The following is a 52,426-nucleotide window of genomic DNA, read 5'->3' as shown; positions in this document are numbered from 1 at the left end:
AAGATTGAAGCGACCTTCGACTACCTCAAGGAGCACATGCACCTGGTTAGCTCGTTCCCGAGGAGCGTGAACGGCTACGCCGTTCACTACCTACGGACGCTGCTCGGTTACCAGATGGGGAGGGTTTCGTGATTCACGGCTGATTGTCTTCGCAACTTGCGAGACATTCCGTCTACCCAAAGAGGTGCTCATGAGGCTTCGGCTTCGATACGTGCTAGCCACCACGCTGGCTGCCGTGCTGCTCACTGCTGCCTGCGGCAGCGACGACGATGACACGGACGCCAGCTCGGCCACCACCAGCGCACAGACGGCTACCACGACGACGACCGTCGTGGAACTCCCGGCTTGCGGATCAGGCATCGTCCCCACCAGTCTGCCCACGGTCCTGCCCCAGCCGGGCCAGAGCGTCAGCAGATGTGAACTCAGTCTGAAGGTCAGCGGGTCGTGCAAGGACGGCAACAACACCGGCCTGGCCATCACCGGCGACGGCTTCACCCCCGGCGGACAGATCCAGGAAGTCGCCTGGACTGTCGACACCGGCGCGGCGTACCTGGACTTCGCCGCCGGCGGTATCGGCCAAGTGGCCACCAATGGCCGCATCGACGTGCGTCCGGACGGAACCACCAGGACCTGGGACTGCGGCACAACACGTAGCGGTACGGCAGACGCACCTGGCACTTACGCCCTTGGCGTTCTCGACAAGGACAGCGGTGACTTCGTGTTGGCCACATTCACCGTGGACACCGAGAGCTAGCTCTCGAAGACATACAGCAGACGGCACGGCTCGGAGGAGCATTCAAGCACATCCGTGCACCTCCGAGCCGCCGTCTGCTATCCATCCATGCAGCATTTATAATTACGTATCCTCAAACAAAATGGCACTCTGTCGTAACGACAGAGTGCCAAAGTATGCACCGGACCTGTTAACAAATCGCGGAGTTGTACGAGTACTGTACCTCTGCACCAAGACATGCGTTGTTCATGTGGCTTATACTGGCAGGATTTGCTATGCCAGTGACTGGGAGTCCTCCAGGTTGTGAGTTGGAGATATACTGCCAAACGGTCACCATGTCTCGCATTTGAGTGTCATAGGTCAACGTGCTGGGTAGCAGTTGCCAAGCTGGGTTGCCTGTTTGGCCGTATTTGACACGGGCTTCGTTCAGCCAAGCCTTCATAACCCACACACAAGGATGTGAAGTTACAGGATTAGTCAGCTGATACGTCTGGCCACCATCTGTGCAGTATTTCAGTGGCTGACTCGCCATCCAGTTCAGGATGCGCTGAGGGTAGCTGGTATTAATTCCGTCTACACCTGCATCTTTAAGAGGCAGAGCCTGAGCAGGCGTATCGATTGTCCATGGGTAAACCTTTAGCTGGTACTGATGTGCCTTGGCTACAAATGCTGCGCTGGCAAGGACCATAGGAGGCTGGATAGAGGAGAACGGTGGGTTGTAACCGCCGGGGAAATTATTGTTACCTAAGTAGTTTATGAACTCTATGGTTTCGTATCCTGTGGCTGAAGTTGCTACCGTGGGGCAAGCAGTACGGAAAGCGCTCATATTTGGGTGTTGGTTTGGTGGTACACCGTTTTCTCCGCTAGAGACTAACACTCTACCTTGAGCACTCTTGCTCGTAATGAGCGTACAGAGCGCAGTAGCAGAAGCTGTGGTAGTTTGCTTAATTTCTATACCGATCCGGGCACTTGGGAATGCATCTAGCAGCTCTGATGCTTTTACGATCTTAGTTGCGTTAGGGTCAGTAGATGTACGGTACGGAAAGGTAACCCCCCCATCCTGCGTCCAGTCGTATCCAATGTTACAATTTTGCGCAATGTAGGTATAAGTCAACGAGCTAATAGCCCCCGTACAGTTGCTACGGAAGTCGAGTGTTTCGTCGTGATAAAGCACCAGTACACCGTCGCTAGTGGCAAGCATATCCGTATCAAGAACGTCTGCACCGGCATTGTAGCCCTGTGTGAAGCCCAGCATGCTATTAGATGGATATTCACCCTCACCAGCCTGGTGAGCCATGACCAAAGGGCTTTGATCGCCCACCTTGGGCTGATACCACGGCCCCGTCGCCGGAAGTGCCTGTGCTGCTGGCGCAACAACTGTCGTTAAAATTGCTGAAATAACCGCGATAAGTAAAAGTTTTATTCTCATGCCTCTATAGTACGCAAGCTTAACCGTTTATATTGTGAAAATTCCCTCTAAATAACTTCACTACATTTAGTAATATGCTGACCGGCCACTTATGAAAGACTTATTATCTCCTTATATGGAACGTGAGGTTGGCCGAGTCGAGTTTGCCAAAGCCGACCTAATGCTACCGCAGCCACACCCCAATCCGCTTGAGTTATGGGAGCCTTTATCTAAAGTCTCGAATGAGGTTGGTATCACTGTTGTTGCCACCCACGTAGCCGTTGACTTAGTACCGGATATTCACGATGGAGAGCCTCAGCAAGTGGGGCTAATTACCCTCCGTCTGTGGTTTGACGAACGCGAAGGACGCGCCAGAACTCCGACCTTGCCGTACTTCTACTCGGCCGCACACCAGGTAGCCGTAGCACTCAAAACCAGCATGCCCAGGTTCGACCAGCAAGGAAACAACTCTACTCAGGTGGTACTGGGCCTAGCGAGCGGCTACGAAAGAGATTCACGACGACTTCCCTCTACCATCTACCACCAACATGCTCCTCCCAATTCGAGCATCCGGTTTGGGCACCTACTGTACATTGGCCGGGGAGATCCCGAGGCACTTGGTGACGATGCCGACCCTAACCCCGCTTTTAGGGGGTTTGATAAATACCATGGCGCCCAAGTAGCCGTAGTCAGCTTTCATTCTACAGAGGACAATGTCCGCACTATGCATGAAGCGGCGGAGATTGGCCAACAATATTTCTATACCTTCGAGGGCATACGACCTCAAGGCCCACAGAGCTTACGACAGACGGTTGGCTATGTCGGAAACGTAGCGCTGCGCGAAGCCGCCCAGGGCGAAACTCGCGAGTCATTGTTTGAAGAAGCAGAGACAGGTCAGATTCGCGACATTCTTGGCAAATTCTCTCTTGCCGGTACGGGCGGCGTCAAAATCGAACAGCTATGGGAGTCAGATCCCGGCTCCGAGGAAGCCACGCGAACCATATTAGATAAATTATTTAAGGTAGGGTACGTAACCTACTATACGGGCGAAACCGGAGAGCATCGTGTGCGCCTGACCAGCCACAGACTGTGGGGAGAAAGCCAGCTTGGTGGCAAAGAGTCAATTATTCACCGTTTACGATTGTTCAGGCAGTAATGTATCTTTTTGTAACTAATTCTTATTGTGTTACTGTCAACTAAATGTCAGAGAGTTCCGAAGCTACCGCCCTGCCTTCGGGGTGACTCACTGCTCCAGCAATTCCAACGGGTTAACATCGGCCAAGTGTAGCCGCCGCATTACAGTCTCATAGTCCGCATCGCCGTCAGGATTAGTAAGGAAGTCAGCCGCCTCGCGAGCCGCGGCGCCCGCCCTAGACACATATCGCCGACTATCATAAGTAATCGCAGCCAGGTTGTCACCGTGCCCAGCCACGATTGCTCCAAGCATAATAGCTTCGGTGGTAGCGATTGCCATGCCATGCCCCAAGATAGGGTCAGGCCGGTACACAGCATCGCCAGCCCGCAACAGTCCTGTCGGGAGAGCCGTGTTGGCGTCGTTGGCTTGCCTGACAGCCATCAACTTATACGCCGGGAAAAAATTTTGGTCGGCAGGCGTACTAACCGAATCCAGCAGTTCAGCTACTTCATCTCCGCCTGGCAGCCCCCGAAAGTGGGCTTTTACCTCTCCGAACGTAGTAGGTGGAGTGTCGTCCTCAAAGCCCGAGGTTGAGACTTGCCAATGATCAGGATCAACTGGGGATACTATGCCACTCTTGGTTTGATCTTCGCCCGGCAAGTTCACCCAGAGGGAGTTCCCCTCGTAGTCTGTCTGGGGGCGCTCCACCACCAAGCCTGTATACCATCGGCCACTCGGCGTGCTGGCAATATCAGGGGCGGGCAAGCCAGCACCTCTGAGCCAACGAGGAACGGCAGAAAGCGCCCCCATAGCATCCACTACGATATCAGCAGCTAAGATTGTCTGCCCCTGAGTTATTTCATGTTCTACGGCCACACCAGTCACGGCAGTATCATCGATCCGCAAACCTCGGGCTAGGGTTCGTCCAAGGAAACGGACGTTATGTGCTTCTGCAAGAACCCGATGAGCCGACAGTTCCATGGTCATTCGCCGGGCAGTCCTCCATTGGATCCCAAAATCACCTTCTCGTGGCATCTGAACACCACCCACGGTCGCATGCAAGTCGCGCGGCACATGCACCGTGCCCGCTCCCAGAGCGTTCAAGTGGTCTATATAGCCGGGAGTACCGGGCTGGCCGGGCATAAGCTCGTCCAGATTTGTCCATGCTCGATGCGCCAAGTTGTGTATTTGCCGGCCTTGCGGCAAGTGCCTTCTGGGCTCTACACCCATCGGCGCGGGATCACGGCCGACAACTTGTAGGCACTGAGCGTAAGGCTGCAATGCCGCCGCAATTGCCAGTCCAGCTATACCGTCGCCCAAAACAACAATATTGTTGATAGGCGCATCCATTTCGGGTGTAAGCGATGACACCGCCAACTCTTTCATAAGGACAGTAGTGTACCAACTTTTAAAACCCGCCGCAATGAACCACCCTTACTTCAAGCTTTAGGTTCTTAATGATAATCTTCAAAAGTTTGTTTCTCGAACTATATCCCAGACAAGAGGTTCTTGAATTTGGGCAGTACTCAAGAAGATGGACAAAACATGCCCTAGGGCTACTTAACATAAGCTGCAAATTATTGCTGATGATTAAACGGCAGGCAGGCGAGAAAAATTGCGCAAGAATAATGCGGTGTTTCACTATCTAATACATAATTTAAGGAGCTATATGTCTAACACAACACGTACACTCGTGGTTCGGGGCAAATCAATGATAAGCATGATAGCGATGGCTCTTGTTGTAGCATCGTTTAGTATGTTTGCAGTACCCCAAAAAGCAAGTGCACATACTCTGCCAAACTGTAACCCAAGTACACAACGCTGTTCACCTACTATCATGGAGTGTGAAGTATATAGGCCATTCCTCTATTGGGGCGTTGCTAACCAGCGAGGATGCGTAGCGGCACTGCAGGGATTCTTGCATGAGTATGGAGCTTACTACAGAGGAGCCATCGATGGCCTCTTTGGATCGATAACATACGAGGCTGTGCGGGAGTTTCAAGACCCAGGCACCATAGCCGTTGACGGCCAGGTAGGCAATGACACATGGACCAGGATAGACCTCACCTGCTCTCTTAGCCCAAGCCCCGCCGTGGCAGACACCTGCAATTCACGCTTTGAATACTAGCAGCTTTGGCACAGTATCAACCGAGCCTTACGAAGGGCTCGGTTTTTTTTGCAGCCGAATTACCACCAGTTAGGTGAAACTCAGAAGTTGCACGCTGTGCAATCTGTTATGATTGAATGATGAAAACTGTTGTTATTACCGGCGGAAGCGACGGCCTTGGAAAGGCTACGGCAGAAAACAACTGCGACTATTATGTTTGTGATGTAAAAGATGCCACTCAAGTCGCTGAAACTTTTCAAAAAATACACGACAAGCATCAGCGCATAGATGTGCTGCTCAATAATGCCGGCGTCATAGTAAATGGCGATCTGGTAGATACAACCTACGAAGACATCACCAACGTTATCACCACCAACACACTGGGATCCGTATATTCTGCCAAGGCGGCGCTGCAGTACATGAAACCGCAGAAGAGTGGACTTATCATCAACGTTGTTTCGCAGGCAGGGCTAATTGCCCGCCCCAACCGCTCGATTTACAATGCCTCGAAGTGGGCGATTACCGGGTTCACAAAAGCCCTGCAACAAGAGGCAGCTGCATACAATGTGCGCGTCAGCGGTTTTTACCCCGGCACTATAAAAACCGACTTAATTTGCCAAAGCTGGCTTGCCTCTCAACAGTTCTGCTATTACTACCGCCCAGGCCGTAAAAGCCATAGAGTTTTTGCTACAAACGGACGAGGCTGTCCTGATACCACAGCTAGATATTAAGCATCTCAACCAATAGACAGTTTCAAAAGCGGTTGAGCCGTAGGCTCAACATTACCAGAACGCGACAGAGCAAGCCGCACAATGTGCAAAATCATATGTTCATAGCTCTGCTTTATAGTGAGTCTGTATGCTCTGGGGAATGACCCATATCCTTGGATCAGACTGGGTAGCAAATTGGCTTCTAGGAAATGTGGTGTGCCGTACTGGTCTAGACGGATATCTATACGGCCATAGTCGCGCGCGCCAAGCGCGTGGAATACAGTCAAGGCAAGCGCGCAGACCTTGGACCTTATGTCCTGATCGGTCACAGCCAACACCTTTTCTCTATCAGACGATTTCACACTCCCACTCAAGATGCGTTGCCCGTATTCGTCTGTTGGAGCCAGCAGCTCTACGGGCATGACAGAAAACTCAGCAGTGTTTTCTTGCCTGAGGATGGCAACGCTAAATTCCCGACCAGATAGATATTTTTCTATGAGTGAATCAGACTGCAACCTCGTGGCAATCGATGAAACCTTTGCCTCTAGCTCGCTAAAAGTATGGACAACAGATTTGCTATTAATACCTACGCCACCGCCTCGGCTCGTCGGTTTCACGAATAGTGGATAGGCAAAAGGCACGTCCACTAAGGGACGGCGTTGGTATGCGACCGCAAATGGTGAAGTCTTGAGGCCAGCATCTAGTACCCGCCGTTTGGCCAGTGACTTATCCATTTCTAGTTGGTGCGCTTTGTGTCCCGAGCCCGTGTAGGCAATTCCGCGCTCGTCAAGGTAGTTGCTCAGCCATACTTTGCTATTACCGACATTGATAGAACTTGCGCCTAAAAATACCAGATCTGGCGCATCAGCAACAAGCGCCTCAAGATCGGCCATGGTGTCAACCAGAGTAATTCCTACCCTGGTGTAGTGACGCGACAGGACTGCCAGCACTCCGGCCCGAGACGCTTCGCTCATAGAACTAAGGCGCTTGTTGGAAGAGCTGACAATCTGAATGTGTTTGTTCTTTTTTATCATAATAAGCAATCAGCCGGCCTCTTCAGTTCTAAGAAAAGGCCGGGTTGTTTGAAATCTAAGAGTAACTAGACTGAATTAGTAAGATTTGCGGAAACTGCCGCCAGAGCGGTTGTCTTCTTGAGGGCGAGCTTGGTTAACAACAATTGCACGGCCGCTCACTTCTTTGCCGTTTAGTTCTTTGATGGCGTTTTGGCCTTCTTTGATGTCTTCCATCTCTACAAAACCAAAGCCTTTGGACTGACCGCTGTCACGGTCCTTGATAACTACTGCGCTGACTACCTTGCCCTGCTGGGCAAAAAGATCGTTCAGTTCTTGTTCGGTCACGCTATAGGCAAGACCGCCTACGTAAAGTTTCATTGACATACTATTTATCTCTTTCTGTTAGCTAATATCACACGCGCCTAAATGACTTCTAACCGAAATAATAGTAGATTTTTCAAATACGAATTATAACAACGGAGAGGGTTCAGTAACCACTTGCTTATTTATAGTATAACACAGATAAGCTTTATCCTTGTATCTGGGGCCTCACCGCTCCTAGGCTTTTCCAGATGAGCAAAGGGCTTTTACCCACAGCGTCAGCAGGGCCAAGGTAAGCACTACACCATTTATGAGTAGCAAAGTGTCGTCTTTGGCGCTGACCAAGATAATAGAGTTCACATACAGCGTAGTTAGGCCCACGCCCATGATGGACTTGAGGTGTGTTTTCTTCATATCCGCGACAACCGCTCGGATAGCCGGTAAGAAGCTGACCGAGATAGTGGCTATGTAGAGAGCGACAGGCACAGACTGAAGGCCAAAGTACAGCAGGCCCTGGCCGGAAAAATATGGCTGAGACCTGTAGAAGAATGTGCGAGCAATAAATGTGGCAACCAACAGAACCGCTGTGACAGTCACCAGCGTAGTGCTCTTACTCGGAGATTTAAGTGAGGCAGCCTTGGCATAAGCTAGGTGGCCCAGCAAAAAAGGAATTACGCCAACCAGGATAAGCGGCTTTATGTCTGCGGGCTTTGTTAGGACTACCAGTGTCCATATGGCCATGCCAGCAGCGTAGCTGGCCAGGCCGACCCCAAAGTATTTTAGGCTTTCTTGCTTTTGGCCCAGAAACCACTTTGCTAATAACGCCGTGCCAATTGCTCCGTGTATAAAGAACAGTGGCACAAGTACATTTGAAGTTACGTTGTCCATAGATTGCCCTCGCTTGTTTACGCCCCTTAGAGTCTATTAAGCAAATAGTAGCATAAGCAGTATGTTTATGGCAGTGGGTAAAACGGCATATGGCATACTGTTATGTATTGTGCAGCCAGAAGCAAACGGCGAGATAGCCCAACCCATTGCGCTTGAACATCCCCTGCAAAAGGGGGCTATCCTGGTAGGTCAGCTGCTGGCGTATCCTGCTCTGCTGATCCTGCGCCTGGTGCTTGTGAAGGATTTGTCCCGCCATACCGGAGCCTTCAGCCTCAAAGACGACGTGACCTACGTGATCTACGCCAACCACCAAAGCATGCTTGACCCCTTAGTCATCTGCGCCTCCTTACCAGTTAGCTGGCTGAGGCAGTTGTTGCCATTTCGTTTTTTTATCGAGAATGCTTACTTTAAAGGGCCTGGCAAATTGCTCCTGAATAGTCTGGGTGGCTTCCCGGCCCACTACCAGTCAGGCACGGCCTATGGGTTAGATAAAGCCCGGGCGGTCATGGGTGCCGGCCAGACAGTTGTCATTTTTCCACCCGGTCGCCGGACGCGTGAGCCTATTGCCAAGCCCGGGATCTCTGTCCTGGCCACCCACCCCAACGTAGAGCTTATTCCCATAAACATAGACTGGAAACACCGCTGGCACTGCAGTGTGCATATCGGCCAGCCCATCGATAGTGCTCGGGCCAGTTCGGCCGAAGAGCTGATGCAACACGTCTATGATTTGACGCCAACCACGACCTGATAACGCCACAGCCCGTCTTTGAAGGTGTCGTACAGTTGATAATTGGCGATGGTGTAGTCATGGCGAATAGTGTCTATAAGCCGCAACCTTTTGAGAATCCCAATAAACGGCAAAGCTAGACCAGCATTGTGCTGACACTTTTTCAGGGATGGTTCGACATTGGCTGACAAGTCATGCAGTGCAACAGACTTAAAACCAGCCGCAGCAAACAACCCTTTGTACTGACTGGGTGTCAGCAGGTCTGGCATCATCCAGCCCTCTAGGAATGGCCTCATCCTCTCGTGTTCTTCCGTGGAAAGCACTGGCTTGTCGCGCAGCAGGTATTCGGCAATAACTAACCGACCACCCGGTTTGAGCAGCCTAAAGGCTTCTTTGACAAACTTGTCTTTGTGCTCGCAGTGCACGATGCTTTCCTGCCCCCAGACAATGTCGAACGAGCCATCCGGCAATCCGGTATTGGCGTAATCGCCCTGGATAAACTTCAGCTTATTTGCTGCTGGCGAACTGGCTGCAGCCCTTTGGGCCTTTTGGACCTGGTACGGCACCACCGTAACTCCCGTTACCTCGCAGCCACAATTTTCAGCCAGCCACAATGCAGATCCGCCGTAGCCACAGCCAGCATCTAGCACTTTGTCGGTGCCCGTTACGTGCGCCAGCTCTGCCACCTTTTGATTCATCTTTTGCAACGACTCTTCGTGTGGGGTTTGCGGCGAATCATAGTAGCCAAAGTGCAAGGCTAGGGCTTTACGGCCTGACCAAAAATGCTCGTAGTCAAAGTTGGTTGATTTGTAGTAGGCCAGCACCTTATCAATTTGTTTTGACATGTAATTCCTTTCTATTTTGCAGCCAGTTAAAACCAAGCAGCGCAACCCCAGTAGCCAGCGGAATGGCCTGCAATTCCAGAGCAGATAGGTCTGTTCGTTGCCAACACAACAAGTATGCCAGCAAGGTGATAATAGCGACATTGGCGGCCCGCGCTATGACAACGACCAGTTTTTGCTGATCGTCGACATTCCGGACGCCAGCAAGTTCATACAACCACGCACATACCATGACCGAACCAAGCGCCAAGGGCACCAGCACGCCAGAGGCAAATGACGTAGCAGCCACCACTGCTGCCATAGCCACTATCCAAAACAGGCCACTCACGGCCGTAGTTATTCGGGGACCAAACCGAAGTAAAAAAGTTATTTTGCCATGACGTTTATCACCCCTTACGTCTCTGAAATCTTTCAGTAGCAGCCGAGCCACAAAACCCAGAGCCAAGCCAGCCGTGAGCAGCCACGGATACGGCTGGGCACTTTCCACTGACCAAAACCCTAACGAAAACGAATAATAGGTGTACGCGCCAGCCAATAGCAACGGCGCTGCAAAAGTGCGATCTGTTACCCGCAGCGGCTTGAGCGAGTAGATATAGTCTATGAAAAGTATCGCCAGGGTCAAAAACACCGCACGCCAGCCATAGAAGGCAGCTAGCCCCAATGCAAGGGCACTGCCAAAATGAATACCCCAAAACTGAGCAGAGGTAATGTCTTTTGAGACAAGCGGTCGGTCTGTGGCATCCTTGAGGTTTATTGCGTCAATGTCGCGGTCGGCATAGTCGTTGATGGAATTGGCATGAATGGTAAAGGCCACTATGAGCACAAAAGCCAGGAGCGTTTTCCAGGTAAGGTCATCTGCTGCAGCACTACCCAAGAAGACAAGCGCAAGACAGGTAGCTATTATTCTGACCCTTGCAAATTTGACTATGGAACTAAGGACCTGTCCAATATCTCTCTTCCAGGACGAAATTGTCCAGTTTTGAGACAGAATTCGTTCTGGACGAGGAGACATACCCATAGTTACGTTGACGAGACTAGGGCGGATTCTGGCCAAAACTGGGCGGTTTCGGGCCGGATGATGAGATTTTGGATAGGTTCTTGGCATTATTTTTTGAGAACTTTCGCCGGCACGTGGCTGAGCAGCACAAACAACAGCACCGGCCACAGAAAAGGATACCGTGCCACAAGCACCGCAAAAAAACACAGCTCGGTGACTGCCAAAACCCTCGTTCGCTTCTCTTTTCGCACTATGATCAAAGTATAATATACTGATCACAAATGGGTACAAAAGAAAAGCAACGGCTTTCCAAAATATATAAAGAAAGCAAACTGAAGTTGCCCTACACTGAATGGTCTTTTGTCCGACGATTTTGGACATTTCAGAACGAACGGATTCCGTTGCTAGCCATGGCCGCCGTGGCTCTGTCGCTTACCACTGCCGTTACCAAACTTCATGGCAACTTTGGCTGGCCCCTTGTGCTCATTGCCAGTGCCATGGTGGTATTGTATTTTTTGCAAATCCGCCTGGCTGACGAACCCAAAGACTTCGAGCACGACAACAAATACTATCCGCACCGGCCGGTACAGCGCGGGCTTATCACCCTGAAGGAACTAGCCCAGCTGAAGAACGGGGTTATTGGATCGTTCCTTTTGCTGGGTGTCCTGACTGGTTCATGGGTGGTTGTGTTGCTAGCTATTTTTCAGCAGTTTTATTCGTTCCTGACCCGGCAAGAATTCTTTATGCGCGACTGGCTGCGTCGACACTTTTTGACCTACCAGTTTTCTCATTATGTACAGTTGTTTATATTGGCCTGGCTGATTCTTACCGTGCTGGAAGTGCAGCCGCTGGCCGAACGATTTGTGTATTTTGTGTATGCCATGCTCATGATTGGCATGGTAGAGGCTTCGCGCACCATCGGTGGCGAAGACAAACGCGCAGCCAAAGACCGGTATTCCTATAGGTTAGGCATGGGACTGGCCTTGTCCTCGTTTGTGGCTTTTACGCTGGCCGTTACTGGCTATACGGTCTTCTTGATTGACCGGACGGCCAAGGACCTGCAGTGGGCAGTTCTGGCACTCGGTTTGCTGGTAATCACCGTGTCGATCATAAAATATATGCAGCAGCCAACTACCAAATCTGCCGAGCTGATGAACGCCGCCTCTTTGGTCATGTACCTCAGCTCCGCCATAACCCTGCTGCTCAGTGCCTAGTATGCGTGGCACAAAAGCCCAAAACCTCCAGGTACTGCAAGACCTCGGGCTGACGGTGCCTGACTTTTACGAACTAGAAGCCGCTACTCTGCAGAAGCTAGACGACCCCAAGGTTGCCGCCCAAGTCACCACCACCTTCCAGGCGTGGTGTGCCGAGCACCATTGCCAAACAGTTGCCGTGCGGTCGTCAGCCGAGGGCGAAGACAGCGTAGACCAATCATTTGCCGGCCAGTATGCCAGCGTCATGGAAGTCACTGGCAAGGCAGCTTTCTTGAAGGCACTGCGCACCGTCGCAAACAGCCAGCCCAGCACGGCCTACACTGCCAAAAAGCATCACAAGGTACACGCCATTGTGCAGCGATACATAGCACCAGACACCGCCGGCGTACTGTTCACCGTCAATCCCGCCAATGGCCGGGCCGAGATGCTCATAAACGCCGTAACCGGACACGGTAGCAAAGCCGTAGACGGCGACGACGTCGAAGCTATACATATAGATAGACTGTCCGGCGACATTCGGTCTATGAGCCAGCAGCCGCGGATCTTCCGGGGCCAAATCCTGCAGTTGCAAGAGCTGGGCAAACGTATCGAGAATCATTTTCAGTCCCCCCAAGATATTGAATGGGCGTTTGCAGGTGGCACCCTGTACGCGCTGCAAGCTCGCCCCATAACCCGAATAGCTCATGTGCAGGTATGGGACAACGCCAACATCGGCGAGAGTTTTCCGGGCATTGTGCTGCCCCTGACATTTTCTATATCACGCCGCGGCTACGAGCTGGTGTATAAGTCGCAGAGTTACGCGGCCGGGCTGGACTGGTACCAGCTGGAGGGCAACCATCGGACATTCAGCGCCATGGTGGGTTTGTACGGCGGACGAATGTATTACAATCTGGCAAATTGGTATAAATTTATCGGACTATTCCCCAACAACAGCCAGAACCAAAAGTATTTGGACGAACAGCTACAAACCATTGGCGACGCCGCCTACTTGCCCCCTAGTTCCTATCCGCTAGGCTATCGGCTGAAGTTCTTTGTGCGGGTTGCCCGCCGGTCGCTATTTTTCGAACGCGAAAAAAAACGCTACTGGCGATACCTGGACAGTACCTACGCCCAGTACCAGACACTGCCCATTGGTGCGGACTTGTTTACCCTGCTGCAACGCTACACCTATATTGAGCAGACTGTTATTCCTCATATGGGCCGCGCGGCCGACAACGATTTTTTTGTGATGATCTACCATGGCATGCTAAAGGGCAGACTACAGCGATGGCTGGGTGCAGACAGCCAGCACGCCACGGCATTCCTGGGCTCTTTGCATGATGTTATTAGCGCTCGGCAAGCCAACATACTGACCGACCTAGCCCAAGCCATCAACACTGACCCGCAGGCCCAAAAACTGCTGGGCCAGGATAATTACGAAGAACTAGATGCTTACCTACTGTCTACGGATACCAAAACTCTGCTACAGGAATATCGGTCGCAGTTCTTGCACCGCTTTGCCGAAGACCAAAAGATAGAAGCCAAGAACCCACTGCTACCACTGGCTGGTTTTTACAGCTTGGTCAGGGCCTACCAACAGCTGGATACTACAGCCACCGACAAACGGCAGCACAACGCCCTGGAAGCCGAACAGCAAAGAAGCCAGGCCATCAAAAAACAGTTGCGCCCCGGACAAAGGCTGATATATGCCATACTCCTCCGTCGGTTGAAGCATCATTTAAGAATCCGGGAACATAACCGTCTACTGCGCGGCAAAGCCTATGCCTATTTACGTGAACTCTTTATTCATGTTGGTCAAAGTCTGCAAGCTCAGGGCCTGGTCAAAAACACAGACGATGTGTACTACCTAGATATCGAGGAGCTGTTCAGGCTCATAAACGGCACCGGCTACCAGGACGATTTGCAACAGCAGATCGCTGCCCGCCGGTCGCGCTACAAAACCTACGAAAAACTCAAGGCGCCATCCCGATTTATCACAACTGGCCTGACCAACACGCTGCCACCCGAATTTGCCGACCACCAGCCGCTGTCCGGCAAAGCTGCCAAAACACTGCCTGGTACTATCTGTTCACCAGGCAGTGTCACGGGAAAAGTGATAGTACTAGACAAGCCCATCATCCCCACAGAGCCATTTGATATTTTGGTTGTTTCGCATACCGACCCAGGCTGGACGCCCTTGATTGCCCTAGCCAAGGGGCTGGTGGTAGAGCACGGAGGCATTTTGTCTCATGCTGCAATTGTCACGCGCGAGCTGGGCATACCGAGTATAATTGGCGTCAAAGATGCCACTCGGCACCTCAAAACAGGCACAACCGTGTCTATCAATGCCGCAAAAGGAGCCGTAGAAATACTATGACCAAGAAACCAGCACCCGAAAAACACCTACTACGGCAACTCTCTAGGGCAGATTATGTGACCGCCCTGGCTATTGCTTGTGCGGTAAATGCCTTTGCGCTGCTGTGGAATGGCCGTACCGAGCTGGCTATTTCGCTCGCGTTTGTATCTATGTTCTTGGACTATGTAGACGGCATGGTTGCCCGCAAATACGGCGGGTCCCCGTATGGTGCCGTGCTGGATTCTCTGTATGACGTGATGGGCTGGGTACTGTTCCCGGCATTGGTCATAAACATACAGACCGGATGGGCCTGGTGGTCCATGGTCGTCACCACGGTGTACTGTGTTTTTGGGCTGCTGCGGCTGAGCAGATTCACGGTAGCCGGATACGTCGAGACCGATGGCCGATACTACCGGGGAATGCCGGTACTCTTTAGCAAATATGCCCTACTGGTGGCGCTGTTGTTGGGTGCCAAGCTATCAGTGATCTGGCTGATTATTATGATCCCGCTCATGGTGTCGTCACGGCTGGTCAGAAAACCCCATCCGTTCTTGGCCCAGCTAGAGCTGGCCTATGCTGCAGTATTTTTATGGCTGGCTATACGATAAATGTCCCAACCAACGTTCCTAAAATCTAGCCTGAAGCACCTGACGGCTATCACCCAAGAATCCCATAACCAGCAGATTCAGGCTGAGGCAATCGCTATCTGGCAACACTATTTTCGACCAGACAACCCACTCTGGAAACACATTGTTGCCAAACCTTTCCGGGTTGATGGGCCAGATGGATCGGCCCACGTGATGGCCATGATAGACAAGCGGCTGCCTGGCAAAGGGCTGGTAGGATTCTTTGCCTGCACCACTGTTGCCGCTGGCGCCCAGGCACTGTTGAAAGCCACCGCCTGGCTCAAGGAGCAGCCTGGTATTGTCGACGTCTATGGACCCATCAACGGCACCATCACCCGTGACTACCGCTTTAATGTAGACGACGATTTTCAAATACCCGGCGAGCCGGTAAATCCTACATGGTACATAGACGCCTTTAGGCAAGCCGGGTTCAAGGTCTTCAACCGCTACGTGTCTGGTATTGCCAAGCACTACCAGATATTTATAAAGTTCAAAACCATGCGTAAACCCAGTGCCGACTATGCGCATATTACCCTCAAGCCCTTTGGCACCGGCAAACAAATAGATGACCTCAAGACATATCACAAGCTCATGAACGAAATATTTCCGCACAACAGCATCTACTGTCCGGTCCTGTCCTGGGAGGAACGGTTATATAACGTGAGCAACCACCAACCACTGTTCGACCCACAGTATTCGTTCTTTCTAGAAGACAACGGCAAAGCTATTGGCTTTATTGTGGCCTACCCGTATCAGCAAAAACTCATCGTAAAGACAATTGGGCTTTTGCCACAGTATCGCAAAAAGAATTTATCAGGAATGCTTATCAAAAAAGTCCACGACCAAGCCGAAAAGGACGGTCTGTCAGCTGCCGTATATTCCACCATCCGGGTAGGCAACGCCGTCTACCGGATGAAGCGACCCGGTGTCAAGATCTACCGCCGGTATGTGACCTTGCACAAGGCCCTGTGATTCGGTGTTATCCGCCATGTTTTTTATCTTTTCGATGAGCTGTGTGGTAGAAACGCCTTCGGTATACTCTGGCTCTACCAGCTGGCCGCCCCACTCTGCCAGCGTATCAATAACCTGCTGACGCGTATCAGCCTGTACACCGGTGCGCCAGTCTGATCCATGCACCACGTAGTCCGGCTTTAGTTTTCGCAAATTGGGACGGTAATCTAGGGTGGTTTGTGGAGTAACCCGGCCCACTCCTTTTATGCTCTCTACGACGGCTCGCCGCTGGCTAAAGTCCATGACAGGACGACGCTTGTAGCTGGCCACTGCTTCGTCGGTCAACAAACCCACAATCACCAGTCCTCGCTTGCTACCCTCTTGAATAATATTCAGATGCCCCGGGTGCAAAATATCTGCACACATGGCTATATAAACAACTTTTTGCTTTGAGTTCACCTGTTCTGATCCTTCTTTTAACGCAGTATAGCAGTGCCTAAGGCAGGGGCGCCAGAACACGAGCAAGGTGTTCGGCTCGCTGGTCCCTAGTAGCTCGCAAACGATCCATATTCAGGCTGTCAAAGATACCCAGTAGATGCTTTACGCTGGTTGATTCTACTGGTATATGAGCTTTTCTGGCGGCTTCTACATCTTGGGCAGTCTTTGCTTCAGTAGCGCGGTTGGGCAGATGGGCAATCGAGTTACCGGGATAGCCTCTCAAGGTGGCCAGGATAACCAGTGTACCCAAATCCAAGGCGGCTTCTATTTCTTTTTGGGCATTGGGCCCGCCACCCATGGCTACCAATATATCCGGGGTTCCGCCAAGGGCCTGAGCCTCATCACCAAATACCTTGCCGACCACACCATATTTGTGACGCATAGCCGCACCACGCAGACTTTCCAGGGGCGCAAAACCAGTGGTGATCAGCCCTTGCTTCTCGGCCAAAGTGCCGCTGAGTCCTGGTACGCCATAGCCAGTGGCACCGTCTATCACACCATCTATCGATATGCCGGCTGTCCTACAATGTGCAAAAAGTGCCTGCAAGCCATCGTGCTCAGCGCTATACTCATACTTTTTTATAGGGTCCGAGCCAGTCCCATACCCTGAAAAACCTATCAGAACCCCCTTACGATTGAAGGTCTTTTCTATAAAGTCATCTGGGTTTTGATCGGTTGCACGGCCTGGACGGATAGCTTCTAGGGCTTCATGCACCTCTTCGGATGGGGCAATAAGGTATGGAATAGCCGGTACTATCACGCTGTCATACAGGGCGGGTTCGGGTCCGTCATCGCCTTCCAGGTACACACCGGGCAAGGCAAGGCGCCTTGAGTGTCTTTCTTCATCAGAGAATTGATTGCCAGTTGTTCTGAGTAGTTCTATCTGGGCTTCAAGATTGGACATCCCACTACTGTGCCATATTCTGTTACTTTTTTCAATATAGCTTAGTCGGCAAGGGTGTGGTTGTATTGTGCCTGAGTTTGCGCACGCAGCATTGCCCGCTGCAAGCTAAAGCCGTCTTTTGTGAGCCAATCGTTTTCGGTAAGACGCTGCTGAACGCGCTCGCGCCACCCCATCATCCCACTTAGCGGAGCTTTGGCAGCCTCGTCCAGCGCATCCAGCGTATGCAGCACATACCCCGCCAAGAAGCCCTTGCGGCTGTCTTGATATTCATGGATAGTCTCGGGAACGGTGAGACCTGCCGCCTTTTCACCAATTAGAATGGCTGTATTCTCCGCAACGCTTACCGCATAGTCACCAGCCAGAGGCACTACATCCACCGCTCGCATCATGAGTCCCGCTAGGCCCTTGGGCACAACCCGGTCCAGTCCCAGCCGCCGGCCCTGCTCTACGTGCGCGCCGTAAGCCGAGGCGGCGGGTATATAAGCGGCAACCGTTTGTTGCTCCACGGTACCACCCATTCCTTTCACCCTCTCGGCCGTCAGTTTGGCGGTATACCACTCGACCGCCATGTCCTTGTTGGCACCGGGTGGCACCCGGTCCGGGTCGGCATCGGCAAAGAATGTTGCTCCAGGATGTGCATGATCATGAGCGGCAGTACCAATCAGTACAGGCTGCAAAAAGCCATCCGGCAGCTTAATACTGTGAAAATTCTGAAACGCCCCGTAGGCGTCATAGGCATTTTCTGTAGTGCGCTGCGAGTGTTGCAGCCCGTGGTAAGGGTTACGTGGTTCGTGCGCGTCAACTATAGTGTCCGCCAACTGTGTCTCGAAGTCGACAACCTCCTGCCCCTCAAACCCCTGCAGTGTTTCTGGCAGGTTCGCCCCAGCCCCTGACACTAGCGGGGATCCTTGGGTATACCAGTTTGTAAAGTCTGCATCTATAAACTGTTCTGTCCGTAATGATTTATCAAATTCTGACATGGGTATCTTACTCCGTTTACTACGACACTTTTTGTCGTACACTGCAATAATATTACTTATACAAGTATCTATAAATCGGTTGCGCATGAGCGCACAACCGTTAGACAATAAGGGACATGAATCACGATACTGCCACTGTGCACGAATATTTTGCCAAGCTTGGTCTAGATCCAGAGGTTGCCAATATCTACCTGGCCCTGCAGGAGCATGGCCCCCAAAGCCTGCTACAGCTATCACGCAATGCCAAAGTAGAGCGAACACGTATCTATCGCCTCTTGGACTCCCTCAAAGAACACTATCTTATAGAGGAAGAAGAACTGTATAAGCGTAAATTATACAAAGCAGCGCCCCTAACCAACCTACAAATCTTGCTGAGCAAGCGTGAGCAGCAGTTACTAGACCTGCAAGCCGAGATGCTGCGGCTACACGAATCTGCGCCTACCGCAGAATCTAGCGTCAAAACTCATGTGCAATTCTATCAGGGCGAGGACGGGTTCCGGCAGATGCTCTGGAATCAGACCAACTCAACTTCAGAAAACCTAACTCTCCTGTACGAGAATATGCAGTCCAAAACCAATGCCGCCTTTTTTAAGCGCTGGGTAGAAAAGTGCAATAGCAAAGGACTGACGTCACGAAGCATCGTAGGTAACCACTTTTTGTCTACCCAACAAGCTTGGTACAGTCAGCACCAAAACGAACGCCTCAAGAACTGGCAAGGTCGACAAATATCCGACGACGTATTTGCCATTCGGCATTCCACGGTCATCTACAACGACGTAGTTGCCTACTATGACTGGAAAAAGAACGACATATATGGCATAGAGATCTACAACCAACATATCGCCGACGGACAGCGACAGATCTTCGAGCTGCTCTGGAAGCTTAGCAAGGAATACGACGACTCAGCCTTGACGGCGTAATTCATATCCCTACGCCTTGCCGCGCTCGTACACCGTGAAAGGCTTTCTTAGGCCAAGCGGCACAAGTATCATCTCCCGCACACACATGTGCACGTCCCATCGCACGTTGATAGCCTTTAGCATATACCACGTGGGGTACGAGACTATAGCTCGCCACAGAGGGTATTTTCGTTTCCAGCAGCCGTATATTACTGGCGGCCAGAACGTTATGAGGTCGCCGAGCAGCCACCACAGTATGACCTCGATAAGTGACACATCCCACGCGAAGTAGGCCACGAAAGGCAGGGCAATCACGACGGGCGCCAATGACGTTTCCAGGAATTGGAGCATGGCCCACAGCGCTACCATAGGCTTGTTTTTGGCAAGTTGCCAAAATTGCAAACGGAACCCATGAAACCAACCGCATTTCCACCTCTTGAGCTGTTTGTTCATATACATAAAATTGACTGGCTCTGCAGCGCGAGCGATAGCATCGTGTACATACACCGCTTTACGCCCAGCTATGTGTTGATTCCAGGTATAGTAGATATCTTCAGTCAGAGTCGTTTCTGGAAATCCTTCTACCAGAAATTCCCTACGGAAAACAGTGCAGCAGCCAGAACAAACAGTAATACTATTAACGCTCTGCTGAATAGAACGATAAAAATGAAAGCCGAACAAGTATTCAAGCTGCCGAGCCTTTTCCCAGAGCGATTCTTGTCGCTGCGTTAACACGCAGCCCGAAGCAACCGAAACGAGTGGGTCGTCAAAAAATGGCAGCAATTTTTCTACATAGTCCGGGTCCAGAGTGGTATCGCCGTCAATGGGCAAAACCAAGTCAGTGTCTACATGGGGCAGCACAAAGTTTTGGGCTTTTGCCTTAGACCCCAGGTTCTGTGGTGGCGTCAGTACTTCGATGCCGCGTTTGGCATACAATGTAGCAATTTTTAATGTGTCATCTGTTGAATAATCGTTTACAACGATAATGCGATCAGCTGGAACCGTCTGCGCCAACAACGAATCGAGTGTCTTAGCCAATCCGTCGGCTTCGTTATAAGCAGGAACAATAATAGTGAGGGTGGTCACTTTGTCGTCCGTCTTTTTTGCAGAAGTCGCGCAACAATCTTAGACCCAATAGCAAAAGCTGCTACTGTGCCGTAGGTAATAATAGTGAACGCAGTAATTGGCAAAATGTCATGTGCCTGCATAGAAACTCCTTGAATAGATTCTCACAAACAAAGCAAGCCCATTGTGAGCTGACTGTCAGCCAAATGTTATATAAAAAATAATTATAGCACTATTTTTAAATTAAGTCAACGTCCGGCAACCTGAATCCCGAAACTCAATTTAACAGAGGTAGGTGAAAATGAAAGTCTACTTCACCCCAACAGAGACGGCAACTTCACCCAAATCTTTATAACAGGGGTGTAGTTTCGGGATTCAGGTCCGGCAGAGTCACGACGCAGTGGGCGCGATAGCACCTATTGCTCTGGTAGTTTCTTGCGGATAGCAGCATAGCCGTAGTAGTCGTGTATGGCTACGCCATGGTATGCCGTATAGGAATCAAAAGAATTAGAGATGCGATCGAGCGCCCCGATAAGACTGGGGCCGTCTTTTCCGTAAAAAGTAATCTTGGCCGGCTGCACATCTGTTGTCTCCTGACCAATGATGATTTTGGTGTTGGGTGCATACTTGGACGCATAGACAACCTCGTTTTGGGCATGAGCAATTGAACCGTCTTTGCCATCGGTCGTATTCCGATAGTCCATGATAACAATGTAACCAGCGTTTATGCTGTTGAGGGTATCAAGTAGATGGTAGGCCACGGGCGCTGTTTTCTTTTTGCTTGTGATCTCAGGAATATTGCCGTTTTCGTTGTCAAACCAGTACGGAACCGCAAACCCCAGCATATAGGTACTCTGTGTATCCTTATACTTCTGCACAGTGGCATCCACCATGCCTAGATACTGGATCAGGCCGCTCTTCTCGTCTGGCTTAAAGGCAGCGTTATTATAGCTTTCTATGTCAAACTGGAGCCCAGAAAGTTTCTCGTTGTCGGACACGGCCAGATTATAGGTATGCACAAAGTCAACGAACACTGATGGAATGTAAGCATGGGACGAAAAGCCCCACGTGGTTTGGCCGGCCAAGGCCTGTACCGAGATCCCATAGCTAGATGCGCTACGCACAAAGACCCTCATATTACTCTGCAGCTCCTGAGTTTTTGCTTGCTTTATGGCTGGGTCAGGGTTTTCATAGGAGTCAATATAACCACTGATATCAATATAAACAGTGTTGATCTTATCCTCGGCTAGCACGCCAAAGATGTTTCGCATGTCCTCGTCCGACAAGTCCGTCGGCGACTTCCAGAGCCAGATCCCCTTGTGGTCTACTTGCGGCAGCTCCACTGTATGTGTAGCACCCAACGCATGGGGTTTTTCTTCTTTGGCAGTCTTTGGCTTGTTTATATAGGTGTTTCCGACCACCAAAGACGCCAGTGCCAACACGAGGCACAAGAAAATACTCACATCCCTAAACAGCACATGGGCTTTACTGGTGGTGGGGTCTTTCTTTGTAATCATAGTGTCCTAGGGTATATTGGGTTCTTTTACTGGTTTCAATTGCGGCTCAGTATCGATGGTACCATACCGATCTATATCAGATTCGGCAGTTTTGCGATCAATTATTATGTCAGGAGGTGCTTCAGTGGCAACTGGCTGTTTAGAATTTGTCCTCATGACCGAGATGCGCGACGTTGAGCGCACCGTAGAAACCACCCAGACCACACAGATGATCACAAAAACAAGTGAATACTCAAAGGCCACCTTCCTGCCAGTGACGTATTTGTGAAACTTTTCGCGAAAGAGGTAGATAAACTTAATCTTCAGCCAATAAAAATGTGCTATCAGGCGACAAACAGTCTCTGCCTGTCTATACAGCGGAAACAGCAGAACCACCCAGAATGGGTCTCGGCGTTCCAGCTTGAGCCATACCGCCGTGGACAGCAAGCTATAGAAAATATAAAAGACCACGAGTTTCCTAGGGTACAGCAAGCTCGCCCACATAAAGGTCACTCTGAAGGGATCAGTAGTATACAAAAAAACCTGGTAGGCTTTTTCTATCTTGAGCAAATAGTGATGCCGCGGGCTAAATAAAATACGGCCATATATAGAAAAGAGCTCGGGCAATGACAGATTCCACCGGAAGGCCCGCTGCCGAAAGAGGGCTTTTGGCGTGGCTGGTGGTTCTGTGAGCACCACCTGGTCGCTGTAGGTTACGCCCTTGCCTTTGCCGTAAATGTGTACCAGCGCCGTCCTTTGCTGATCTTCGCCTCCAAACTGTCCGGAATGCATGTTGGCCTGAAACACCAAGTCACTTGTTCGATACAGCCCAATAGCACCAGAAATATTGCCGATAGCACCACTCTCGGCCCGCAAGCTTTTACCAAAGAACATGCTTTTTCTATATTCAAACTGCTGCAGTTTGTTTACGAGCGTGGGATGTGACATAGGCATGACATTGAAGGCTACGGCCGAATAGCCTTCGTCCAGTAAACTAGTAGGAATAACAATATCGCCTACTAATGTGTCATCATCCAAGATCAGCACATAGTCAGTTGTAATGTGTTTCATAACACTGCTGATACTAAAGGCCTTGTTGATGTTTCGACGGTTGACCGATACTCTCACGCCATAAGATTGAGCAACCTCCGCGGTGTTGTCGGTAGAAGCATCCGACACAACGATGATTTGCTGAGCCGGTACATGACGCAGACAGTTCTCTATAGTCTTGCCAATGATGTCCTGGCCGTTGTAACAGGCAATAACAATCGAAAGCTTGGCCGGGTCAAAGCTGATATCCCTCTGAGGCGCTGGCCGTCTAAACAGGTGAAGAACGGTATACAGAAAATCCGTTAACAGCGTCACTATCAAGAATTTCCACACCAAGAACTCGGCAGTTGAGTCATCGTGACCAAAGTAAAAGTAGTATATGAGCGCAGCCAATACACCCACGATAAGAATGGTATGGACACAACCTAACACAGCGGAGATGAAGGATTTCATACGGCCTTTATAGTTCGTTTATATTACTAAGTATAATTATATTCTATTCCCCTGGTATGATGAAGAGATGAAATCAAACAAACAGCCTGACGACTTCATATTTACCCTTGCTACAGATTCCGATGCCCACCTGCTGGCAGGCCTTCTGACCGATGCCATGCATTACAAAGTCGAGCATGGTGATGAGACCTGGGGCTCAGAAGACTACTCTGACAAAGAGGCGGCAGAACTTATTGCCCTTTGCCCAATTTACCTTGTAAAAAGTGGTGCCGAAGCCTTGGGCACGGTGGCGCTGCAAACAGAAGATAAAAGCTGGACCGAACGACCCGGAGATGCTCTGTATCTGCACAGAATAGCAGTTGCAGCCAGTGCGCGGGGCCAGAATCTGGGCAAGCGTATTATTGACTGGGCGCTCGCCCAAACCGCCGAAAGCGGCCGCCAATTCCTGCGACTGGACTGCGACTCCCGAAATGCCGGACTGTGTGCCTACTATGAAAAACAAGGCTTCAACCAAGTGGGCACCAAACAAAGCACCCGCAATCCAAACTACCTGGCAGCGCTTTTCGAGCAAAGCACTCCCTAGGTAACCAAGTCACCGTACAATTTCGCAGCACCACCGGTAGAACTTTTTGCTGCAGAATTACTCGCTCGCGTAGCCGCTGCCGTACTGTACAATGGTACGAAGAACATGAAACGACGGCCAGTCACTACAAAAAGAGTGCTGCTTACTTCACTCTTTGTGGATACGCTAGACGTACTTATCAATATAACCGTTGCTGTCATAACAGGCAGCGTAGTTATGCTAGCAGAGGCCATGGAGGGCCTGGCAGATCTAGCGGCTGTGGGCATGCTGCTGATTGGTTTCAAGCGATCGAAAAAACGCTCTAACCGCACATATCCGTTTGGCTACGGCAAAGAACAGTACTTTTGGGCGCTCATGTCCACCTTCCTGATCATTGGCGTCACCGCCAGCCTGTCTTTTTACTTTGGCTTGCACGCCTTCCTGAATCCCGAGCCTGTAAAAAACGTAACTTTTGCCTACGTTGTTTTGATTTTTGCAGTCTGTACCAACGGCTACGCCTTGCAACTGAGCCTTCACAAGCTAGCCGGTCAAAGGCCGTGGCGCCACTTGCCCAAACTATTTTTTGAATCATCATCGGTGGCACCCAAGACAACTATCGTGCTGGATGCCATGGGCACACTGGCGGCACTGTTTGGGCTGACTTCGCTGATCATTTATGGCATTACTGACAATGCGCGCTTTGACGGTGTGGGCGCCATGTCCATTGGTGTGATGCTATTCGTACTGGCCTTGGTCCTAATATTTACCACCAAAGGGTGGGTAACCGGCCGTAGCGCCCCACTAGAGACCGAACAACTCATCCGCGAGGCAACCCTAAAAAGCCCCGAGGTGCAGAGTGTGCTAGATCTGCGGACTATGATGCTGGGGTCAGACAAGCTGCTGGCTAACATGGAAATTCACCTGCAAGACGACCTGACCACTGACAAGATCGAAAAAATCATAGACCAAATAAAGCGACGGGTCCGAAAAGCCGTGCCAGACGAAGTGCACGTCAATGTCGAGCCAGAGACTCCACCCAAGAAACGAATCCCTAAAAATACTTAAAAAGGCAGCTTATTAGTTGCCAGTTGACGGCTGGGGTACAAAGCTTTCGTCTCCAGCCTTGTAGGGCAGTCCAGGGTGGGCACTGGCAAACAGCCCCCAGTCATTTTCCATGCCGGGCACCACCCAGCTGTGTAGCATCCATAAGTCTGGGTTAATAAGCACCCTGCCCCCAAGTTCTGCACATTCTGCGTCGGTCAAGACATCTGCCGCCAGGCTTATATTGCCCTGTTCGGGATCCATGCACCATTTTTGGTGACGGTGCCACTGGTCATTGGAGCCGGTGAATCCTTCTGGCGGCGTATCGCCCTCTAGGGCTACCACGTACGAGAGTCCTACAAGCTTGGAGCCACTGTCTGTGCCGTCATACAACAACTGAGCCGGCTTGGCCGGATCAAATTCTGCAATGGTGCCGTCAAAATTTTGATAATGAGCACCCAGGCCAGCGTAGTACGAATCGCCCTGGGTATAACCGCCAGCCAGCGCATTGGCCACCGTGGGATACTGAGCTGCTGCGCGCCGAGCCATATCCAGCTCGCCCTCCAGGGTGGTGCACTGTTCTTGGATGGTCATGGGCATCCAGTGGTCAGGACCCAGCTGGTGTGTGAGCACACCAGCCAGTATGTGTCGACGATAAATGTCATAAGGCACTGTGGCGATTTCATCAACCACCTCGCTCGGCTCCATTTCGTCCCCGGCAAAGACCTCTGCCCATTCCTGCACCGTAAAGTCTACAGGGGCAGTCATATCGTGAGCGTGGTGACCAGCTTGCGCATTCGCCTGGTTGAAAGTGTCTGTATTGAAAACCAGGTCACAACGATCATCGGGCGCCACTGCCGTAGGGTCGGCGTCGCTATCCCCGCTACAGGCAACAGCCGCAACCAGCCCAACAGCAGCAGCTACTCTGACACCCTTTTCTACCACCGAGCGAAGAGTCGCTCGTATATCCATGCTCGCATCCGACTCGCACTCGTTCATGCTCGCCCCCATATAACTTACTGTAGTTATTATACGCTCCCACGGCGTGCAACTGAGTAAAATAGATCAGTGGTTGGTATACTTTATGGATATGAGCCACATGGTGACACACATTCAGCAGCTAGTCTCGGACATAGATCCGTTTGATCAGCTAGAGGCAGACCACCAAGCCGACGTACTAGCCTGGATAGCGTCCGGTGATCCGCTGTTTCGCATTAGCAAGCCTGATAATCCCCCGAAACACTTGGTTTCTTATTTTATTGTGCATGACATTGCAACCGACAAACTGTTACTTATTAATCACCTAAAATCTGGACTACTACTGCCGGCTGGTGGGCATGTTGACCTAGACGAGGATCCCGCCACAACGGTTATAAGAGAGGCAGAAGAAGAGCTGGGTCTAGCAGCAGTTTTTCAAGAACCCTATGGCAACCTCCCCCTCTTTATCACGGCCACCACTACCCTAGGCCAAGGTCAACATACAGACGTCAGTTTGTGGTATTTAGTGCAAGGCGACACTACACAAACCTACATCTACGAAGCCCGAGAAATGAGTGGGTATGAATGGTTTTCGCTGGCAGAAATCATGGCCATGGATCAGGCCAAGCTTGATCCCCATATGCACCGCTTTGTACGCAAAATGCAAAAAGCCCCGGCCTAACCGGGGCCTTCTAGGTCGCTGCTGAAAAACTACAAACCGCCGAGGTTTTTGTGTTGTAAAGCATGTGCTCGCCCCTGCACAGCTGATTGACACCTGTGCCGTGCGGGTGTTTTATTATTCCTGTTCGTACACCCCGTGCGGGCATGTCGATCGGCGGCAAAGAAAGGCTATGGCAACTCATGACTTTTAGCCCCAAGCTCACTAGGTGGGCAAACCGACCGCGAGCTCAGCGCAGACTTCGGCGACAGCGAGCTAACCGCCATTTCAATGGGCCGCAGTTGCGGGCTTTCATCCGGAAGTTCTCGTCCGAGAATGAAGGCACCTTCCAGATCACACTAGTCAAGGAGAACGGCCAGAACTACAACGCCGTCTTCCATAACGGTGGATCCGACCCCAAAGTCCGTGTCGCCCTCATGTTCGGCAAGCCACGCTTGGTGAGCAGCGCCTGGGATGTCCGCGACATCATCGAATCGGAGCTGTCTGGTGGCAAGTTTAGCCCCCAGATCGAAGAGCTTGTGGACCACACGCTGGGAGGGTCGCTCGGCAGTGTGTACCTGAAGATCGAGAACGGCAAGCTCGCGAGCGCCCACTTCCACGAGGGCCAGATCTGGCCGTAGGCCGATAGCGAACGACAGCCGTCTAAAAGGCAGCACTCGCAGGGGGCGAGGGCTTGGTACCGTTTGCATCCGTGTGCTGACCACTACCATACCCGAGCCTCCCTGCCCCAACTTCTAAAACCCTGGCACTTGCATAGTCAGTTCTGTAAAATTGAACAAGCAGAAGCCGTTTTATTTCTACCGAAAGGATTCTTATGGATGGCACACCGACGCACCGCGGACATTTTGCCGAGCTTCCAAGCGGTGCCCAAGAGCACGTAGACCAACTGCATCCAGATCTTCAGCAGGCACTCGGCAATCGCCTCATGCAGCTGAGTCATCTTGAATTTTATGATCTAGAGAAGCCCGGCAACCATTATCCGGATCCGAACGAGCACTACAATCCCACCCGCATCGAGCTAGGCGAGCAACACCAGCCTCAGGTTGATCGAGTCAGTAATTACATAGAAACAGCTTCTGATGCGCTACACGCTACCCACGATGCCTTGCTAGAACAAGGAGCCCAGAAAGAAACCCTATCTCCCGATAAGCTCGTAGCTGCCACTTACGATCGCCTCTTAGGCGCGGCAGCCAAAGAAAAAGACGCCGGCAATCGTGAAGCTGCAATCAGCACCCTGGAGACCGCCCTGATCATTGATAGCCTCATGTATACAGATGACATCGATGATGACCGCGAAACAGTTGTACACCAAGCCGTAGTCAAGGGCATGGCAGACGAACTTATTCAAGCCACAAACAACACTTTTGGCCTTGTCAGCGTTACCGAGATAGAACCCGGTTCGCTCAAAATTGTACCGGCCACTCACAACAGCCAACGCCATGAAGGCTTACTAGGTACTGCATCAAGCCCTGATCTCGATTTCAACGATAACTTTTCCGAGATCAAACAGATTAACCCTGGGCTCTTTAAATCTCAAAAAGAACCTTTGTCCTCGCAAGACTTTCTTACGCTTGCGGAAGTAGCAGAACAAAAAGACGACCCGTCACAGGCCAAGAGGTATATAAACAGCGCCTTTGCGAGCCAGGTAAGACAGCCCAAAAACCCAGATACTGCTGCAGCATTACTCATAAAAGCCCAGGAGCTTGAGTTACCTGACCTTGAAGATAAAATAGCCGACCTACGCAATACCCGCCTGGACGGCATGCTCGATGACGAGCCGACCAGGTCAGCCACTGCAGTTAATGGCGCTATCCCTCGCCTTATCCAGGCGGGCCACGAGGAGCTGGCCGAGGGGCTTATATCATCCAGCCCGCGCGAGATGAGTTATAGCCAAAAAGCAGTCCATGAGACTTTAGGCGATAGCACCAAGGCAAATCATGTGTTAGCCGCCATTGCCGACATGCATGAACGCAAGCGCCAAGCCCTCGTTGTTGCCCTGGATGCCCATGGAGCGCCGAAGGCCACAGTGTCCGAGCTTCTAGACAGCTACAATCCGGACGGTATGGTCAGCCTCACTCCAGAATTTTGGGATGAATACGCCAAAATGCCTCCGGCACCACGCGTTGCACTGGGCACGCTCTATGCGGCAGAATCTCTGCACTCTCCTGACGAACAGCTTGTCTTCATACGGTCTGCCGCTATAGCCCTTCAGGAGCTCGCAGCCATAGAGACCCCTGACAATGCCGCCAGTGTCGCGGAGGCTAGACAGTTAGCCCTTACCACCTTCGAGCAACCAGCAGCTGCGCTACAAACCGCCAAAGAAATCTTTGGGGAGGATGCGTATCTAAGCGAGCTTAGTACCTTAACAAAAATATTCGAGGAAGAACGTTGGCCCCTGATATACGTAACAGAAGACGTTGGCCCGGCGTTACGAGACCTCAAGCAATGTGTTAATGCAGACCAGTTTGTAGAGCTCGCTCAGCAAGTCGTTCAGAAATCAAACCCCCAGGCCGCCGTGGATGTCGTCAATGTCATGAGTCAGCTCACTGCTAATCAGCAAGTATTCAAGCAAATTATTACCAGTGAACAGCCCGAGGCCTCTGCGGCAGCCTATACTTATATAGCAAACAAACTAAAAGAGCGCGGTGAAAGTCTAGACGCCTTAGGCATATCAGCACTCCAACAACTCGCAAAATCGCATCGAACCGATTATGGCGAAAACGGACCTGAGATCACGGTAAATGATGTAGTAATCGAAAGATACGTAGACTGGGCGCAGCATGCGCGCTTCGACCAAGAGATTGGCGCAGCTTATGAGACATACTGGCAAGCACGACGCGACCCAGAGGTAAAAAGAGGCCAAGAATTACTAGCGCCACAGCTAGCGGACTTGCCCGGCATACAAGAGCATCTCACTAGCCTCGGCCTGGACGAGCAACTAGCCTCTAGACTTTTCGAAACATGGCGAGCGCTTGATAGATTTCCGAAGAGCATTCTGGAAGATAAAGACAAAGACGATAAGGCCAAACAAGAGGCCTTTGACACAGAATTTGCACTCCAGAAAGAGATGATGCAGAGTCAGGTTCGAGCTCTTTCTAAGCTTATCGAAGCCTACAGTCTTCAGGAAGCCACCTACATGGTGGAGACCTTTGGTATCCAGAACTTTAATCGCTATAAGCCAGAGCAACTTCATAAACAATTTGTCGATTGGACATCCGGCAGGGTAGCTCCTCGGAATTTGGTCATAAGTGCACAGGGTGATCATAACAGTTTTATGAGCAACATTGGCAGTGAGTACACATCACAACTCAAACAAGAAGGGCTCTTCTTCTTTGAAGCCGGCAGCGCCACAGAGCTTGCCAAAATAGCCGTCGCCGTAGGCCAGCGAGAGCGTAATGCTAACAGAGAACCAGACTTGCAAAATGTAATCATTGCAGCTCATGGCGAATACCGTGGCCTCATCCTTGGGCCTCGTGGCGAAGCACTATCAATATTTCAGTATATACACCAGATCAATAGCCGTGGACAGGTGGGCGCCCGACCTAACACCTTCACCAAACATTTGGGGAACTCTTATCGCATTATTCTGCATGCCTGCTCAACGGCTGGTGAGGGCGGCATTGCATATCACATGCGTGATACCCACGATCGCACTATTAGCTCTGCTAGCCACCGCGTAGTAGTTGGCCGAGAACAGCCGGGGCGCGGCATTGTCATAGAACCCGACGGAGCAGTTTACTTCGCGTTCGGCGACGACATAGACACAGCAGACATGATACCAGCCACCATCTATGATATAGAGCAATTTGCCGAAAGAGCATAAATCCATCTTTTGTATCAAATACTTTCTGGTACTATGGACTGGCTATCAAAAACACATAAGTTTTATACAGGAGTACAACGAATGCCATCCGCGAAGGCCCTTGAGAAAAGTGCCCAGAAACAAATCTATCCGGAGCATCTTTGCATCCACCAGCTGTTCGAGCAGCAGGTGCAGCGAACGCCCGATGCTATTGCTATTGCTGGCGCCCAGAACCAATACACCTACGCACAGTTGAACGCCCAGGCGAACCAGCTTGCCCGCTACCTGCAGAGTCGTGGTGTTGGCCCAGAGACAGTGGTGGGGTGTTATTTGACCCGTTCGTCTGCAATTGTCCTGTACATGCTAGCAATCTTGAAAGCTGGCGGTATATATTTGCTTTTGGATCCGCATTTGCCCGCCCGTCGACTGCACTACCTGGTTGAAAATGCCGGGCCTCTCCTGATACTGGCCGATGCATCGCTACCCGCCTCGGTCCAGAAGATAGCCCCGGACGTCATCCTGGTAGACGAAGTCCAAAAGAGCCTGCACACATTAGAGACGTCTAATGTCAGCAGCCAGGTACAACCACAAAACGCCGCCTACATTGCCTACACATCGGGATCTACCGGCCGGCCAAAAGGCGTTATTATCACACACCAGGCCACCGTAAACCATTCGTATGACTTTGCCAAACGGTTTCGGCTGACACCCCGCGACCGCGTGCCACTGATGGCTCCCATTGCTTTTGACATGGCCACCGAAGAAATCATCCCACCGCTCATGGCCGGCTGCACACTTGTGGTATCTGCCTCGCAGCACACCGACATGCCGGCCTTTACCGCAGAGATCATAAAAGAGGGCTACACCATCCTGAATGTTCCCGCCCCATTGTGGCGCAACTGGACAGAGTATCTGGTAGATTACCAGCTTGCCGTGCCACCCAGCTTGCGCTTGGTTATAGTCGGAAGCGACAAAATATACACCAAGCACTTTTTGGAATGGAAAGGCCTAGAGGGCACCAGCGACGTGGCGTGGGTAGCAGCATACGGTACCACCGAAACTACCGTGACCTCCACTTTTTACACTACCGCCCACCAGGACGATCTAAGCCAAGAGCCAACCATTCCCATTGGCAAACCTATTGCCAACACTACGCTATACGCCCTGGATGATGACGGCCAGCCGGTTCAGCCAGGAGAGATTGGCGAACTGTACATTGGCGGTCACGGCCTGGCCCGCGGCTACCACAAACTAGACGACACCACCCGCGACCGTTTTTTGCCAAACCCCTTTTCTGATGAACCCGACGCCCGTATGTACAAGACGGGCGACCAAGCCCGTATGTGGCCAGACGGCACCGTCGTCTGCCTGGGCCGCAAAGATCTGCAGGTCAAGCTGAACGGCCTCAGGATTGAACTAGGCGAGATAGAAGCCATACTGGCAGAACACCCAGCTGTTGACGAAGCTGTGGTAGTGTTGCGCCACACTGCTGACGGAAAAGATGATCACCTAGTGGCATTTGTAACCCTTCGGTCTGGCCACGACTTTGGACCCGAGCACCTGCAAACATTCGCATCCGACCGTTTGCATCGCCACATGGTTCCGCGGCACTTTGTGCGCCTGGTCGACCTACCCGTTGCGGCCACTGGCAAGCTCGACCGCAAGACACTTGAAGGCTATACTAAAGACGAAATGATTACCTATGTCTGATGTCGCTATTCTAGCTATTTTGTGTGGTTTTGCGGCAGCAGTGGCGTGGGGCATTTGTGATTTCTGGGCTGCCAAAGCTACACGAGCCGTTGGGCCCGCCACGTCCGTTATCGTCGTCAATGGCATTGGTCTTTTGGCCTTTGCCCTCTTTTATTTCTTGTCCGGGCACAACCAAAATCTCATGCGCTCAGACATGTGGTACGCCGTAGGTGGTGGTATCGCTCAGGGCATAGGCCTCATCAGCTTTTTCCAGGCACTCAAGGTTGGGCCTGTCAGCCTGGTCAGTCCGCTCAGTAGCGCCTATCCTCTCATTACAACCATATTGCTGCTGATGTTTTTCCATGGCAGTCTTTCGCCGCGACAAATCATTGGCGTAGCGGTTGTAACACTAGGCGTATTGGCAGCAAGTGAACTGTTCAACATAAAGAATAGCGACAGGCGCCTGGGCCGCGGACCCGCCCTAGCCCTGCTGACTGCCAGCGCCTGGGGACTGGCCTATGTGCTTATGTCGCAAGCCCTGCATGACATAAGCTGGCAGACCGCTTCGCTGGTACAGATTAGCTGTATCTTTGTCACCTGCGCGGTGCTTGCACCAATTGTAAAAGGCAGCGAGAAAATACTTACCCGCGCCAGCCTGCACAGCCTGAAAAACCCATACATTATTGGCGCTGGGGTTTTGCAGATGTTTGGTATGGTCATCATAAACGTTGGTATCGAACAAGATGCTAACCTGGCGCCCGTGGTTGCCGCAGTGTCAGCCTGCTATCCCGTACTGACCATTCTGTTAGCTCTCAAACATCTCAAAGAGGACTTCAAGCTGGTTCCCATCTGTGGTGCAATTGTCACTATCGCCGGCGTCATTATCTTGTCGCTTGGCTAAGGAATGCTATCATATCAAACTGAGTAGCAAGCACCTAAAACTGCTACACTAGCTTAAAGCCCAAACTTAAAGGAGACATACAATGAGCACCCTACTAGCACATAATGGCCAGAGTCACGAAGAGGCAGGCTCGTCAGCCACTGGCGACAGCCATCAAGACGAAGGTCACGTACAAGCCAGCACAACTCAGCCAGAAGCCACACCAACAGCTAGTTCCAGTAACTTGCCACTGGTGGGAGGCATTGTTGTTGTAGCCGTGGTTGCCGCAGTCATAGCCTGGGTGCTACTGAACCGCAAGAAAGCTTCAGTTGCTGTCGAAGATTCTTCTAACGAGGAGTAATCTTAATCCTATCAAAGGTCTCTCGAGCTTCTTCGAAGGTTATTTTGGGTGTCTCGAAGTGGTCAGCCATCATGTACACACCAACCCACTTCTGGTAGATCCAGGCACGCTCTAAGAAGGTGTCGTCCTGGGGGCCAGTATATTGATCAAACACAGCTTTAACAAACGCTGCGCCATATTCGTAGAGTTCGGCAAAATCTACCGCCGGGTCGCCGATACACATGTCGTTAAAGCCAATAACACCCAGCTTGCGGTTCTTGGCGTCCCACAGCAAATGGCGACTATATACATCGTTGTGTATAAACACCTGCGGCAATTTTTGGACAACCAATTCGTCAACTTCGACAATGATTTCTTCTACCAACGCAAAGTCTTTGGCCGACAGTGCTTGTTTTAGATTGGTAGCTGCCTGTTGCTTCAGGGCTTTTTGGTCTTCTTCTAGGTACGAACTACTCACTTCCCTAAAAATAGACTGAGCCAGGTCCTGAGTATGGATAGCCGACAAAAAGCCGGCCAGTTGTTTTACAATTTCCTTGTAATCCCCCCGGGGCAGTGTTTGTAAGTAGGGTGCCAGCAACTGCTCTCCGGGCACCAGTGCGTAGCCTGCAAAATTTTTATTGACCGGCACATAAGTATAGTCAGGCACCCTGACGGGCACCCGGTCTTTCAGATACCCAAGAATGCTAATCTCAGACTTGAGCTTATTGGTGTATTCCTCGTCGTCTGGAAATCGAAATACCAGCTGTTCGTCCAAGATCAAAACCTCATGATCCCACCCTTCGTCAATATACCGATACGATTGCCACGTAAGCCCCGGATACGCAGCCGTAAGCATAGCGAACAAACGGGCTACTTTGGGCGGCATCTTCTGCGACTGCTTGGTCATAGAGCAATCATAGAACACCCAGTGACGTCATACCAGCATAAACCATATATAAGACAATGAAACTGGTATATCATAAAGACGGAGGCAGTAATGAAAGAGGGTGAAAACAACTCCGTACTTGCGGTTCCCGAGGTTTTACCGCCCGGCCTTTTTCCCCTATTAGAGACTGAAGACACCGATAAATACCTGACCACGAACTTCAATCACGCCAACCATACACTCGAAGATCTGGGTGACTACGGTGCATTTATGGTTACGCTTGCTTTATGGTCGGCATCAGAGACAGGACGCATAGACCTTGCCCCCACCGCCCGTGACTTTAGGGAAATGTACAAGGCGGGGTACGGCCCAAGCTACTACCGCCTTCAGCAGTATGGGGGCGTTGCAGCCGTGCGGCGACAGCTGGGATATTACCCAGAGGACTTTCGACCGGAGCAATCTGAACTGCTGGACCGCTTCAGGTGGATGGCACAGCATGCACTGCAACCACCCTTAGACATAGCACCCGAGACTCCCAAGAAACTTAATCAAGTCATACAATGGGGAGCCGATCGCAGCCTCCTTCCATCCAGGACCATAACACTTGACGTTCTGGGGAGTGCCCGGGGAGAGGTGCAAAGACTTTTTGGCCTAGAGACACGCGTTCTTCGCAACCAGTATACCCATAATGATGTATATCGCTTTGGGGCGCATGTTATCAGAGAAAATAATGGTCCACTCACTCGTGACAAGATGAACAAGAAATATCGTAACTATTTCCGGGCGCATCCGGGAAATGTCATCGTTGCTTTCTTTGGAAGCATTACAAAATTCTGGCTAAAGTTCGACCGACTGCCATTTGCTCACGGCTTGACCGATCAAGAACTAGTTACTGTAGGTATTAGACACGCCATCAAGTCTGGCACGCCCTACATGTCCGCAAGCGTGCTGAGAACCCTCTCTAAAAAACAAGAGTTCACTCAAGCACCCATAGACCGAGGCCTCAAAGCCTACCGTGCAGCCGTCGAAGCTGGATATGATATCTATCTTGATGCACGCAATCGCTATACTCAGTCAGGAATTACACCCGAGGTCTTTCAGGCCGCCTGCCGAAAGTTCGAGCCCACGCCAGCCTTCGAATACGGACTCTGGGAAAACTTCAACACGCTACACAGACTATCCAGCAAAACCAGGCCCGCCATCTTTGCTCTAAAAGCTATACAGCATGGATTCGACCTAGAGCATGACGACATCTTTGCGCGCCAACACAGAGCCCTAGAGAGAGCTCTGCATGACCTGGACATAACAGGAAACGACAGAAAGTTTGTATATGATCTTATCCCCCGAATAGACGCCAACGAGATGCTTGCCCTGAGGCTACCACTGGCCAGCTAGGCAGTACGCCGCTTGTCGTTTAAAATAGAAGCATAAATGGAGGAGTATACATGTTAAAAGATTCACACGCATTTAGTGGCTTTTCGGTCAACGACCAGAAGGCTGCCAAAGATTTTTATAGCAACGTACTAGGTGTAGATGCCGTAGAGGACGACATGGGCTTGACCCTAAAGTTAGCCGGTGGCACCAAGATTTTTGTATATCCTAAAGAAAACCACACGCCCGCCAGTTTCACCATCCTGAACTTTCCAGTGGATAACATCGACAAAGCCGTAGAAGAGCTAAAAGCCAAAGGTGTGACCTTTGAGCGATACGACGATTTTCCCTTCGAGCAAGACGAAAAAGACATCGCGCGCGGCCTAGCTGCCAATCAAGGGCCAGACATTGCCTGGTTCAAGGACCCTGCCGGGAACATCCTCAGCGTATTGCAAGAAAAATAGCATCTGCAGACTAGTTCTGCTCTTCCGCAAAAGCTTCTAAAAAGTTTTGGGCTTGCTGTTGTTCCGTCATGGTCCGCTGCATAGAAGCTTCTATGCCAGCCAATAGTTTGATCAGGATATTGTCGGCCACAAGCAGTGGAGGTATCTGGGCCCGGGACGCTGCTACATGTTCCATAACCACGTCGCACAAGGCGGGTAACGTTTTATTCCAAAACTTTTTCTGCATACGGTTGACCAGCTTATCCACGGCGTAATCGCCGGATTGAATACGTAGGTCTCGTAAAATAGCAGCCACCACAAAGCTGACATGCCCCGCCCGAAAATCTTGCTCCCAATCATGCAGATCGTCACTGATTTGCCGGGCAATCAGATACTGCCTGAGCGCCCGCTCCAGCCCCCGGCTGGCGCGGCTCTGCGGAGACTCACCCCCGGCAATCAAAATGGCCAGTGGCGTTAGCGTGTGACCCAGCGATCTCTCTGCCAGCTGCATGCGACGCGCGTAGGACGGCAGTGATCCTAACGTGATAGTGCCGTTGCTTTTTTTGAGCCGACAATGAGTCACCTCCCACGTATTAGCCGCATCTATCGCGTCAAAGGTCTGGGCTACAATCTGCTGAAAAGCAGGCTGGGGCATAGCCCGCCGAAAGTGAGCGAGCGAACCACGCAGAGCAACATTTGCCGTCGACAACAGAACCGGCTGGCCCTCGTCATCCAAAAAATCATCGTATATGGTGTACGCCACCCATCCATACAGATTAGCCGCGCAGAGTGAAAGCAGCTGCGTGTGTTTGAGCGTGGGCTGGCGCGGCAACGACTGTATGAAAAAGTATGGCAACAGTACAATCTCGTGGTTTGTGTCGTGTTCTACCAAGCGATTCATAAAGTGCAATGACTGATGACGCAAATCGCCATTGAGTCTACTCAGCTCGGACTTGACTGTATGCAACACTGCCTTATGGAGTCGCTGGGCACGAGGATTCAACGAACTCCGGCGGTGCCTGGTTGGCGCTGGTGGCATAGCCGCCATAATAGCCAGAGCTTCTAGCACCAGAGCAGTTGTAAGTACCTCTGCGCCATGGTAATGAGTTGTATTATTTTGGTGAGGATCAATACAAAAAGCTTCGGCGCGCCACGAGCCATTGGCACGCTGAGTTGAAAGCAAAAAAGCCTGGGCACGCTGCAGGTTAAGGTCTGGGTTAAGGTTCCTGAGCGCACTCACCGCCAAGGCAGTTTGCAAGGGCGTCCCCCAGTGCCCGTCTACCTGCCCTTCCAACACGATTTGCTCCAAACGCTTAGAAGCCGAGCCACTGTAGGCACGGGCAATATAGTAGGCCACCGGATATGGTGACGGATAGTAGGGCGACGATAACTGTCCCGTAATAACCGCTTGGTACAAAAAATCTGCCAGCCGCGGCAAAGGGCTCCCGATGCGCTTTAGAAAGTAAGCCACATTGGCATTCACCGCCACATCTACATCGCGCCACACCGCAGGGCTATCGGCCCGCACCAGCCAGGTACGGTAAGGACCGCCAATTGCAACTTCGGTCCCCATCAATAGCCTTACCACATGAGCCAAAGCAGTGGCATCCAAAAGAGTGGGATCATAAGTATGCAGGGCAGCCAGAGCACAAAAAGTGTCGTCCAAATCATCCGGGTACGGCAAGCTGGAGCGCTCTGGGGCACCTACCGCCCAATAGTTGAATGACCAATGGGGACTTCGCTGTGCCGCTAAAAACCCAGACAGCTTTTCGGAAACAGCATGGCTCTCGGGGGTCGACAATGCCTGAAGAGCTTGCAATATAAGGGCCGGCACAAAAGTGGTTTGGTAAGGCTTGGCCTTTTTGAACGGTGACATAGTGGGGCTCGAAAACCCTACAAAGCCACCGTCTTTTTGCTGCATTGACGCCACATAAGCTACCCCCCTCTGAAGGGCCGCTTGCGTAGCAGCTGAATTCACGTCTTTTTAAGTGGTAAGTCTACGGTAAATGTTGTTCCGTCCGCCCGACTACTGTTTGCCGATATGCCCCCACCAAAGCCCCGCTCGGCAATTTCCTTGGCCATAAACAGGCCCAATCCCATCCCACTTTTCTTTGTTGAATAAAATGGCTCGAATAAATGATTCTTCTTGCTAGCAGGCAGACCTTTGCCAAAGTCTGTTACCTGCACTAGCAGTCGCTTCTGTGATGTCTCTACCGTCACAATGGTTTTACGCTGCCCTACGGGTGCATCGCCAGAAGCGTCTATACCATTGCCAATAATATTGGTTAGCATCTGCTTGAACCGCATTTCGTCGCCGTGCAAATGGATCGTCTCTAGTCGTTTGCCCTCCACCACCAGATCGACATCTTGCTGCTGGGCGCGATATGACAAGATTTCCATGACCTCATCTAGCGACGTATGGACAGCAAAGCGCTGCACGGACGCCTGACCATGCAATTGTTGGCGTGTTTTTTGGACAGAGTTGTCAATATACCGAATGGTACGCTTGATGCGCCCCAGTATTTGCGAGTTACTCTCGCCCTCTAGTCCTTCAATATCCAGCGAAATAGTGCTGAGATGATTAGCAAGATCATGCAACAGAGCAGTACTTACCAGCCCCAGCTCTGCGAACCTATATACTTGCTGGATCTGCTCCAGCTGAACGGCCTGAAGCTTTTTAGTCCGCCGCTCTACTTTTATTTCCAGTAAATCTTTTTGTCGACGCAACGCTGCCTCGGACCGCTCGGCCCGCTCCAGCGACCGCTCTATGCGGCCATTAAACAGCCAACAAACAGTCGCGATTAGTCCAAAAGTAGCACCAAATACCACTACGTCACCGGCCGAAGGCGGTGATTGCTTCCAGCGAATATTTGGATCGGTCAGGTACAGCCCGCCCAGCAACACCAGAATATTTAAAAGAGCTGCGTACAAGGCATAGGGTGACCCCAGTAGAATGCCACTCAAAATAATCACAAAGGCCGCCATGAGTATCCCTTGGGGTATCTGGATACTCCAGGACAAGATCATGCTAACAAAAATAAGAAAATACAGGCTGACGAATAAGTTAGACGCAATCCTGTAGTGGCCGTGGCGCGACAGGAGATACAAACTATATATAAAGACCGTCACGCCCAAGCACAGCCAGAGACGAACCTGTGTAAAAGACCGGTCAATTGTAAAGAGGTTGACAACCAAAATACTCACCGCTCCAAATGCTAACAGCAGGGTCCCAAGCAACAAGATGTTCAGGGTGATTTCGCGACTCTGAGCTTCGGCCGTTTTAGACCGTGGCGCGACAAATCTAGTATAGAGTCTCCGGAGCGACATGATATATGTAATTATTATACCTATATTAAAAACTGGACACGAATAAAGTGTCCAGTTTTTCGTAAATAAGTAGGTTGACGGCTAAGATTCAGCTATGCCATTCCAGGGTGTGGCTACTTCAGCCCCTTCGATCAAACCTGCTTCTACCGCTGCTTTGCTGCGTGCAGCTGGATCTGTCAAGATCCGCGTTATCGTGGTTTGCATAATTGTGGTGCTCCTTTGTTTACCCTCACCTCATTATATACCCAAAACCATAAACGGTTTCGATTAATGGAGTTTTAAAGGGACGATCTACTTTATCACGCAGATGCTTCATGTGCACATCTACTGTATTGCTGGACGCCGGGGTGTCGCTTTCCCATACGTGGTCCAGAATCATCTTTCGGGTAATCACCCGACCCTTGTTACGCATAAGGTACTCCAAGATATCAAACTCTTTACGGCGGAGTTTTATGTTTTGGTCTTCGCGCTGGACAGAGCGCGTGGTTAGGTCAAGCGTTAGATCTTTAAACACAGGACGGGCTGTAGAAAACTGCAACGCACCACGCCGCAGCAGGACTTGCAGCCGAGCCCGCAGCTCTGGCGCCTGGAAGGGTTTGGTCAAGAAGTCGTCGGCCCCCGCGTCTAGTAGCTCTACTTTGGTCGTGGTTTCCTTAGAGGCGGTCAGTATGAGAATAGGAGTTTCTACTCCACCTGCCCTGAGTTTGCTACAGACCTTCAGGCCATTGCCATCAGGCAAGTGGAGATCCAGGATAATAAGATCAAAGTGCTTTGTCTCTGCCTGATGCAAGCCATCTGCTGCTGTGTGCGCAGTGTGCACCACGAAGGATTTGCCCAAGTAGCTCTTTAGGCTGCTGGCCAGTAGTCGGTTGTCCTCGATAATCAGTAATTTCATAAGGTTGCTTGGAGTTGTTTATACCTACCTGCAATGTGAATACCCAGCTTCCACTACAGATTCTCATCTGATTTTTTGTTTTCAGACGCTGCCATACGGACGCGACTGAAAGCGAAAAACAGAGAAAAAGTGGTAGGCCTTGGCATTCTAGCATGCGGGTAGATGTGAATGAACTCTTACGTAATCATATATGCAATTGATCAAACTATTAAAAACAACTGGGGACAACTTAACCAGTTTTTAATAATCACCTCTCATACTGAATACAAGCGAAGCTTAACAGAGGAGTATTTCGTGAAAGGATTATCGCAGGCAACAACCCTGCCAAATTCAACAGCTATCGAGCCTACGCCTTTACTTCAAGAATATCGCTGTGACTGTGGCAAATTGCTTTTCAAGGGGCTGCTGGTCAAAGGAATTGTCGAAGTAAAGTGCAAGCGCTGCCAAGACATTAAACGCGTATCTCTTTAGGTCCGTTGTAGTTTTTCGTTTTTTTATACGTCGAACCGGCGTTTGATTGACGTGCTTAACTAATAGTTGTTATATTTATACTGTTCATACCCCGAAGAGTTGCTACGGCGACTCCAAGGTAGAGCACCTCAAGCACATTGCTTGATAGCACAAAGACAATTCATGTACGAAATGACGAGTCCTGCTGCTGTATATATTAGAGTGCCGTATACCTTTTCCGTATCGACCTTAGCGTCGATACGTTTTATCCTTCGGCCCTCGCTACAGCTACAGTGCCGTCTTTCGTGTAAAAGGACCGGAAGGACGAACCATGGCCCTAGGCAGCATCTACAGACAGACACCCCCACATCGGATAAGTATCCTTCATAGTCGGGCAGCTCGTAATATTATGGAATTTCGCGAAAATATTGTGCGTGAGTATGGGCTCTGCTCACCGGAATGGCTGGTGTTGGGTTTTGTGGCTAGTACAACGCCTACAGGAGGGGTGAAGGTGGGCGATATCGCCAGCGAACTAGACGTCCAATCTACCTATGTGACCGGTACTTTACGAAAACTGGAAAGTAAAGAACTTATAAAACTGCAAGCCGGTCCAGCAGATCGCCGAGTACGCATGATTACGGTGACCAAAAAAGGTGCTGCCGTGTTTGAGGCGCTGGAAGCGGAATTTGTTAAGCAAATCGACAGTGCACTGGGCGATGCTGGTGAAGCGGTAGTTCGTAACTATCTAGACGTCTTGCAGGTCATTTCTGCTGCACACCACAAAGCTACTCTCTAACATACCCTCATAACCACGCTAGTATAGCGCTCATGCTTTGTAATATAATCTAGATTATATATGCATAAATATTCAAGCGTGTGGGGAAGGCTGTGGCCCCATAAGGTATTGCCTATTGTGGGCATAGTCCTTATGGCAAGCTCGGTGGCTCTGTTATGGGTCGACGCTGTTCGACAGCCCTACATACCAGCTGGTTTCTCTTATAGTGCTGATGTTGTTGGCACGGACAGCTACTACGACCTAGTCAATCAGCGCTTTAGCGGCGAACGATACTCTCAGGTGCAACTCAGCTATGTATCAGCCGGCGAAGATAAAGGTGTTGCCACTATTCAGAATGTCTTACGTGCAGTTACTATTACCGGCGATCCAGTAGCAATCATAAGCCAGCAGCGAAACATAAACCGCTCGTCTGGGAAAAGTCTAGAGCAGGCAGACCCTTCCAAGCCAGAGTATTTGTTTGCGCCACGAAACCTCAAAAAGGGTCAGCCTTTCACCTTCCGGCACGTTACTTATGACGCTCCAGCTGTCATGCACTACACTGGCCAAGAGGAACTGTTCGGCCTGACCGTCTATCACTATGAGACGCAGTACGAAACAGTGGGTCGGCTAGAACAAAAAAATACCGCCACCGGGACCCTGCCACCTGGCCAGGGCATGGAGTACGAGCCCCGCGTACAGGTATGGGTAGAACCCGTCAGCGGCTGGTTGGTAAAGCTTAACGACGACACCACCACCTATACCTACGATAAAGAATCAGGCAAACGCCTCCAGGTGTTTAACCATTTTGTCAGCCAGTTTACCGACGAAAGCGTGAAACAACATGTAGACTATGCCAAATCGCTAAAACGCCAGCAAGTATTTGCTCGCCAGACCGGACCAGTACTGCTGATTATGGCAGCATTTGTCGTAGTACTACTGGTGACTTTGCGCCATTTCAGAGGTGCCCGACTGCCCGTCTATGTGCCCTTGGGCATCGTAGGGGTGACGGTAACCTCTATTTTGGCCGGGTGGGCGCTGCAAGCGCATCCATTGGTGACAGTCCTGTTTGCGGATGTTAGTATCAATCCACTGTCCTGCATTTGTTTTGGATTGGCGGTCAGCTGTATGGCGCTATTGAACTGGCCATCACGCAATAACACCTCTCTGTTCTTGGCAGGCTTGCTGGTTATTTTTGCCAGCCTGCAGATGCTTGGCAAGGTAAATGCCGTGCCTTTCAGCCTAGACTTGACGCTGTTTCGGACAGAAGTTGAAGAGCTCAGCCAGACTATCCCTAGCCGGATGACCCTATTCAGTGCCTTTGCCTTTTTGCTACTGGGTCTGGCCCTGGCCCGAGTGGCACTGAGCAGAAAGGCAACGTCTGTCAGGTTTGCCCTGTTCTTGGGCGGGGTTGTCACCACCATGGGAGCCACTGGTTTGTGCATACGCTTGTTGCAGCTGGATAAAGTTTTGGGGCTCAGCCTGGTTGAATCAATATCCGGATTTGTGTCTGTGTTGCTTATAGTCTGTGGATTTACCTTCTTGCAGATTCTGCAGCGTATAAACGGCCTCAAGCCCACTATCCATACCACATTGCTTCTGCTAATACGGCCAGCGCTGGCCACCCTGCCGTTGATTTTGCTACTAGTGGTTGCCCAGCTACAACAAAATGCCGTGGGACAAAAATTGCAGGCACGCTTTGACGAGCAAACACTGCGCCTGCAAACCGCCATGAGCAGCGAGGCAAAAATCCGCAGCAACGCATTAACAGGTGCAGTAGCCTTGTTTAACGCGTCTTATGCCGTGGAACAAAACGAGTGGAGCAGCTACGTCCAGGCGCTGGACATAGCCAAGAATTACCCGGACATACTGGGCGTTGGCTACGCAAAGGCAGTGCCGGCTTCTCAGGTGGCAGCTTTTACTGCCCAGACCAGACAGACCTATCCGGACTACACTATTTTCCCGACAGGCAGCCGACCCTTTTATGTGCCGCTCCTGTATACCGAACCCCTGACGCCAACCAGTCGAAAAGCCGTTGGCCTGGACCTATTCAGCGAGACCGTCCGCCACGAAGTCATAGAAAGAGCACGCGACAGTGGCGTGCCCAGCATATCGGGCAAAATAGTAGCCGAAGGTGTTATTAACAAGGACACCAATGTCGGCTTTGTTATGGCTGCGCCTCAATACCGCAGCCGCCCGCCAACCACGACCACCGAGCAACGCCGCCAAAACTTTGACGGAGTTGTGGTGGCCGGTTTTGATATGAAAGCTTTCATGGAGAAGGCCCTACAAAAAGAATCACCCTCTATAGATGTGCAGGTATACAGTGGCCTAGGCGTCAATGGCGACAGTCAACTGTATGACCGATATCTGGACGTAGAGATGTTCGCCCTGTATCAAAAACCACGTCTGACCAAGAGCACGGTGATCTACGTAGAAAACCACCCGTGGACTATTCGCTACAAGGCTCTGCCGGCGTTTCGACTGGGCGCTACTGAAGAACGAGCACCGATGACTATCTTATTGGGTGGAACTGCGATATATTTCTTCTTACTAATCACGCTATACCCGCAGCTCGCCAAGCACAGCCGTGTCCTTTTAGATAAACGGCTTAAGAAGCGGGACTAGCGGTAGGAAATGTCATGATAACTCTCGCCGATGTACTGATCTTGCTTATTCTGGCATGTGGGGCATTTTTGGGCATGCGTTATGGGTTTATAAAGCAACTGGCTATATCTCTTGGCATGGTGCTGGGACTTTTTGCAATTGCCTTTGTGTACGGAAAGCTAGCTTTTCTGAGTGAAAGCTCTGCAATACGAACTATCATATTGGGGATATTGGTTCTGGGCATAGCCTTCCTGTGTTTCGATGCCTGTCTGCTACTGGGCACCTGGATCCGAAAGCGCATATGGGCAAAGTCCCATCCCGTAAGCGTCCTAGAGCAATCTGGCGGCGCTATTGTGGCTGTTGTTGCCACTGCTGTAGTGATTTGGCTAGGCACGGCGATCTTTGCGCCCAGTCTGCCGTCGATGGCAGAGCGCCAGATTGATAACTCGAAACTGCTGAGTGCTATAAATAAGCTGGCAAGTGTGCCAGGTATCTTCAAAAACACTGCCCACCTGTTGGATCCCTTTAGCTCGCCGGATGTCTTTGTAGGGGACGAACCCCAGTTTGACACGGCCGACAACGCGGTCAGCCAGCAATTTAATGACCTAGACGGGGCTGTGCAGCGCGCAAAAAACGCTACGGTTAAAGTCAATGCGTGGGGCTGCGGCTCGACCAGCCTGGGCAGCGGCTTTTTGGTTGGCAAACGTCTGATAGCTACCAATGCTCACGTCATAGCGGGGGCCAATCGCATGTCTATCCAAGATCAGACTGGTACCCACGTAGCTCAAGCTGTCTGGTTTGACCCTAGCCTGGACTTGGCCATCCTACGGACAGCGTCAGATCTATCTGCAGCCCCGCTGAGCCTCCAGACAAAAGCTTACCCTCCGGGTAGTGTCTCGGCGTTGGTGGGTTACCCCAATGGCCAGCTAACCAGCCAGGACGCCACTATCATGCAGTATCTCAGCGCCAGTGGCTTTGATATCTATGGCAAGACAAAAACGCTGCGCAAGGTCTATGCCATCCGCTCAAGCCTAGGACCTGGCAACTCTGGCGGTCCGCTTATCAACAGCGAGGGGCAAGTTATTGGCATGGTGTTTGGCCATTCTGCCTCACAGAACAAGACCGGGTATGTTATTGTTGCCGACCAGCTTACGGGCGGCATTGCCGTAGCATCTAAGCAAGCCACTCAGGTTGCAACCGGAAGTTGTACCGGAAGCTAAAAATCCGCCCCGGGATGAACAAGGGCGGGTTTTTAGAGGGGGTTACTTTACTTACTGTCTGATAACACTGGTGATCAGACCGGTGCCAAGCAGATTCTTTGTGCTGACCGTTGAGGTGCCGTCGCTGAACTCACAAGTTTGAATGATCAAGTTCTGCGTGCAGCCAACCTGCACACCCAGTGAATTGGCCAGGGTCTTGGCGTCGTCTATGGTGTCACCGGCGTTTACTTGCGCCAACAATGTCTCTAGGACTCCCGGCTGGTTGGTAGTAGGTGTAGCTGGGTTTGTTGTGGTTGTATTGTTGGTAGTGCTAGTTGTGCTTGTACCTTCACGAGTAGTACCAGTGTTGCTGGTAGTGCCCGTGTTGGTGCCGGTGCGAGTATTGGTCCCAGTACCCCCACCACCGTTAGCGGCACCCGCCGCTCCATCGGCACCCTGAAGCGAGTCAAGATTGCTGCTGATTGGGGTGGTTGTTTTGTCCTTGCGGAGACCCTTTGTCCAATCAGTTGCGTAACCCAGGAGCAAAAGCAGCAGCAAAATGACGATCAGGGCTGCAATGATACCCCGTTTCATCCACATCTGGCTTTTCTTCAGTTTTTTGATTTTTTCTTTTTGTCTGGTTTCTGCCTGAATGATACTGGCCATGCGAAAGATCCTTTTTTATTTGTTGTTTATATAACGATTATTATGTATTGTTCATAATAAATCAATAATTCTTGTGGTAATTTAACAGGTTTATAATTGTTGCTTTGTTTGCCTAAGTAGAGTTTGGTATATAAGATTAAAGCAACAAGATAAATCACTTGGGGGTGAGCTACGACCATGAAGAGGCTCACGAGGCATGAGAAAAAAGTGCATGCCGCAAGAATAATCTGTACCTTGGCCGCCGTCTTGATTAGTGGACTCCTGCTGATTGCTCTGGCACCCGATAACCGGCTGGTCGTTCTGGACGATGCCCGGACAGCCTTGGATTCACAAAGGATCCCCAACAAGACCATTACCAACAACGACATAGCCGACAACACCATCTCGATAAACAACCTGGACACCAACTTGCAAAGTCTGGTTACTACCAACATAAATAATCGCACAACAAACCAGACAACAACGACGGCCGCACCCCAGCCACAACCTGCACCACTAATTGACCTAGGTGCTGCAGGGAGCGTTGTCGACTTACTGGGAGCGACCGTCAATGGACTCGTCGGTGAACTGAACGGCCTTGTCGTTGGAACCATAGATATCCTGGATGGCACCATTGGGGTCATAGACCTTTCGACCGACTTGCTGACCGATCTGCAGGGCGGTATTGGCACCATAACATCTGGGTCAATCCTGGATGGCACCATCGGCACTATTGATATTGCCGGGCAGGCTATCACCAGTGGCCTCCTAGCTAACAATGCCGTAGGCAGCAGCCAGATTGTCGACGGAGCCATCGGCACCCTAGATATTGCAACAAATTCCATCACATCTGGATTGATCGCCGATGGCACTATCGATGCCACTGATATCCTAACGAACACCATCACCTCGCTTCAGTTGACTGATGGCGGCATTGGTGGTGCCGATATTGCCAGCGGAGCTATCACAAATGGGCTTCTAGCCGGAGATGCTATTTCTGGGGACAAGATAGCAGATGGAGCAATCGGCACGCTGGACATTGCTGGCAACGCCATCACTACAGGGTTGCTGGCGGCCAATTCAGTCAGCGGAGCCAAGATATTGGACGGAGCTATTGGCGCGGTTGATATTGCCACAGACGCAATCACCTCTGCACTTATTTCGGACAGCAGTATCACCGGCACGGACATTGCCAGCGGCACACTGGGGACAGCAAATATCGCCAGCGGTGCGATAACTTCCACGTTAATCGCCGATGGTGATATAACCACGGGCGATATTGCTAACGGGGCCATCACCAACGGCCTACTAGCCAACAATGTTGTAAATGGCACCAAAATCCTAGACGGTGCCATTGGCACTATCGATATCGCAACTAGTGCTATCACCACGGGGCTGATTGCCGATGGCACTATATCTGGTGGTGATATCGCCAGCAGTGCGATTAACACCGCCCAGATAGCCGGCAATGCAATAACCACAGCGCTCATTGCTGATGGCACGGTTGCTACGGGTGACATAGCTAGCAGTGCCATCACCAACACGCTGCTGGCCGACAACTCTATAGGCAGTAGCAAGATCCTCGACGGAGCCATTGGTTCCGGTGACATTGCCGATGGTACCCTAGCCACCATAGATATTGCGACAAGCGCCATCACCAGTGGCCTGATCGCCGATGACACCATTTCTACAGCTGACATCGCCAGTGGAGCTGTGGGCACCGTAGACATTGCCGGCAGCGCTATCACTTCCGCCCTCATAGCTGATGGCGTCGTAGCCAGTGGTGACATTGCCGATGGTACGGTGGCAACCGGCGATATTGCCAGTAGTGCAATTACAACCGCCCTGATTGCCGACGGTACTATTGCCACGGGTGACATAGCCAACAATGCTATTACCAATACCCTGCTGGCGGGCGACTCGGTCACCAGCGCCAAGATTGTTGATGGCGCTATCGGCACCCTAGACATCACGACCGATGCTATCACATCCAGCCTCATCCTTGACGGAGCCATCACCAGCCTAGACATCACCAATGCTACCATTGCTACAACAGACATTGCTGACAATGCTATTACCAACAGCTTGATTGCCGACGGCACTATCAGCACCAACGACATTGCTAACAACGCTATCACCGCCACGCTTCTGGCTGACAACTCTATAACTGCCGCCAAGATAGTCGATGGCACTATTGCTACAGGTGACATAGCCAACAATGCTATCACCAATACACTGCTGGCCAGCGGAGCAGTCCGCACCTCCAACCTCACTACCGCCGCCAACAAAAAAACCGTGTCTATTCAGATTGGCAATGTACTGTCCGTCTTGGGCGATTTTGAGAGGCCCGTATTCATCGCGCCCACCAGTGGCACCATTACCAAGGTCACCTTTACTGACGCCGCTGGGATCAGCGCCTCTATTGGCAAAGGCACTATATCTGTGGAACGTCGAACTGCTCCGGCCGCTACCGTCGCGTCAGTTGCTATGAACGGCATTTCTTTAAATGCTTTTGTGCCTAGCTCACCCAGCGTTGTGGGCGGCCAAAACTTCAGTGCTGGCGATGTCTACAGTTTTTTGTATGACGGCAATATATCGGCGGTCAGTTTCACCGGCTTCTTGATTACGATAGAATACACAGCTACCGACTAACGGGCCGAGCTCGATGCCGGCTGGACCTCGCTTTTGTCAGCAAAGCGCAGCATGTCTATAACTTTGTGGGTTGATGGACGGTAAACCACCAAGCGCTTGGCATCATTGTATATCAGCAAAATATCTTGGTTATCCACGCTGGCCGCCAGTACTTTGTTGCTCAGTTTGTCTTTGTCAGCGATGGTCACCATAGTGGGTTTTTCGTCTGGCAGCTGCACGGTGCGTCTGACGTCGCGCAGCAGCGCTGCCTCGTCTACCTTGCCTTTAGCCTGAGCGCCCTGATATTTTTTGTAGAAAAACGCACTGCTGCCTGCTGCCAGCACAAACAATATGCCCAGCAGCAACAGGGCACCTTTTTGTAACGAACGTTTTCTCTTCGGAACAGGCTGGTCCTCGCTCATAAACATCCCCCGGTAATTATGAAGCTTACTTATATAAGCGTAACACTCTTTTGATCATTTGGTCATTGCTATACTGGATCCATGGACAAGTCTCTGAAAGAACGTATTGCTTACGTCAAACAAATGCTCGCAACCGGACGACATGCAGCTATGGCTACGGTCAATGCTGATGGATCCCCACATAATTCACCCTTTTACCTCATCACAGACGACAATCTGCAACACCTGTATTTCGGATCGCACCCGCAGTCTATGCACGTCCAGAATGTCTTGCGAACTGGCCAGCTGTTTGTGGTCATGTACGACCTCATGCGGGGCGGTGGCTTATACATACAGGCCGATCATGGCCACCAGCTAGAGGGCGACGAACTCGTGCAAGCCTTGGCAGCTCATAACAAGCGAAACCAGCGAAACAACAAACCCATCATAGATCTCAGCTACTACCAAGAAGATGCCAATCCTCAGCGCATGTATGGTGCCGATATCACTAAAATGTGGGTTAACTGGGCACAGCGTGACGCAGATGGCTTGATCGTTCGCGACTATCGTCATGAAGTCTCCGCCAAAGAACTCACAGGAGATCATGCATGATATACGTTGCCTTGCTGCGTGGCATAAATGTCGGCGGCAAAAACAAGGTAGAAATGAAGCGGCTCAAAGAGACCTTTGAGCGTATTGGTACAACGGACGTTGTTACCTATATCAACTCTGGCAATATTATCTTTAAAGACACCACACACACGCCCAAACAACTGGTGACGCTGCTAGAAAAAGCTATTGCCGAAGACTTTGGCTTTGCGGTCAAAGTACTCATTCGTGACAAAGATAACATCAAGATGGTGGCCAAGGCCCTGTCAGACAAGTGGGTCAACGACGCCACCATGAAATGCGACGTACTGTTTTTGTGGGAAGACTTTGATACAAAAGAAGTGCTAGACCTGCTGACCATCAAACCAGATATAGATGACGTCAAATACGTGCCAGGCGCCGTCCTGTGGCGCGTAGACCGGCCCAATGTAACCAGAAGTGGCCTGATGAAGATCTTTGGTACAGAGGTGTACGCTCACGTAACCATTCGCAACTGCAATACCGCCCGCAAGCTAGCAACTCTTATGAATTCGTAATATCGTCACCCCTGTTACGTATATTGACTTTTTAACGTATTTATGCTAATATACTAATACTTCAGTAGCGCTGGGAAACCACCTCTGAAGTACCTTAATAGCTCTCTGTTAACCCATGTTGCTACCTCTGTTGATGGTTGGAGATAATTATGCGAATTTTTCGTGTATTTACCCCCAACCATCGACCATAGCCCGATCGCAAGATCACGACCAAGGAGTACGGATGTCTTCCGTCATACTGTACACGCTCTACCTCATCGGCCTCAAGAAGCAGGCCGTCGACCTCGCAATCAAGTGGCTTGCCACTCTGCCGATCGAGTCGAAGAAGTACCGCACCGGCGATGCGTTCATCAACTGGCAGAAGAAGTACCCGATCTGCGAGTACTGCACCTGGCCGATGTACCCGAGCGACTCGCATGAGTACTGCGACGAGCAGTTGCAGGACGCTGCCCAGCGGGCTGCCGATGAGCTGCTCTGTCAGAGCTGCTGGGACAAGCCCGCGGTCAAGGATCGCCGCTGTCAGCCCTGCTGGGACTTCGACTTCCTATGTCGCGAAGGGTGCGGCAAGCCGGACTCCGAGTGCGACGGCAACTGCTACGCCGCCACACTGTGCGACGCCACCGACTTCTGGACCGAAGCACACTACGACGGTTGGGACTACCCGGACGATGATGAGATCGACGACGCGAGTCGGCACGAGATCGAGCACGGCCGGCGCCACGAGATGTACAACAGCTAGGTCGCAGTAGCGGCATAACAGAGAGCTGCCAGGTGGTGGGAAAAAGGAAGAGCCTGAGGCTCAACCCCAAACCCGCCACCTGGACAGTTCCCAAGAACACAAACCCCACCCCCGTAAATGCTCAGGGTTGGACCCTAAGCATCAAGGTTTTGTGTTTTTAGGAACTATCCAGGACATCTTGCTAGCATAGCCACCCTGTGTACTTCCTCTATATATCTTTTCTATACAAGCTTCAGGCTGTTAAGCGAGCATTTAGCGGTCAATACCTTCGTACAAATTTAAAGATCTGCGCTATCCGCGGGGACAAAAATGAGTACACAAAGATATACCGAGATATTGACAGCAAGTACACGAAAGGTATACAATTGATACATGAGTAAAGCAACTACAAAATCCACGAGTATGAATATCCGACTCGATGAAGAAACCCGCTACAAACTGCAAATCTTTGCTGACAAACTTGGCATACCAGCCACCACTTTAGCAGCCGCCAACATCAAGCAGATGTTGCGCGCCGGTGAAGTACGGCTTACTACTACGCTGGAGCCTACGCCTCACTTGGAAAAAATCATGCGCCAGGCTGACGTCGACATCAAAGCAGGCAAGAATATATCAAAAGCCTACGACAATGCTGATGATTTTTTCAGTGACCTAGATAAAAATATCTAAAAAGCATGAAAATACGCCGCCATAAGTCGTTTGAAAAAGACTACTTAAAGCTGAAGCCAGCCCAACGGGAACGCCTTAAAAAAGCCTTCGTACTTTTTATAACCGACCCAATGCATCCTGATTTATACAATCACCCACTGAGCGGCAAGTGGACAGGCTATCGCTCAATTACTTTTGGTGGCGACTGGCGAACGCACTACAAAGTGGTTGATGGCGAAGCTCTTTTTGTGGCGTGTGGAACGCATAGCCAACTATATAAGTAACCTGAATCACGAAACTCCACCCCTGTCTAGAGGTCCGACCTCTTTAGTCTGTGGTGTTTTGGAGTTTCGTGATTCAGGTTATAAGTAGGTGCTGAAGATACTTTAGGCTCACATAATGATATGTTCCATGCATGTAGCAATTTGGAATTCAATTGCCAAAATAGAACCATGTGGCGTTAAAGTGTAGTTTCGCATTACTGGTAACTGCTCACACCCTCCAAAACAGAGGTGTAAATATCAGCACAAGGCCAGTGCTTGAAGTTGCTCAATCTGTTGGCTTTTATGCGTATTAACTCCTTTACTGCCAATCAACAGATACGGGGAGGCAGTGAGCAGTTACCATTACTGACCTGAATCCCGAAACTCACTAACAGATACAAAACTCACTTAAAATCTAAGAATTTATGGTCATCAATCCTAGCATCTACACCTCAGAGCTAGCACAGACAGGTACCCTTCCGGGTCTAAGATTGGTTAAATAACAGTTTGAGGAGGTTTCGGGATTCAGGTAGGTTTACTGGTCCACCCACTAAACATATAAGACACTTGTATCAAGTGTAGCATCTGCAAAGCCGTCTAGGCTTTGCAGATATTCAACGGGCGTCAGCATGCGGAGCATGCTGTGTGGCCGGTAGAAGTTGTAGTCAAGGCAGTCTTCAA

The 52,426-nt window shown here is 51.0% G+C and carries 51 protein-coding genes and 1 pseudogene; 30 read left to right on the top strand and 22 right to left on the bottom strand.

What is annotated here, in order from left to right; all coding sequences use genetic code 11:
* Positions 1-352 precede the first annotated feature (352 nt).
* Entirely contained in the window at positions 353-580 is a 228-nt protein-coding gene (locus VK694_04510) for a hypothetical protein (protein ID HTE57980.1), read from the bottom strand.
* Here VK694_04510 and VK694_04505 point away from each other — a divergent pair, their 5' ends adjacent.
* Complete coding sequence (locus tag VK694_04505; protein ID HTE57979.1) at positions 581-754, top strand: hypothetical protein; 174 nt, start codon at positions 581-583, stop codon at positions 752-754.
* A gap of 169 nt (positions 755-923) precedes the next feature.
* Here the strand turns inward: VK694_04505 and VK694_04500 are convergent, their stop codons facing one another.
* The gene (locus VK694_04500; GenBank protein HTE57978.1) at positions 924-2,162 is read right to left on the bottom strand and encodes a glycerophosphodiester phosphodiesterase family protein; all 1,239 of its coding nucleotides are present in this window, start codon (positions 2,160-2,162) and stop codon (positions 924-926) included.
* 115 nt (positions 2,163-2,277) lie between these two features.
* Here VK694_04500 and VK694_04495 point away from each other — a divergent pair, with 115 nt between their 5' ends.
* On the top strand, positions 2,278-3,297 hold the full coding sequence (locus tag VK694_04495) for a hypothetical protein (GenBank protein HTE57977.1): 1,020 nt from the start codon (positions 2,278-2,280) through the stop codon (positions 3,295-3,297).
* Positions 3,298-3,384: 87 nt separating this feature from the next.
* On the opposite strand, the gene VK694_04490 is transcribed toward VK694_04495, so the two are convergent.
* Positions 3,385-4,662 (bottom strand): hypothetical protein, encoded by a 1,278-nt coding sequence (locus VK694_04490; protein ID HTE57976.1) that lies wholly within the window; start codon positions 4,660-4,662, stop codon positions 3,385-3,387.
* Between the two features lie 451 nt (positions 4,663-5,113).
* Here VK694_04490 and VK694_04485 point away from each other — a divergent pair, with 451 nt between their 5' ends.
* Positions 5,114-5,404 carry a peptidoglycan-binding domain-containing protein gene (locus tag VK694_04485; GenBank protein ID HTE57975.1) on the top strand — a complete coding sequence of 97 codons (291 nt, stop codon included), beginning with the start codon at positions 5,114-5,116 and terminating at the stop codon, positions 5,402-5,404.
* Between the two features lie 119 nt (positions 5,405-5,523).
* Positions 5,524-6,114 (top strand): SDR family oxidoreductase, encoded by a 591-nt coding sequence (locus VK694_04480; GenBank protein HTE57974.1) that lies wholly within the window; start codon positions 5,524-5,526, stop codon positions 6,112-6,114.
* A gap of 5 nt (positions 6,115-6,119) precedes the next feature.
* On the opposite strand, the gene VK694_04475 is transcribed toward VK694_04480, so the two are convergent.
* The 3 genes from VK694_04475 to VK694_04465 all read right to left on the bottom strand — a co-directional run bounded on the left by VK694_04475 (position 6,120) and on the right by VK694_04465 (position 8,315).
* The gene (locus VK694_04475; protein ID HTE57973.1) at positions 6,120-7,127 is read right to left on the bottom strand and encodes a D-alanine--D-alanine ligase; all 1,008 of its coding nucleotides are present in this window, start codon (positions 7,125-7,127) and stop codon (positions 6,120-6,122) included.
* 75 nt (positions 7,128-7,202) lie between these two features.
* Positions 7,203-7,484: an RNA-binding protein gene (locus VK694_04470; GenBank protein HTE57972.1), complete on the bottom strand. Its 282-nt coding sequence runs from the start codon at positions 7,482-7,484 to the stop codon at positions 7,203-7,205.
* 180 nt (positions 7,485-7,664) lie between these two features.
* Positions 7,665-8,315 carry a hypothetical protein gene (locus VK694_04465; GenBank protein HTE57971.1) on the bottom strand — a complete coding sequence of 217 codons (651 nt, stop codon included), beginning with the start codon at positions 8,313-8,315 and terminating at the stop codon, positions 7,665-7,667.
* Between the two features lie 67 nt (positions 8,316-8,382).
* Between VK694_04465 and VK694_04460 the strand changes: the two genes are divergently transcribed.
* On the top strand, positions 8,383-9,063 hold the full coding sequence (locus VK694_04460) for a lysophospholipid acyltransferase family protein (protein ID HTE57970.1): 681 nt from the start codon (positions 8,383-8,385) through the stop codon (positions 9,061-9,063).
* Here VK694_04460 and VK694_04455 read toward each other — a convergent pair.
* Positions 9,036-9,887, bottom strand: a complete 852-nt coding sequence (locus VK694_04455) for a methyltransferase domain-containing protein (protein ID HTE57969.1) — start codon at positions 9,885-9,887, stop codon at positions 9,036-9,038. The genes VK694_04460 and VK694_04455 overlap by 28 nt on opposite strands.
* Complete coding sequence (locus tag VK694_04450; protein ID HTE57968.1) at positions 9,871-10,896, bottom strand: UbiA family prenyltransferase; 1,026 nt, start codon at positions 10,894-10,896, stop codon at positions 9,871-9,873. The genes VK694_04455 and VK694_04450 overlap by 17 nt, the downstream gene beginning before the upstream one ends.
* Before the next feature lie 266 nt (positions 10,897-11,162).
* On the opposite strand from VK694_04450, the gene VK694_04445 reads away from it, so the two are divergent.
* Genes VK694_04445 through VK694_04430 form a run of 4 tightly spaced genes read left to right on the top strand, consistent with a single transcriptional unit; the run spans position 11,163 to position 16,028 of the window.
* Positions 11,163-12,095 (top strand): hypothetical protein, encoded by a 933-nt coding sequence (locus VK694_04445; GenBank protein ID HTE57967.1) that lies wholly within the window; start codon positions 11,163-11,165, stop codon positions 12,093-12,095.
* A 1-nt stretch (position 12,096) separates the two neighbouring features.
* Positions 12,097-14,451 (top strand): PEP/pyruvate-binding domain-containing protein, encoded by a 2,355-nt coding sequence (locus VK694_04440; protein ID HTE57966.1) that lies wholly within the window; start codon positions 12,097-12,099, stop codon positions 14,449-14,451.
* Positions 14,448-15,038 carry a CDP-alcohol phosphatidyltransferase family protein gene (locus VK694_04435; GenBank protein HTE57965.1) on the top strand — a complete coding sequence of 197 codons (591 nt, stop codon included), beginning with the start codon at positions 14,448-14,450 and terminating at the stop codon, positions 15,036-15,038. Before VK694_04440 ends, VK694_04435 begins: the two co-directional genes overlap by 4 nt.
* The gene (locus VK694_04430; GenBank protein ID HTE57964.1) at positions 15,039-16,028 is read left to right on the top strand and encodes a GNAT family N-acetyltransferase; all 990 of its coding nucleotides are present in this window, start codon (positions 15,039-15,041) and stop codon (positions 16,026-16,028) included.
* 36 nt (positions 16,029-16,064) lie between these two features.
* Here the strand turns inward: VK694_04430 and VK694_04425 are convergent.
* From VK694_04425 to VK694_04415, 3 genes and pseudogenes are all read right to left on the bottom strand, one after another.
* Positions 16,065-16,433, bottom strand: a pseudogene (locus VK694_04425) (adenylyltransferase/cytidyltransferase family protein).
* Between the two features lie 70 nt (positions 16,434-16,503).
* The gene (locus VK694_04420) at positions 16,504-17,409 is read right to left on the bottom strand and encodes a hypothetical protein (GenBank protein HTE57963.1); all 906 of its coding nucleotides are present in this window, start codon (positions 17,407-17,409) and stop codon (positions 16,504-16,506) included.
* 41 nt (positions 17,410-17,450) lie between these two features.
* Entirely contained in the window at positions 17,451-18,389 is a 939-nt protein-coding gene (locus VK694_04415) for a hypothetical protein (protein ID HTE57962.1), read from the bottom strand.
* A 116-nt stretch (positions 18,390-18,505) separates the two neighbouring features.
* On the opposite strand from VK694_04415, the gene VK694_04410 reads away from it, so the two are divergent.
* Positions 18,506-19,309, top strand: coding sequence for a helix-turn-helix domain-containing protein (locus VK694_04410; GenBank protein HTE57961.1), 804 nt, complete (start codon positions 18,506-18,508; stop codon positions 19,307-19,309).
* A gap of 9 nt (positions 19,310-19,318) precedes the next feature.
* Here the strand turns inward: VK694_04410 and VK694_04405 are convergent, their stop codons facing one another.
* The 3 genes from VK694_04405 to VK694_04395 form a co-directional block, all read right to left on the bottom strand.
* Positions 19,319-20,374, bottom strand: a complete 1,056-nt coding sequence (locus VK694_04405; protein ID HTE57960.1) for a glycosyltransferase family 2 protein — start codon at positions 20,372-20,374, stop codon at positions 19,319-19,321.
* A gap of 395 nt (positions 20,375-20,769) precedes the next feature.
* Positions 20,770-21,870 carry a hypothetical protein gene (locus VK694_04400; protein HTE57959.1) on the bottom strand — a complete coding sequence of 367 codons (1,101 nt, stop codon included), beginning with the start codon at positions 21,868-21,870 and terminating at the stop codon, positions 20,770-20,772.
* A gap of 6 nt (positions 21,871-21,876) precedes the next feature.
* Positions 21,877-23,352 carry a glycosyltransferase gene (locus VK694_04395; protein HTE57958.1) on the bottom strand — a complete coding sequence of 492 codons (1,476 nt, stop codon included), beginning with the start codon at positions 23,350-23,352 and terminating at the stop codon, positions 21,877-21,879.
* Positions 23,353-23,419: 67 nt separating this feature from the next.
* Here VK694_04395 and VK694_04390 point away from each other — a divergent pair, with 67 nt between their 5' ends.
* Entirely contained in the window at positions 23,420-23,935 is a 516-nt protein-coding gene (locus tag VK694_04390) for a GNAT family N-acetyltransferase (protein HTE57957.1), read from the top strand.
* A 105-nt stretch (positions 23,936-24,040) separates the two neighbouring features.
* Entirely contained in the window at positions 24,041-24,979 is a 939-nt protein-coding gene (locus VK694_04385; GenBank protein HTE57956.1) for a cation diffusion facilitator family transporter, read from the top strand.
* 12 nt (positions 24,980-24,991) lie between these two features.
* Here VK694_04385 and VK694_04380 read toward each other — a convergent pair whose 3' ends face one another.
* Positions 24,992-25,954 carry a hypothetical protein gene (locus VK694_04380; GenBank protein ID HTE57955.1) on the bottom strand — a complete coding sequence of 321 codons (963 nt, stop codon included), beginning with the start codon at positions 25,952-25,954 and terminating at the stop codon, positions 24,992-24,994.
* Between the two features lie 46 nt (positions 25,955-26,000).
* On the opposite strand from VK694_04380, the gene VK694_04375 reads away from it, so the two are divergent.
* The 6 genes from VK694_04375 (at position 26,001) to VK694_04350 (ending at position 33,344) form a co-directional block, all read left to right on the top strand.
* On the top strand, positions 26,001-26,615 hold the full coding sequence (locus VK694_04375) for an NUDIX hydrolase (GenBank protein ID HTE57954.1): 615 nt from the start codon (positions 26,001-26,003) through the stop codon (positions 26,613-26,615).
* A gap of 143 nt (positions 26,616-26,758) precedes the next feature.
* Positions 26,759-27,232: a hypothetical protein gene (locus VK694_04370; GenBank protein ID HTE57953.1), complete on the top strand. Its 474-nt coding sequence runs from the start codon at positions 26,759-26,761 to the stop codon at positions 27,230-27,232.
* Positions 27,233-27,426: 194 nt separating this feature from the next.
* Complete coding sequence (locus VK694_04365; protein HTE57952.1) at positions 27,427-30,435, top strand: hypothetical protein; 3,009 nt, start codon at positions 27,427-27,429, stop codon at positions 30,433-30,435.
* Between the two features lie 81 nt (positions 30,436-30,516).
* Entirely contained in the window at positions 30,517-32,124 is a 1,608-nt protein-coding gene (locus tag VK694_04360; protein ID HTE57951.1) for an amino acid adenylation domain-containing protein, read from the top strand.
* Complete coding sequence (locus VK694_04355; GenBank protein HTE57950.1) at positions 32,117-33,004, top strand: EamA family transporter; 888 nt, start codon at positions 32,117-32,119, stop codon at positions 33,002-33,004. The genes VK694_04360 and VK694_04355 overlap by 8 nt, the downstream gene beginning before the upstream one ends.
* 82 nt (positions 33,005-33,086) lie before the next feature.
* The gene (locus VK694_04350; GenBank protein ID HTE57949.1) at positions 33,087-33,344 is read left to right on the top strand and encodes a hypothetical protein; all 258 of its coding nucleotides are present in this window, start codon (positions 33,087-33,089) and stop codon (positions 33,342-33,344) included.
* Here the strand turns inward: VK694_04350 and VK694_04345 are convergent.
* On the bottom strand, positions 33,331-34,230 hold the full coding sequence (locus VK694_04345; protein HTE57948.1) for an aminoglycoside phosphotransferase family protein: 900 nt from the start codon (positions 34,228-34,230) through the stop codon (positions 33,331-33,333). The two genes, VK694_04350 and VK694_04345, sit on opposite strands and share 14 nt — an antisense overlap.
* A gap of 90 nt (positions 34,231-34,320) precedes the next feature.
* On the opposite strand from VK694_04345, the gene VK694_04340 reads away from it, so the two are divergent.
* Together VK694_04340 and VK694_04335 are read left to right on the top strand one after the other, a co-directional pair.
* The gene (locus tag VK694_04340; protein ID HTE57947.1) at positions 34,321-35,604 is read left to right on the top strand and encodes a hypothetical protein; all 1,284 of its coding nucleotides are present in this window, start codon (positions 34,321-34,323) and stop codon (positions 35,602-35,604) included.
* A 50-nt stretch (positions 35,605-35,654) separates the two neighbouring features.
* Entirely contained in the window at positions 35,655-36,044 is a 390-nt protein-coding gene (locus VK694_04335) for a VOC family protein (GenBank protein HTE57946.1), read from the top strand.
* Positions 36,045-36,054: 10 nt separating this feature from the next.
* On the opposite strand, the gene VK694_04330 is transcribed toward VK694_04335, so the two are convergent.
* The 4 genes from VK694_04330 to VK694_04315 all read right to left on the bottom strand — a co-directional run bounded on the left by VK694_04330 (position 36,055) and on the right by VK694_04315 (position 40,245).
* Positions 36,055-37,944 carry a hypothetical protein gene (locus tag VK694_04330; protein ID HTE57945.1) on the bottom strand — a complete coding sequence of 630 codons (1,890 nt, stop codon included), beginning with the start codon at positions 37,942-37,944 and terminating at the stop codon, positions 36,055-36,057.
* 53 nt (positions 37,945-37,997) lie between these two features.
* Positions 37,998-39,350 (bottom strand): HAMP domain-containing sensor histidine kinase, encoded by a 1,353-nt coding sequence (locus VK694_04325; protein ID HTE57944.1) that lies wholly within the window; start codon positions 39,348-39,350, stop codon positions 37,998-38,000.
* 81 nt (positions 39,351-39,431) lie between these two features.
* Positions 39,432-39,554 carry a hypothetical protein gene (locus VK694_04320; GenBank protein ID HTE57943.1) on the bottom strand — a complete coding sequence of 41 codons (123 nt, stop codon included), beginning with the start codon at positions 39,552-39,554 and terminating at the stop codon, positions 39,432-39,434.
* Positions 39,555-39,579: 25 nt separating this feature from the next.
* Complete coding sequence (locus VK694_04315; protein HTE57942.1) at positions 39,580-40,245, bottom strand: response regulator transcription factor; 666 nt, start codon at positions 40,243-40,245, stop codon at positions 39,580-39,582.
* Positions 40,246-40,413: 168 nt separating this feature from the next.
* Between VK694_04315 and VK694_04310 the strand changes: the two genes are divergently transcribed.
* From VK694_04310 to VK694_04295, 4 genes are all read left to right on the top strand, one after another.
* Entirely contained in the window at positions 40,414-40,716 is a 303-nt protein-coding gene (locus VK694_04310) for a hypothetical protein (GenBank protein HTE57941.1), read from the top strand.
* 388 nt (positions 40,717-41,104) lie between these two features.
* On the top strand, positions 41,105-41,491 hold the full coding sequence (locus VK694_04305; protein ID HTE57940.1) for a MarR family transcriptional regulator: 387 nt from the start codon (positions 41,105-41,107) through the stop codon (positions 41,489-41,491).
* A gap of 60 nt (positions 41,492-41,551) precedes the next feature.
* On the top strand, positions 41,552-44,095 hold the full coding sequence (locus VK694_04300; protein ID HTE57939.1) for a porin PorA family protein: 2,544 nt from the start codon (positions 41,552-41,554) through the stop codon (positions 44,093-44,095).
* 14 nt (positions 44,096-44,109) lie between these two features.
* Positions 44,110-45,294 carry a MarP family serine protease gene (locus VK694_04295; protein ID HTE57938.1) on the top strand — a complete coding sequence of 395 codons (1,185 nt, stop codon included), beginning with the start codon at positions 44,110-44,112 and terminating at the stop codon, positions 45,292-45,294.
* A gap of 51 nt (positions 45,295-45,345) precedes the next feature.
* Here the strand turns inward: VK694_04295 and VK694_04290 are convergent, their stop codons facing one another.
* A complete protein-coding gene (locus tag VK694_04290) occupies positions 45,346-45,939 on the bottom strand; it encodes a hypothetical protein (protein HTE57937.1) in 594 nt (197 codons plus the stop codon).
* Between the two features lie 177 nt (positions 45,940-46,116).
* Here VK694_04290 and VK694_04285 point away from each other — a divergent pair, with 177 nt between their 5' ends.
* The gene (locus VK694_04285; GenBank protein ID HTE57936.1) at positions 46,117-48,570 is read left to right on the top strand and encodes a hypothetical protein; all 2,454 of its coding nucleotides are present in this window, start codon (positions 46,117-46,119) and stop codon (positions 48,568-48,570) included.
* Here VK694_04285 and VK694_04280 read toward each other — a convergent pair.
* Positions 48,567-48,971 (bottom strand): hypothetical protein, encoded by a 405-nt coding sequence (locus VK694_04280; protein ID HTE57935.1) that lies wholly within the window; start codon positions 48,969-48,971, stop codon positions 48,567-48,569. The two genes, VK694_04285 and VK694_04280, sit on opposite strands and share 4 nt — an antisense overlap.
* 81 nt (positions 48,972-49,052) lie before the next feature.
* On the opposite strand from VK694_04280, the gene VK694_04275 reads away from it, so the two are divergent.
* From VK694_04275 to VK694_04255, 5 genes are all read left to right on the top strand, one after another.
* The gene (locus VK694_04275; GenBank protein ID HTE57934.1) at positions 49,053-49,562 is read left to right on the top strand and encodes a pyridoxamine 5'-phosphate oxidase family protein; all 510 of its coding nucleotides are present in this window, start codon (positions 49,053-49,055) and stop codon (positions 49,560-49,562) included.
* Positions 49,559-50,095: a DUF1697 domain-containing protein gene (locus tag VK694_04270; GenBank protein ID HTE57933.1), complete on the top strand. Its 537-nt coding sequence runs from the start codon at positions 49,559-49,561 to the stop codon at positions 50,093-50,095. The genes VK694_04275 and VK694_04270 overlap by 4 nt, the downstream gene beginning before the upstream one ends.
* A gap of 223 nt (positions 50,096-50,318) precedes the next feature.
* The gene (locus VK694_04265; protein ID HTE57932.1) at positions 50,319-50,834 is read left to right on the top strand and encodes a hypothetical protein; all 516 of its coding nucleotides are present in this window, start codon (positions 50,319-50,321) and stop codon (positions 50,832-50,834) included.
* 372 nt (positions 50,835-51,206) lie between these two features.
* A complete protein-coding gene (locus tag VK694_04260; protein ID HTE57931.1) occupies positions 51,207-51,503 on the top strand; it encodes a hypothetical protein in 297 nt (98 codons plus the stop codon).
* Between the two features lie 5 nt (positions 51,504-51,508).
* Positions 51,509-51,766 carry a type II toxin-antitoxin system mRNA interferase toxin, RelE/StbE family gene (locus tag VK694_04255; protein ID HTE57930.1) on the top strand — a complete coding sequence of 86 codons (258 nt, stop codon included), beginning with the start codon at positions 51,509-51,511 and terminating at the stop codon, positions 51,764-51,766.
* Positions 51,767-52,426: the final 660 nt, after the last annotated feature.

The organism is Verrucomicrobiia bacterium, assembly GCA_035489575.1.
Taxonomy (GTDB): Bacteria; Patescibacteriota; Saccharimonadia; order Saccharimonadales; family JAGQNK01; genus DATHJY01.
The sequence above is the reverse complement of the archived record's forward strand: the minus strand, read 5'-3'. Positions and strand labels throughout refer to the sequence as shown.

Coding starts and splice junctions, on each gene's coding strand:
- VK694_04500 (HTE57978.1), bottom strand. CDS start 2,162: ATGAGAATAAAACTTTTACTTATCGCGGTTATTTCAGCAATTTTAACG.
- VK694_04495 (HTE57977.1), top strand. CDS start 2,278: ATGGAACGTGAGGTTGGCCGAGTCGAGTTTGCCAAAGCCGACCTAATG.
- VK694_04490 (HTE57976.1), bottom strand. CDS start 4,662: ATGAAAGAGTTGGCGGTGTCATCGCTTACACCCGAAATGGATGCGCCT.
- VK694_04485 (HTE57975.1), top strand. CDS start 5,114: ATGGAGTGTGAAGTATATAGGCCATTCCTCTATTGGGGCGTTGCTAAC.
- VK694_04480 (HTE57974.1), top strand. CDS start 5,524: ATGAAAACTGTTGTTATTACCGGCGGAAGCGACGGCCTTGGAAAGGCT.
- VK694_04475 (HTE57973.1), bottom strand. CDS start 7,127: ATGATAAAAAAGAACAAACACATTCAGATTGTCAGCTCTTCCAACAAG.
- VK694_04470 (HTE57972.1), bottom strand. CDS start 7,484: ATGAAACTTTACGTAGGCGGTCTTGCCTATAGCGTGACCGAACAAGAA.
- VK694_04465 (HTE57971.1), bottom strand. CDS start 8,315: ATGGACAACGTAACTTCAAATGTACTTGTGCCACTGTTCTTTATACAC.
- VK694_04460 (HTE57970.1), top strand. CDS start 8,383: ATGGCAGTGGGTAAAACGGCATATGGCATACTGTTATGTATTGTGCAG.
- VK694_04455 (HTE57969.1), bottom strand. CDS start 9,887: ATGTCAAAACAAATTGATAAGGTGCTGGCCTACTACAAATCAACCAAC.
- VK694_04450 (HTE57968.1), bottom strand. CDS start 10,896: ATGTCTCCTCGTCCAGAACGAATTCTGTCTCAAAACTGGACAATTTCG.
- VK694_04445 (HTE57967.1), top strand. CDS start 11,163: ATGGGTACAAAAGAAAAGCAACGGCTTTCCAAAATATATAAAGAAAGC.
- VK694_04440 (HTE57966.1), top strand. CDS start 12,097: ATGCGTGGCACAAAAGCCCAAAACCTCCAGGTACTGCAAGACCTCGGG.
- VK694_04435 (HTE57965.1), top strand. CDS start 14,448: ATGACCAAGAAACCAGCACCCGAAAAACACCTACTACGGCAACTCTCT.
- VK694_04430 (HTE57964.1), top strand. CDS start 15,039: ATGTCCCAACCAACGTTCCTAAAATCTAGCCTGAAGCACCTGACGGCT.
- VK694_04420 (HTE57963.1), bottom strand. CDS start 17,409: ATGTCCAATCTTGAAGCCCAGATAGAACTACTCAGAACAACTGGCAAT.
- VK694_04415 (HTE57962.1), bottom strand. CDS start 18,389: ATGTCAGAATTTGATAAATCATTACGGACAGAACAGTTTATAGATGCA.
- VK694_04410 (HTE57961.1), top strand. CDS start 18,506: ATGAATCACGATACTGCCACTGTGCACGAATATTTTGCCAAGCTTGGT.
- VK694_04400 (HTE57959.1), bottom strand. CDS start 21,870: ATGATTACAAAGAAAGACCCCACCACCAGTAAAGCCCATGTGCTGTTT.
- VK694_04395 (HTE57958.1), bottom strand. CDS start 23,352: ATGAAATCCTTCATCTCCGCTGTGTTAGGTTGTGTCCATACCATTCTT.
- VK694_04390 (HTE57957.1), top strand. CDS start 23,420: ATGAAATCAAACAAACAGCCTGACGACTTCATATTTACCCTTGCTACA.
- VK694_04385 (HTE57956.1), top strand. CDS start 24,041: ATGAAACGACGGCCAGTCACTACAAAAAGAGTGCTGCTTACTTCACTC.
- VK694_04380 (HTE57955.1), bottom strand. CDS start 25,954: ATGAACGAGTGCGAGTCGGATGCGAGCATGGATATACGAGCGACTCTT.
- VK694_04370 (HTE57953.1), top strand. CDS start 26,759: ATGTCGATCGGCGGCAAAGAAAGGCTATGGCAACTCATGACTTTTAGC.
- VK694_04365 (HTE57952.1), top strand. CDS start 27,427: ATGGATGGCACACCGACGCACCGCGGACATTTTGCCGAGCTTCCAAGC.
- VK694_04360 (HTE57951.1), top strand. CDS start 30,517: ATGCCATCCGCGAAGGCCCTTGAGAAAAGTGCCCAGAAACAAATCTAT.
- VK694_04355 (HTE57950.1), top strand. CDS start 32,117: ATGTCTGATGTCGCTATTCTAGCTATTTTGTGTGGTTTTGCGGCAGCA.
- VK694_04350 (HTE57949.1), top strand. CDS start 33,087: ATGAGCACCCTACTAGCACATAATGGCCAGAGTCACGAAGAGGCAGGC.
- VK694_04345 (HTE57948.1), bottom strand. CDS start 34,230: ATGACCAAGCAGTCGCAGAAGATGCCGCCCAAAGTAGCCCGTTTGTTC.
- VK694_04340 (HTE57947.1), top strand. CDS start 34,321: ATGAAAGAGGGTGAAAACAACTCCGTACTTGCGGTTCCCGAGGTTTTA.
- VK694_04335 (HTE57946.1), top strand. CDS start 35,655: ATGTTAAAAGATTCACACGCATTTAGTGGCTTTTCGGTCAACGACCAG.
- VK694_04330 (HTE57945.1), bottom strand. CDS start 37,944: ATGCAGCAAAAAGACGGTGGCTTTGTAGGGTTTTCGAGCCCCACTATG.
- VK694_04325 (HTE57944.1), bottom strand. CDS start 39,350: ATGTCGCTCCGGAGACTCTATACTAGATTTGTCGCGCCACGGTCTAAA.
- VK694_04320 (HTE57943.1), bottom strand. CDS start 39,554: ATGCAAACCACGATAACGCGGATCTTGACAGATCCAGCTGCACGCAGC.
- VK694_04315 (HTE57942.1), bottom strand. CDS start 40,245: ATGAAATTACTGATTATCGAGGACAACCGACTACTGGCCAGCAGCCTA.
- VK694_04310 (HTE57941.1), top strand. CDS start 40,414: ATGAACTCTTACGTAATCATATATGCAATTGATCAAACTATTAAAAAC.
- VK694_04305 (HTE57940.1), top strand. CDS start 41,105: ATGGAATTTCGCGAAAATATTGTGCGTGAGTATGGGCTCTGCTCACCG.
- VK694_04300 (HTE57939.1), top strand. CDS start 41,552: ATGCATAAATATTCAAGCGTGTGGGGAAGGCTGTGGCCCCATAAGGTA.
- VK694_04295 (HTE57938.1), top strand. CDS start 44,110: ATGATAACTCTCGCCGATGTACTGATCTTGCTTATTCTGGCATGTGGG.
- VK694_04290 (HTE57937.1), bottom strand. CDS start 45,939: ATGGCCAGTATCATTCAGGCAGAAACCAGACAAAAAGAAAAAATCAAA.
- VK694_04285 (HTE57936.1), top strand. CDS start 46,117: ATGAAGAGGCTCACGAGGCATGAGAAAAAAGTGCATGCCGCAAGAATA.
- VK694_04280 (HTE57935.1), bottom strand. CDS start 48,971: ATGAGCGAGGACCAGCCTGTTCCGAAGAGAAAACGTTCGTTACAAAAA.
- VK694_04275 (HTE57934.1), top strand. CDS start 49,053: ATGGACAAGTCTCTGAAAGAACGTATTGCTTACGTCAAACAAATGCTC.
- VK694_04270 (HTE57933.1), top strand. CDS start 49,559: ATGATATACGTTGCCTTGCTGCGTGGCATAAATGTCGGCGGCAAAAAC.
- VK694_04265 (HTE57932.1), top strand. CDS start 50,319: ATGTCTTCCGTCATACTGTACACGCTCTACCTCATCGGCCTCAAGAAG.
- VK694_04260 (HTE57931.1), top strand. CDS start 51,207: ATGAGTAAAGCAACTACAAAATCCACGAGTATGAATATCCGACTCGAT.
- VK694_04255 (HTE57930.1), top strand. CDS start 51,509: ATGAAAATACGCCGCCATAAGTCGTTTGAAAAAGACTACTTAAAGCTG.